49 protein-coding genes and 2 tRNA genes are annotated in these 51731 nt (G+C 33.4%); 43 read left to right on the top strand and 8 right to left on the bottom strand.

Annotated features, from left to right (window positions below; all coding sequences use genetic code 11):
- The coding region (locus KY054_00500; protein ID MBZ1356239.1) for a hypothetical protein at positions 1-515 on the bottom strand (515 nt) is incomplete at its 3' end.
- A 338-nt stretch (positions 516-853) separates the two neighbouring features.
- On the opposite strand from KY054_00500, the gene KY054_00505 reads away from it, so the two are divergent.
- The 16 genes from KY054_00505 to rplU all read left to right on the top strand — a co-directional run bounded on the left by KY054_00505 (position 854) and on the right by rplU (position 14041).
- Positions 854-1849: a transposase gene (locus tag KY054_00505; GenBank protein MBZ1356240.1), complete on the top strand. Its 996-nt coding sequence runs from the start codon at positions 854-856 to the stop codon at positions 1847-1849.
- Between the two features lie 53 nt (positions 1850-1902).
- The gene (locus tag KY054_00510; protein ID MBZ1356241.1) at positions 1903-2586 is read left to right on the top strand and encodes an HD domain-containing protein; all 684 of its coding nucleotides are present in this window, start codon (positions 1903-1905) and stop codon (positions 2584-2586) included.
- 59 nt (positions 2587-2645) lie between these two features.
- Entirely contained in the window at positions 2646-3044 is a 399-nt protein-coding gene (locus KY054_00515; protein ID MBZ1356242.1) for a cupin domain-containing protein, read from the top strand.
- Positions 3045-3478: 434 nt separating this feature from the next.
- Positions 3479-4486 carry a CAP domain-containing protein gene (locus tag KY054_00520; protein MBZ1356243.1) on the top strand — a complete coding sequence of 336 codons (1008 nt, stop codon included), beginning with the start codon at positions 3479-3481 and terminating at the stop codon, positions 4484-4486.
- Positions 4487-4489: 3 nt separating this feature from the next.
- Positions 4490-5128, top strand: a complete 639-nt coding sequence (locus KY054_00525; protein MBZ1356244.1) for a sortase — start codon at positions 4490-4492, stop codon at positions 5126-5128.
- Positions 5129-5273: 145 nt separating this feature from the next.
- A complete protein-coding gene (locus tag KY054_00530) occupies positions 5274-6044 on the top strand; it encodes a DUF11 domain-containing protein (protein ID MBZ1356245.1) in 771 nt (256 codons plus the stop codon).
- A gap of 205 nt (positions 6045-6249) precedes the next feature.
- Positions 6250-6681 (top strand): division/cell wall cluster transcriptional repressor MraZ, encoded by a 432-nt coding sequence (gene mraZ, locus KY054_00535; GenBank protein ID MBZ1356246.1) that lies wholly within the window; start codon positions 6250-6252, stop codon positions 6679-6681.
- Positions 6682-6683: 2 nt separating this feature from the next.
- A complete protein-coding gene (gene rsmH / locus KY054_00540) occupies positions 6684-7571 on the top strand; it encodes a 16S rRNA (cytosine(1402)-N(4))-methyltransferase RsmH (GenBank protein ID MBZ1356247.1) in 888 nt (295 codons plus the stop codon).
- Complete coding sequence (locus KY054_00545; protein MBZ1356248.1) at positions 7568-7900, top strand: hypothetical protein; 333 nt, start codon at positions 7568-7570, stop codon at positions 7898-7900. Before rsmH ends, KY054_00545 begins: the two co-directional genes overlap by 4 nt.
- 68 nt (positions 7901-7968) lie before the next feature.
- Complete coding sequence (locus KY054_00550) at positions 7969-9642, top strand: penicillin-binding protein 2 (protein ID MBZ1356249.1); 1674 nt, start codon at positions 7969-7971, stop codon at positions 9640-9642.
- Positions 9643-9646: 4 nt separating this feature from the next.
- Complete coding sequence (locus tag KY054_00555) at positions 9647-10252, top strand: hypothetical protein (protein MBZ1356250.1); 606 nt, start codon at positions 9647-9649, stop codon at positions 10250-10252.
- Between the two features lie 245 nt (positions 10253-10497).
- Positions 10498-10569: transfer RNA gene (locus KY054_00560), tRNA-Glu, on the top strand.
- Positions 10570-10614: 45 nt separating this feature from the next.
- Positions 10615-11730: a hypothetical protein gene (locus KY054_00565; GenBank protein MBZ1356251.1), complete on the top strand. Its 1116-nt coding sequence runs from the start codon at positions 10615-10617 to the stop codon at positions 11728-11730.
- 2 nt (positions 11731-11732) lie between these two features.
- A complete protein-coding gene (locus KY054_00570) occupies positions 11733-12692 on the top strand; it encodes a sodium:calcium antiporter (GenBank protein MBZ1356252.1) in 960 nt (319 codons plus the stop codon).
- Positions 12693-12711: 19 nt separating this feature from the next.
- A complete protein-coding gene (locus KY054_00575; protein ID MBZ1356253.1) occupies positions 12712-13743 on the top strand; it encodes a DNA recombination protein RmuC in 1032 nt (343 codons plus the stop codon).
- Positions 13727-14041 (top strand): 50S ribosomal protein L21, encoded by a 315-nt coding sequence (gene rplU / locus KY054_00580; protein ID MBZ1356254.1) that lies wholly within the window; start codon positions 13727-13729, stop codon positions 14039-14041. Before KY054_00575 ends, rplU begins: the two co-directional genes overlap by 17 nt.
- A gap of 23 nt (positions 14042-14064) precedes the next feature.
- Here the strand turns inward: rplU and recR are convergent, their stop codons facing one another.
- From recR to cysS, 3 genes are read right to left on the bottom strand one after another with little or no spacing between them, the layout of a single operon-like run.
- Positions 14065-14673 (bottom strand): recombination mediator RecR, encoded by a 609-nt coding sequence (recR, locus tag KY054_00585; protein MBZ1356255.1) that lies wholly within the window; start codon positions 14671-14673, stop codon positions 14065-14067.
- Positions 14673-16478, bottom strand: coding sequence for a replicative DNA helicase (dnaB, locus tag KY054_00590; protein ID MBZ1356256.1), 1806 nt, complete (start codon positions 16476-16478; stop codon positions 14673-14675). The genes recR and dnaB overlap by 1 nt, the downstream gene beginning before the upstream one ends.
- Positions 16479-16511: 33 nt before the next feature.
- Entirely contained in the window at positions 16512-17903 is a 1392-nt protein-coding gene (cysS, locus tag KY054_00595) for a cysteine--tRNA ligase (protein ID MBZ1356257.1), read from the bottom strand.
- A gap of 94 nt (positions 17904-17997) precedes the next feature.
- On the opposite strand from cysS, the gene KY054_00600 reads away from it, so the two are divergent.
- The 12 genes from KY054_00600 (at position 17998) to KY054_00655 (ending at position 28632) form a co-directional block, all read left to right on the top strand.
- Positions 17998-18174: a GtrA family protein gene (locus tag KY054_00600; GenBank protein ID MBZ1356258.1), complete on the top strand. Its 177-nt coding sequence runs from the start codon at positions 17998-18000 to the stop codon at positions 18172-18174.
- Positions 18175-18363: 189 nt separating this feature from the next.
- Entirely contained in the window at positions 18364-19497 is a 1134-nt protein-coding gene (dnaX, locus tag KY054_00605) for a DNA polymerase III subunit gamma/tau (GenBank protein ID MBZ1356259.1), read from the top strand.
- Between the two features lie 3 nt (positions 19498-19500).
- A tRNA-Gln gene (locus tag KY054_00610) sits at positions 19501-19571 on the top strand.
- A gap of 601 nt (positions 19572-20172) precedes the next feature.
- The gene (locus KY054_00615) at positions 20173-20478 is read left to right on the top strand and encodes a hypothetical protein (protein ID MBZ1356260.1); all 306 of its coding nucleotides are present in this window, start codon (positions 20173-20175) and stop codon (positions 20476-20478) included.
- A complete protein-coding gene (locus tag KY054_00620; GenBank protein MBZ1356261.1) occupies positions 20478-22412 on the top strand; it encodes a V-type ATP synthase subunit I in 1935 nt (644 codons plus the stop codon). Before KY054_00615 ends, KY054_00620 begins: the two co-directional genes overlap by 1 nt.
- A gap of 44 nt (positions 22413-22456) precedes the next feature.
- Positions 22457-22933 (top strand): V-type ATP synthase subunit K, encoded by a 477-nt coding sequence (locus KY054_00625; GenBank protein ID MBZ1356262.1) that lies wholly within the window; start codon positions 22457-22459, stop codon positions 22931-22933.
- A 60-nt stretch (positions 22934-22993) separates the two neighbouring features.
- Positions 22994-23554, top strand: a complete 561-nt coding sequence (locus tag KY054_00630; GenBank protein MBZ1356263.1) for a hypothetical protein — start codon at positions 22994-22996, stop codon at positions 23552-23554.
- Positions 23555-23556: 2 nt separating this feature from the next.
- Positions 23557-24516, top strand: a complete 960-nt coding sequence (locus KY054_00635) for a V-type ATPase subunit (protein MBZ1356264.1) — start codon at positions 23557-23559, stop codon at positions 24514-24516.
- A gap of 2 nt (positions 24517-24518) precedes the next feature.
- Positions 24519-24836 carry a hypothetical protein gene (locus tag KY054_00640; protein ID MBZ1356265.1) on the top strand — a complete coding sequence of 106 codons (318 nt, stop codon included), beginning with the start codon at positions 24519-24521 and terminating at the stop codon, positions 24834-24836.
- Positions 24837-24851: 15 nt separating this feature from the next.
- The gene (locus KY054_00645) at positions 24852-26615 is read left to right on the top strand and encodes a V-type ATP synthase subunit A (GenBank protein ID MBZ1356266.1); all 1764 of its coding nucleotides are present in this window, start codon (positions 24852-24854) and stop codon (positions 26613-26615) included.
- Between the two features lie 5 nt (positions 26616-26620).
- Complete coding sequence (locus KY054_00650; protein MBZ1356267.1) at positions 26621-28009, top strand: V-type ATP synthase subunit B; 1389 nt, start codon at positions 26621-26623, stop codon at positions 28007-28009.
- Positions 28010-28011: 2 nt separating this feature from the next.
- Positions 28012-28632, top strand: coding sequence for a V-type ATP synthase subunit D (locus KY054_00655; protein ID MBZ1356268.1), 621 nt, complete (start codon positions 28012-28014; stop codon positions 28630-28632).
- A gap of 15 nt (positions 28633-28647) precedes the next feature.
- On the opposite strand, the gene lysS is transcribed toward KY054_00655, so the two are convergent.
- Positions 28648-30261, bottom strand: coding sequence for a lysine--tRNA ligase (lysS, locus tag KY054_00660; protein MBZ1356269.1), 1614 nt, complete (start codon positions 30259-30261; stop codon positions 28648-28650).
- Between the two features lie 53 nt (positions 30262-30314).
- The gene (locus tag KY054_00665) at positions 30315-30506 is read right to left on the bottom strand and encodes a helix-turn-helix domain-containing protein (protein MBZ1356270.1); all 192 of its coding nucleotides are present in this window, start codon (positions 30504-30506) and stop codon (positions 30315-30317) included.
- Between the two features lie 187 nt (positions 30507-30693).
- Between KY054_00665 and uvrB the strand changes: the two genes are divergently transcribed.
- The 14 genes from uvrB to KY054_00735 all read left to right on the top strand — a co-directional run bounded on the left by uvrB (position 30694) and on the right by KY054_00735 (position 46960).
- Complete coding sequence (gene uvrB, locus KY054_00670; GenBank protein MBZ1356271.1) at positions 30694-32511, top strand: excinuclease ABC subunit UvrB; 1818 nt, start codon at positions 30694-30696, stop codon at positions 32509-32511.
- On the top strand, positions 32508-34988 hold the full coding sequence (gene uvrA / locus KY054_00675) for an excinuclease ABC subunit UvrA (protein ID MBZ1356272.1): 2481 nt from the start codon (positions 32508-32510) through the stop codon (positions 34986-34988). Before uvrB ends, uvrA begins: the two co-directional genes overlap by 4 nt.
- Positions 34985-36127: a GIY-YIG nuclease family protein gene (locus KY054_00680; protein ID MBZ1356273.1), complete on the top strand. Its 1143-nt coding sequence runs from the start codon at positions 34985-34987 to the stop codon at positions 36125-36127. Before uvrA ends, KY054_00680 begins: the two co-directional genes overlap by 4 nt.
- A 194-nt stretch (positions 36128-36321) precedes the next feature.
- Positions 36322-37599: an exodeoxyribonuclease VII large subunit gene (gene xseA, locus KY054_00685; protein ID MBZ1356274.1), complete on the top strand. Its 1278-nt coding sequence runs from the start codon at positions 36322-36324 to the stop codon at positions 37597-37599.
- 2 nt (positions 37600-37601) lie between these two features.
- On the top strand, positions 37602-37823 hold the full coding sequence (locus KY054_00690) for an exodeoxyribonuclease VII small subunit (GenBank protein MBZ1356275.1): 222 nt from the start codon (positions 37602-37604) through the stop codon (positions 37821-37823).
- Between the two features lie 2 nt (positions 37824-37825).
- Positions 37826-39208 carry a hypothetical protein gene (locus KY054_00695; GenBank protein MBZ1356276.1) on the top strand — a complete coding sequence of 461 codons (1383 nt, stop codon included), beginning with the start codon at positions 37826-37828 and terminating at the stop codon, positions 39206-39208.
- A 2-nt stretch (positions 39209-39210) separates the two neighbouring features.
- Positions 39211-40191: a GTPase ObgE gene (gene obgE, locus KY054_00700; GenBank protein MBZ1356277.1), complete on the top strand. Its 981-nt coding sequence runs from the start codon at positions 39211-39213 to the stop codon at positions 40189-40191.
- Positions 40178-42955, top strand: coding sequence for a UvrD-helicase domain-containing protein (locus tag KY054_00705; protein MBZ1356278.1), 2778 nt, complete (start codon positions 40178-40180; stop codon positions 42953-42955). The genes obgE and KY054_00705 overlap by 14 nt, the downstream gene beginning before the upstream one ends.
- Before the next feature lie 38 nt (positions 42956-42993).
- Positions 42994-43752, top strand: coding sequence for a hypothetical protein (locus tag KY054_00710; GenBank protein ID MBZ1356279.1), 759 nt, complete (start codon positions 42994-42996; stop codon positions 43750-43752).
- Positions 43753-43811: 59 nt separating this feature from the next.
- The gene (locus KY054_00715; GenBank protein MBZ1356280.1) at positions 43812-44066 is read left to right on the top strand and encodes a hypothetical protein; all 255 of its coding nucleotides are present in this window, start codon (positions 43812-43814) and stop codon (positions 44064-44066) included.
- A 40-nt stretch (positions 44067-44106) separates the two neighbouring features.
- Positions 44107-44394, top strand: a complete 288-nt coding sequence (locus tag KY054_00720; protein MBZ1356281.1) for a hypothetical protein — start codon at positions 44107-44109, stop codon at positions 44392-44394.
- A 310-nt stretch (positions 44395-44704) separates the two neighbouring features.
- Positions 44705-45277 carry a PH domain-containing protein gene (locus tag KY054_00725; protein MBZ1356282.1) on the top strand — a complete coding sequence of 191 codons (573 nt, stop codon included), beginning with the start codon at positions 44705-44707 and terminating at the stop codon, positions 45275-45277.
- A 195-nt stretch (positions 45278-45472) separates the two neighbouring features.
- Positions 45473-46156, top strand: a complete 684-nt coding sequence (locus KY054_00730; GenBank protein MBZ1356283.1) for a phosphopantetheine adenylyltransferase — start codon at positions 45473-45475, stop codon at positions 46154-46156.
- A gap of 12 nt (positions 46157-46168) precedes the next feature.
- On the top strand, positions 46169-46960 hold the full coding sequence (locus tag KY054_00735) for a hypothetical protein (protein MBZ1356284.1): 792 nt from the start codon (positions 46169-46171) through the stop codon (positions 46958-46960).
- 4 nt (positions 46961-46964) lie between these two features.
- On the opposite strand, the gene KY054_00740 is transcribed toward KY054_00735, so the two are convergent.
- On the bottom strand, positions 46965-48473 hold the full coding sequence (locus KY054_00740) for a RelA/SpoT family protein (GenBank protein ID MBZ1356285.1): 1509 nt from the start codon (positions 48471-48473) through the stop codon (positions 46965-46967).
- 308 nt (positions 48474-48781) lie between these two features.
- On the opposite strand from KY054_00740, the gene KY054_00745 reads away from it, so the two are divergent.
- Complete coding sequence (locus tag KY054_00745; protein ID MBZ1356286.1) at positions 48782-49405, top strand: histidine phosphatase family protein; 624 nt, start codon at positions 48782-48784, stop codon at positions 49403-49405.
- Positions 49406-49491: 86 nt separating this feature from the next.
- Here the strand turns inward: KY054_00745 and thrS are convergent, their stop codons facing one another.
- A complete protein-coding gene (gene thrS / locus KY054_00750) occupies positions 49492-51249 on the bottom strand; it encodes a threonine--tRNA ligase (protein ID MBZ1356287.1) in 1758 nt (585 codons plus the stop codon).
- Between the last annotated feature and the right edge of the window lie 482 nt (positions 51250-51731).

Below are 51731 nucleotides of genomic sequence, written 5' to 3' on the forward strand. Positions count from 1 at the left end.
TTGATACTCCCAAGCATTAAGAAGAAGACAAATAAATTCCATTTATGGCCTTTAGTAATAGCAGAGCTTTTTTTAAGAGCTTCTATTGGTCCTAGCCCCTTATCAACAACAAAGTAACCAAAAAACCAAAATTTAATTCCCCAAATAATTCCAGGCACAATTAACAGGAGCATTCCGCCAAAAATAATCAGACAATAAAGGATCAAAGCAAACAGATAGTTGAAGAACAAACGATACTGGGAGAATAGATCACTAAATCTACCCTTTTCATTATCAGAGAATTTTAGAGCGATTTTAAGCAACCCTATTGAAATTATTATAGTTAAAACAAAATCGGCAATATGAAAAACAACCAGAAAAATATTTGCTTCCAACGCCATATCCGCAATAATAGAAGGAACGATATAGAGCAGTCCGAAAACTATGAAAAGACCGATGAAAAAAACCAAGTTGCTTTTCATCGTATTCCATCCAAAGCGTATTGCTTCACCTTTAGAAAACTTTTTTGTTGTCATATTTTATTTTTTTAATTTGTTAACGATTTTTATTTAACGACCAATGTCAGCTAACGTTTCGGTATATTTGATGTCCCGTCTATGACTAAATTATATCATATTTAAATGAAATCACTAATAATCACTTAACTGGCTTTATTTTACCAATTTTTATAAAATTATCAACAAATTTACTTAGCGGTCGGACGAGCGAAAGAGTTGGGCTGATCAATCGGTAAAATCCTCTGGATTTTGTTCAAAGAAAGTTCTGACATCATCTACTAGACACCACACTTTAAGCCACTTAATATTTCAGGGAGACCCTACACAAAAGTGTGTCTGTGTGATAAAGCAAGTATATGAAAAACAATAACGACAAGACAACTAAAATGTTAGAAAATAGCATAAAAAGTTTAAGAGAAAATTTAGATTCATTATCAATGGATAAGTTTGTAGCAACAACCATTGAAACTTTAATGAACATAGAAAGAAATGAGTATTTAGAAGAAATAGACAATCCAAAAAAAGATAAAGGAAATGGCTATTATGAAAGAGCTATGAAAACTCTTTCCAGTAATTCTTTGATGGTGCATATTCCTAGAACAAGAGCTGGTTTATTCTCTCCAGCAACTCTTGAATTATTAAAGATAAACAGAGAAAAAGTTGATGAAATAGCATTATCTTTGTATAAGAGGGGGATGACTTCTCAAGATATTCAATCTTTTCTTGACGAAGTTTTTGCAGGAGGAATGTCTCCTTCAAAAATAGCGAATCTAGTATCTGTATTTGGTAAATTCAGAATTGCCTGGCAAAATGCAAAACTTGAAAAATACTACCAGGTAGTTTTCGGAGACGTTATCTTCGTAACAGTTAAAAGAGGAAATGAATACACTAAAGAAGGAGTTTTCATCGCCTATGGAGTCAGAGAAGATAATCGTAGAGAATTGCTTGTATTAGAGCTTAATCCTACGGAATCAGCTCAATTCTGGGGTGAATTATTGAGAGATCTAAAAGAAAAAAGAGGTGTTGAAGAAATTGGTCTTTTTATCGCAGATGGAATAAACTACTTAGAAGATGAAGTATCTAAAATTTATCCTAATGCGGATTTTCAGAAATGTGTTGTTCATAAGATGAGGAATATACTAACCAGAACATCTCCGAAAGACAAAGCTGAGGTTTCTATTGATCTCAAACATATTTTTGACAATTTTGATAAGGATGCTAAAGTAGAGACAGCGTTGAATAAGGTTGATTTGTTTTTAGAGAAGTGGAAACAAAAATATCCTAATTTCAAAAACTATTTGAAATATCCCATTACAAACTACAAACACTTTAAAAAGATTATAAATAATTAAGAACTCCAGACACAATTATTTGAACGGTCCCTAATTTTGGATCAAGAATACTAATGACTATGGAAGAAAAAATACAAAAAATTAAAGAAATAGTTCAAAAAGAATTATCCTGCTCTGGCCATAACATGGAGCATCTTGATAGGGTCTATAATCTTTGCTTACACTTAGCTGAAGGAGAACCCGATGTTAATTTAGAAGTTCTTCAAGTTTCTGCTCTCATGCATGATATTGCAAGAGTGCGCGAAGATATGGATAGTTCAAGGAATATTGACCATGCTATTTTAGGTGCCGAAATGGCCGGAGATATTCTTCTAGACTTCGGTTATTCTGAAGAATTTATAGAATCGGTTAAACATGCCATATTTACTCATCGTTTTAGGAATAATAATGAGCCAAAGACTAAAGAAGCCAAGATTCTTTTTGATGCTGATAAGCTTGATAGCCTTGGCTCAATGGGGATAGCTAGACTTTTTATGTTTTCAGGCCAACACAGTACGAAAATGTTTTTAGAAACTCCCCTTGATGAATATATTAAAGATAATCTTATGGGCGGAGATCCAAGTGGCAGAATTAAAGAAATTACAATTCATGCTCCGAATCTTGAGTTTGAGATAAAATTAAAATCAATGGGAGACCGCCTTTATACGTCAAAAGCTAAGGAGCTAGCCATAGGTAGGATAAATTTTATGGAAAAGTTTTTTAATAGAATGGAAAAAGAAATGAAAGGGGATTTGTAGTTGAATCGTTTAAAAAATTGTGTTAGAATTAAACAACATTATTAATTAATATAAAAAACATGAAAGGTTATATTGATAACATCGAAGATGTCACTAAAGAAAATGATAATTTTAGAAAAGTTCTTTATACTGGAAAGAATAGTCAGTTAGTGGTAATGAGCATAAAGCCCGGTGAAGAAATCGGAGAAGAAGTTCATGACCTAGACCAATTTATTAGAATTGAAGCAGGTCGTGGGGTAGCAATTCTAGATGGTGTTGAACATGATATTAGGGATGATTTTGCTATCGTTGTTCCAGCTGGAGCAAATCATAATATCATCAATACATCATCTGATAAAACATTAAAACTATATACTGTTTACTCTCCACCTGAACATAAAGATGTTGTGATACATGCAACTAAGGAAGATGCTATGGCAGACGAAGATGATCATTTTGATGGAGTAACAACTGAATAGTCATTGGAAATATTTAAATAAGCCAAGCGTTTCAATCCGCTTGGCTTTTACTATTCACTATCTTAAACCAAAATGATATTACATAGTAATATAGAAACATGATTACACTAGTATTTTTTGTTACCGCAATATCTGCTGTTTTTTATCTTCCGGTTTTTATACTTTTTAATTGAAGAAAAGGAACGATTTTTTCTTCAAAATATTTACCATTTTTTTATTAAGCATTGGACTTCAACAGCTTCTTTTTTCCTCTTGTGTTGATTTAGGCATAGTTTTCATATGCCTTTAGATTATCTAAAAAAGTGTAATACGAGCATACACATTGCTACTATTTTACAGCGTAGGTTTTGCATTTTAAACTTAGTGGTGTGTTTCGGGTGTTAATTTAGCACTTCCTTTTGACTTTTTGAACTTTGATGATATAATATGTCTTAATGAAAAATAGGATCAAAAAAGTAATAGTATTTATTCTTCCTTGTGAGGACAATAATTATCGGCCATTATTTTTAGATGGAAGACTTTTTGATTATTTAGCTTTATCTATAATCATTCTTAAGTTTATAGGTCTCCTATATTTCGTAGCGTTACCCGGAACTCCATTTTTTTCCAGTATTACTAGGAATGCATTAGTTCAAATGACAAATGAAGAGAGGAGATCGTTTGGACTTCCTCCATTAATTACTAGTCCTAAGCTAGATCAAGCTGCCATGATGAAGGCACAAGATATGATTGCAAAAGATTATTTTTCTCATTGGAGTCCCGATGGTAAATCGCCTTGGCACTGGATTACTCTTGCTGGTTATGATTATAAGTATGCAGGAGAAAACTTAGCCATGGGATTTTTAGATGCAAAGGATGTACACAGAGCTTGGGTTAATTCATCTACTCATAAAGCTAATATTATGAGCTCCAATTATGATGAGATTGGAATAGCCGTAGTTGAGGGAATTATTACTGGGCAAAGAACCTTTATTGTTGTTCAAGTTTTTGGAAAGATGAATCAAAAACCAGCACCTATAGCAGTAATTCCACCAACAGAAGAAATAATTAAAGATGTTCCTATTGAAATAGAAGATGATATTATTATTTCTGAAGAAGAGATTGTGGCAGCGGATGAAGATAATAAAGAGTCAGAGCAATTGATATTAGGATATTTTGATTCGGGTATATATTTTTCTAGTGGTGGCACTATTCAAGGTGCTAAGATGGGGTTGTTTGAATTTTTAATGCTAGAGTACGATGGAGTAGTTCAAAGGATTATATTAATATCATTACTTTTTCTAATATTTATATTAATAGTAAATATATTTATACGCTTTGATGTGCAACATCCCGACTTAATTTTTAAGGGTTTATTTTTCCTTGGATTATTCTTATTATTTAACTATTTAGATCAAGTAACTTTATTAAGGCTAATCTCGGGAGCTCCGTTAATTGGATAAAATATGGATCAGAATAAGAGATACGACGATAAAATAATTAATCGTGAAAAATCAAAGAATATTTGGAAGTTTTTTTTATTGATATTCATTTTTAATGTGATTCTCTTGAATTGGAATGATATATCTTGGATTTTTAATCATAGAGTTGCCCCAAAGGGAATACAGGCGTTACTCCAATCACAATCTCAAGAAAAAGAAGAGCCGGTTGAATATTTTGAAAGAGAAAATTCTATTGATATAGCGGCTATTAATATTACTGCTCCAATAGTTTTATCTCAAGGAATTAGCGATCGAGATTTTGAGATAGCCCTTAATAAGGGAGTTACTCATTTTCCTGGATCGGCTCTTCCCGGAGAAGATGGAGTTTTGATATTATTAGGTCATTCTGCGCCTTTAGGCTGGCCTAAAATTAACTACGATTGGATTTTTAGTAATCTTGAAAAGTTAAACGTAGGGGATCAAATAGATATATACTTCAATCAAAGACTTTTTGTCTATACAATAACTGAAAAAGTATTTTTAGAAGTTGGAGAAGATATTTCATCATCTTCATTGAATAAACCTGAAATTATGCTTTTAAGCTGTTGGCCTCCGGGTAAAAATATTAAGAGGATAGGGATAAGAGGTGTATTGACAAAATAATCTTTAGTGATATAATCATCTAGTAAGCAAGTTTTTTTAAAGAAGAAAGAGAATTTAACTCTTCTCTCTCTTTTTTAAAGAATTTAATCTTTTAAGATTAAATTTTCTAAAAAGGAAGTGATATTAAAAGGTAATGTATAGAAAAATGAAAAAAAATGAAAAAATAAGTTTAAAGCTAGGTTTGGTATTAGCCCTGCTCTTTTCCCTGTTTATTGGGAATTTGAGTGTCTTTGCTGGAACTGGCGGTATCTCACCATCAGTTACCACTCACAGTGCTACTATTGATCTATCAATCAAGAAATATGTGAGAAGTATTACTAGAAATACCGCTTGGCAAGAATCAGTAATTGTATCTCCTAATGAATTAATATCATTCTCTATTACAGTTACATCAACAGGTAATCAAACATTAAAGGATGTTAATATAATTAACGTCTTGCCTAAAAGAATCACTTACGTAGGAAATTTAAAAGTTGATGGAGTTTTGGTATCAGGCGGCGGTAAGGACGGACTGAAAATAGGTGACCTTTTATCGGGAACAACAAAAGTTATCACTTTTGATGCCAGAGTTAATTCAGAAGAAGAATTCGGTATTGGTTCTACAAATCTAATTAGTAGCACAAGTGCTGCTAGTGGAAGTTTAATTAAAAATGATACTGCTGGAGTTTTTGTAACCAAGGGAATTGTAGCCGGTGCTGCAACTATGGTGGCAACAGGTATTACCAACAACAAGCTGATAGACTTCATCTTCCTTCCATTTCTTGCTACCTTAATTCTTTTCCTTTTATTTAGAAAACATCTTGTTGTTCTAAGTGATTGGTTAGAGCAAAGAAAAGTATCAGTTCATGATACTGTAGCCAAAAAGAAGCTTGAGAAGATAAGATCTCAGTTGAAGGCGAAAGGGGGATTAAACTAGCTTAATTTAACAATCAAAAAAACCACCTTACAAAAGGTGGTTTTTCTTATTCAAGAAGCTTTTATTTGTGGAAAACTGTCAATTTTGAACGGGAAAATTAAGTGGTTAGATTTGTTGACTAAATGTATTAAAGTGGGGTATAGTAAATGCACGATGGTAGATTGTGGATAAAAGTGGGGAAAACCATCTAAGTCTGGGGATAACTATGTTTATAGGAGAATACACATATTCAATAGATGATAAAAAGAGATTGGCTCTGCCTGTTAAATTTCGTGGTCTGTTAGGGAAAAAAGCAGTAATTACCAGAGGACTTGATCAATGTTTATTTATCTTTTCGACTAAGGAATGGGAATCTTTAGCGGAGAAGATAAACAAGCTTCCTTTGTCCCAAGCTGATGTTAGAGGATTTTCAAGATTGATGCTAGGTGGAGCAATGGAAGTTAGCATTGATAGCTCAGGAAGAGTTTTGGTACCCGATTATCTTAAGAAGTATGCGAACTTATCAAAGAAAGTATCCTTAGTTGGTGTATTGAATAGAGTTGAATTATGGGATGAGGAGACTTGGGAAAAATATAAAGGAAAAACAGAGAAAGAGGGTGAGAATATTGCAGAGAGATTGAAAGAATTAGGAATATAGTTATGCATACGCCGGTTCTTAAAAAAGAAGTTTTAGAATACCTAGACCCTAGACCTAATGAAAACTTTATTGATTGTACCGGAGGAGAAGGTGGTCACACCTTTGCGATAATAGAGATGAATTTTCCCAAGGGTAAAGTTCTAGCAATGGATAAGGATAGCAGAAATATTTCAAAGATAGGAGAAGGTGCAAAGAATCAAGGATTTAGTGAGAGGATAATATTATTTAATGATAATTATTCCAATGTTAATAAGGCAGTTAAAAAGAGCAAGATAGATAAATTTTCAGGAATATTATTTGATCTAGGGTATTCAAGTTGGCATATTGATGAGAGCGGAAGAGGATTTTCATTTAGAAAGAAGGAGAAGCTGGATATGAGATACGATGAGAAAGATGAGATAACGGCTTGGGAAATAGTTAATTCTTGGCCAAAGCCGGAAATTGAAAAGATATTGAAGGATTATGGAGAAGAAAGATTTTTTAGATCTATTACCCAGGGAATTATAGATCAAAGGAAAAAAGAGAAAATAAATACAACATTTGATTTAGTGAAGGTAATTGAGAGTTCGGTTCCCGGTTCTTACAGAAGAAAAAAGATTCATTGTGCGACCAAAACTTTTCAAGCCTTAAGGATCACAGTAAACAGAGAGCTTGAGAATGTTAAATTAGCCTTGCCTCAAGCAATAGAAGTCTTAGAAGGAGGAGGAAGGATAGTGGTCATATCATTTCATTCCCTTGAAGACCGAATCATAAAGAATTTCTTTAAAGAGAAAGCATTGGAAGGAAAGTTGAAAATATTGACTAAAAGACCGGTTATTGCCGGTGAAGAAGAAAGAAATAATAATCCAAGATCAAGGTCGGCAAAATTAAGAGTAGCAATAAAATTATGAAAAAAAACTCCCTTTTTAAAAAATCATCAAAGCAAGTAAAGAAATTTTTTAACGTCACATTCCTTTCAAAGATTGGCGCTTTTACAGTTCTTTTTATGTTAGGATTCTATCTGTTCCAAGTTACTGAAATGACTAAAGAAATCCATGTAGTTCGGGAATATGATAATGAAATGAAAAGAATCCAGGAAAAAAGTAGGAAAACGGAGTACAGTTTTTTAAGAGCAAATTCACTTTCTCGTGCCGAAGATTTTGTAGAGACTATGGGCTTTCAAAAAGTTAATAATGTTCACCATATTCAAATTTCGGGTACTCAGATTGCTGCAAGATAAATTTTGCTATTATACTCTTTTAATCGCCGGCCTTTTTTTAGGTTGCGGTCGATTATTTTTAATAAAAGATGATTAAGTCCAGACCAAATTTCTTGTTATCAATCTTAATTCTTTTTAGTTTTGTCATTCTTTTTAGATTAGCTCAATTTCAGATAGTTGATAATGATTATTGGAGGGCTATAGCTAGGGGTCAACAAAGGCAGTTTTTACAAACTCAAGGAGAGAGGGGTAAAATATTCGCGACTGATAGAAATAATAATCTTCATCTAGTAGCTACTAATAGGAGTTGGGAATATGTCTATATTTCCCCCGGTGATATATGGAGAGGGGGTGGGGATCCTGAAGAAATTTCTCAAAGGTTGGGGGAAATTTTAGGAATAGAAAGTGCTTCAATACTTCAAAGAATAAATAAAAGAGATAGTTTATACGAGTTATTAAAAGTTCGATTAACCCCACAAGAAGTAAGAGAAATTAGAGAAGCTAATTTCCCCGGAGTTTATATCAGGAAAGATCTTTTGAGGTATTACCCTCATGATGAATTTGCATCACATGTTATCGGATTCGTTGGAGGAGAGGGTTCCGGTCAGTACGGAGTAGAAAACTATTACAACAGCGTTTTGACGGGATCTAAGCGGTACCAAGAGGTTGATAGATCAGCGAGCGGAGTAATCAGCAGAATTTTTAGTCCATCATCTGATAAAGGTGAGGATTTAATTCTGACCATTGATTATAATATACAGTTTATGGCGGAAAAATTACTAGAAGAAGCTCAGGAAAAATTAAATATAGAAGGAGGCACGATAATAGTTAGTGATCCTCATGATGGTAGAATATTAGCCATGGCTAATTTACCTAAATTTAACTTAAATGAATATCAAAAAGAAAGCGATTTTAGAACATTTAAAAATTCGGCCATACAAACTATCTTTGAACCAGGATCAATATTTAAATCAATAACGTTAGCCATTGCCCTAGAAGAAGGCAAAATAACTCCAGAAACAACTTACCAAGACCAAGGATTTGTTCAGATAGGTGGATTTACTATTCGTAATTTTGGCCGAAGAACTTGGGGTAATATTAATATGACAAAGATGTTGGAAAGATCGATTAATACCGGCGCCATTTTTGCCCAACGTTTAGTTGGGCATGATGTCTTTAAATATTATTTGGATAAATTTGAACTATTTAAACCTACCGGAATAGATCTTCAGGGAGAGGTCTATTCATCAAATTTGAGTTTTAAACGAGGCTATGAGGTTAATTATGCCAATGCCTCATTTGGTCAGGGAATAGAATTTACTTCAATTCAAATACTTAAAGCCTTTTCAGCGTTAGCTAATGGCGGTAGATTGGTTAATCCCCATGTTGTTTATCGAGGTGATTCTGTAGAGCAAGGAGAGAGAGTTATTTCTAACAAAACATCTTCTCAAATTACATCAATGATGATTAGTGTGACTGAAAATGGTTCCGCAAAGAGCGCTCGAATACCAGGTTATTACGTGGCTGGAAAAACTGGAACTGCTCAGGTTTCTTGGGCAGCTCTTGGTCAATCTAGGCGAGGTTATTCTGATAAGACTATACAAAATTTTGTTGGATATGCTCCAGCCCTTGATCCTGTTTTTATAATAATTGTTAAATTACATAATCCTAGCACCAAAACTGCTGAATTTTCGGCAGCACCTATTTTTAGGGAATTAGGTAAGTATATCTTGAATTATTATCAAATACCCCCAGAAAGATAAGAAAATGAATTTATTTTTTAAACTATTATTTTTAATAAAAAAACCAAAAGTGGTCGTTGTTTTTGATCAAGGCCTTTTGATTAATCCTTTGCTATTTAACATTTTTGAAAATGAATATGGGATTAGTAAAACTTCTCTTGAGTCAACCAGCATTCTTGGATTGTTTAGAAATTACCCGCTAATTGTTAAATGGGATGGAAAAAAAACAAAGATAATAAGTTTTTTGGTTCGTCATTCATCTTTTCCAATACTTTTACTGAATAATATTCCAGAAAATAATAACGATTTTTATTCTCTTATAAAATCTATTCCTCGAAATGGATATCTTATCACTGATCTTGATAGTCTAAAGAATCTAAAGCGAGTAGGTGAATTGGGAGATATTAATTTCATATCAACTGGTTTTGATGAGAAATCAGAAGTTTGGGCGAGTGATATTAATATTGGAACAGAAACTAACTTTAAATTAAGATATGGTGGTGATGCTATACCATTTTGGTTTGATAGGGAATTGGCCGAAGAGGAGATAATGGCGACATTACTTGCTGTTGGTTCGGCTATGGTATCTGGTATTAATTTAGTTAAAATATCTCAAATATTTAAGGGTTAGTCAGTTTACAATTAGACTAATTATTGTTATTATCTGTACAGCTCATTTATATAAGAAGGGGAGGTGGAAAAAAGGGGGGATTAAAAATGAGAAGAATGAAAGTCTTTGAGAATGAAACCGGCGTTGTATTGCCGGATAAGTTTGAAAAGGCGAGAGTTCTCATCTTGCAGTTAGATGTTAAAAAACTGCAAGATGTGATTTCATTGACGAATGAGTGAAAATAAACTACCCCCCCTTCTTTTTTTGGCCCCATCGTCTAGCGGTTAGGACTCCAGATTCTCAATCTGGCAACACGGGTTCGATTCCCGTTGGGGTCACACTATTTAAGATGTGTATTTTGACATATCTTTATTTGATCAAAAATGCTTAAAATAATATATGCTACATCAGTAATTGTCGGAACTATTATTGGAGTGGGTTTTTTTGCGATACCTTTTCTTACTCTAAAAGTCGGTCTTTGGGTTATGTTAGGGTATTTTTTTGTGCTCGGAATCGTTGCAATATTAATCCATTACTTTTTAGGAGAAGTGGTTTTACAAAGTCCTGATTTTGTTAGAATTCCCGGATTTGCAAAAATATATTTGGGTAAGTGGGGTTATAGAATTGCTTTAATTTCCGGAATCCTTGGTCTTCTCGGTGCATGCTTAGCTTATTTAATATTAGGAGGTGAGTTTCTTGCAGCTATTCTAATTCCAATTTTTGGAGGTAGTGTCGAGATGTATACTTGGCTATACTTTACCCTCGGAGCAATTCTTATCTTTGTGGGAATTAAGGCAATAGATAAAGTTCAATTCTGGGGTATCGTTCTTTTCTTATTAGTTTTAGTCGGTCTTTTCTTTAGGGGTAGAGACCATATTGATGTTTCTAATTTTCTAGTTTTTGATATTGATCGTTCGTATATTTTTCTTCCTTATGGAGTAGTTCTTTTTTCGCTTTGGGGCCTTTCATTAGTTCCGGAAACAGAAGAGTTATTGGGCAAACAAAGGTTATTATTAAGGAAAATTATTCCAATAGCGATAATTATCCCGATTATAGTTTATATTTTCTTTACCTTTATTATTCTTGGCATAACTGGAGAAGCAACTACTGAGTCAGCCTTAACGGGTCTTCAAGGAATATTTGATAGCGGAACAACAGCCATGATACTATTTTTGGGAGTGATAACTACATTTACATCATTTATTGCATTGGGGTTAACTCTTAAGAAAATATTCTGGTTTGACCTAAAGATTCAAAAGAACCTTTCATGGTTTATAGCCTGTTTTATTCCAATCTTTCTATTTACCATAGGATTTAAGGATTTTATTAGAGTAGTTGGATTTGTTGGTGCCGTTATGTTGGCCGTAGATGGTATCTTGGTGACCTTAATGTATCAGAAAATAAAACCACCTAAAGTAAGATTTATTACTTATCCCTTGATTGTCGGTTTAATTTTAGGAATAGTATACGAATTGATATATACTGCTAATATTATTTAATTATGTTGATTCTTCATATATTTATCTTTCTTCTGTCTTGCTTATTCTTAGTTCTTTCAGCTAAGTGGTTTATTGATTCTTTAACTGGTATTGCTAAATGTTTGGGTTGGAAAGAATTTGTTGTTGCTTTTTTTACAGTTTCTTTGGGTGCAGTAGCGCCGGAATTTTTTATTGGAATTAGTTCAGCCATTAATGATATTCCCGAACTTGCATTTGGTAATATTATAGGCCAGAACATATTTCTTTTAAGTTTTACCATTGGAGTCTGTGCCTTGGTTCTAAAGGGTGGGATAGAGGTTGAGAGTAAAACCGTAAGATCTGGATCGACTTTTGCAATAATCGCAGCCATATTGCCCCTCATTCTAATTTTAGATGGAAATCTTTCTAGGTCTGATGGATTTATTCTTTTATCCTTTTTCATTGCCTTTATATTTTGGCTTTTTTCAAAGAAAGAGCGATTTAGAAAAATTTATGAGGGAGCTGAAGAACAAAAGGGGCTATGCGCTGTTTTTAAGAACTTTGGAGGGTTGATTTTGGGATTAGTTCTTATCGTTATTAGCGCTGAAGGTATAGTTAGGTCATCAATTATTTTTTCTGATATTTTAGGAATTTCACTTCCAATGATTGGAATTCTTATTGTAGCAGTTGGAGTAGGACTGCCTGAAACATACTTTTCTGTAATGTTAGCTAAAAAGGGTCAGTCTTGGATGATATTAGGTGGTCTGATGGGAGCGATTGCAATGTCTTCTACTTTAGTTTTAGGCTTAGTGGCTATAATTAATCCTATTAATCTTGATCTAGCAGAGATTCCATCTCTTGTTGTGGCAAGGGTATTTCTTCTTATTTGTGCATTGCTTTATCTCTTTTTTGTTAGAAGTGGAAAGAAGATATCAACCAAAGAAGGAATTATATTGTTATCAATCTATATATCTTTTGTTGTTCTTGAAATTTTGATTAAATAGTGTTAGTATTTTTTCAGATATGGGTGATTATACTTATTTGATCCTTGTTAATGTGCTATTTTTAGTCTTGCTTCTTGCGATGGTAGTTTTGTTTTTAAGAAAGTCAAGAATAGATTATAATCAAAGTCAAGAAATAAGGGACTTAGAAAGAAGGATAACTGACCTAATGATTGGTCAATTAAATGAAATAAGGGGTAGTGTTGACTATACTTCAAAGAGTATGTACGACCAAGTCTCTTCATTTACCGAAGAAACAGTAAGAATAATAGAGGGATTAAAACAGGTACAAGCGACAGTAAGTGATATTTCATCTTTTCAGGATATCTTTAAGAAACCTCAGTTAAGAGGGCAGTGGGGAGAAGCCTCTTTAAATCATCTTTTAGGAGAATATTTCCCGGAAGACTTTTATAAAATACAATATTCTTTTTCTAGCGGAGAGCAGGTGGATGCTATATTAAAACTTCCCAACGATAGATTGCTTCCGATTGATGCTAAGTTTCCTTTTGATAACTTTGAAAAAATGATGAAAGCAGAGTCAAAGGAGGAAAAAGATATTTTTAGAAAGAAGTTCATTGAAGATGTTAAGTTTAAGATAAAAGATATCTCTTCGAAATATATTCTTCCTTCAGAAGGAACTCTTGATAGGGCACTAATGTATATTCCAGCGGAAGCAGTGTTCTATGAAGTAATGTTCAATTTAAAAGAAGAGGATATTGCAAGCTATGCTTTAAAGAATAAAGTGATTGTGACTTCTCCCAATACCATTTATTTGACTTTAAAAACGATAATAGATTGGTTAAGAGATGTTCAGCTTTCAAAGCAAACTCAAGATATTCTTAAAAGACTTGAGAGAATTCAAGAGGATTCAAACAAGTTAGTGGATGATTTCAGAAAGACCGGTTCTCATTTGAGAAATGCCGTATCAAGTTATGAGAATGCAGAGAAAAGACTTTCTTTGCTCTCTCAAAGAGTTGGAAGGATAATAGAAGGGCCTGGAAATTTAAAAAAGTTAAAAAATAACGAAGAAAAATATGATTCAAGCAGTGATTAGAACCGGAGGAAAACAATACATTGTTTTGCCTGGGCAAAAAATAAAAATCGAAAAACTGGATATTGAAGAGGGGAAGGATGTTTCTTTTGATGAAGTCCTTCTTGTAAGAGACGGAGAAGATGTTAAGGTAGGAACTCCTTTGGTTGAGGGAGCCAAAGTAACTGGAAAGGTTTTAGCCCATGATAAGAGGGACAAAGTAATTATCTTTAAGTATAAGTCTAAGAAAAGATCTAGAGTTAAGAAAGGACACAGACAACCTTTTTGTGAAGTTGAGATTACCGAGATTAAAGTTAAGTAGAGAAAACGGCCATTGGCCGTTTTTTATTTTCTTCCCTCAAGAGCAGATCCAAGAGTTTCGTCATCTATATATTCTAGTTCTCCACCCGTTGGAAGGCCTCTAGCTAAGCGGGTGGTTTTTATTTTATGAGGTTTTATCAGTCTTTCTAGATATAGGGCGGTCGTTTCCCCTTCAGGAGTAAAGTTAGTTGCAATAATTACCTCTTCAAAGGGCGAATCTTTTAGGGTCTGATTTAATTCTTGAGTTCTGATTTTCTTAACAATTGCCTTTTTAAGCGGTGAAAGAGTTCCACCGAGTATGAAGTATAGTCCTTTATATTTTTTAGTTTGCTCAATTGAAAGGAGATCATTTTCTTTCTCAACAATGCATAAAATTTTTCTATTCCTGGAAGGGTTCAGGCAGATACCGCATAGACTATCTTCTTCAGATGATATTTCAAAATGATTAAAGCAAAAGCTACAAGTTTTTATCTTTTTTCTTACATCTTCTATACTTTTTACTAAATCATTTATTTCTTCATCAGAAAGATTGATTATATAAGTTGAAAAACGATCTGCTGTCCTAGGGCCGATCGTTGGGAATTTTGAGAATATCTCAATTAATTTTTGTATTGATCTGGGACGTAGAGTCATTATTCTTGGTCTTCGTAATGTGTTTCCATATTTTTAAAACTGGCTGTTTTCTCATCAAAGAATAGCTCTACTTTTCCAACCGGACCATTTCTGTGTTTGGCAATAATAATATCAGCGATATTTTTTCTTGAGGATTCAGGGCGATACTTATCTTCTCTATGAATGAAAAGGACCACATCTGCATCTTGTTCAATGGAATTTTCAACGATAATGCCATTAGCAACGAAATTATGCAGACCTGGTACTGTGGCATCGTAAACCTCTTCAACACTAAGAGGTTCAATGGAAACTATTTCATCCCAGAAAATGTCGGCTTTAGTCATATTATTTTCCGAGCTTTTAATATCCAACCTTTTGGGGGTGGCGATATGATCTCCTACTTTAAGCTCATCAAGTCGAGTCCATCCGCTCACTTTCCAGAAGGGATGATTGGCGGAAGCCTTGATTTTTTTTCCGCTCCTAGTTTTTAGTCTGTAAATCATTTTTTTGCCGGTCGGGAATATTTTTGACATCTTACTGGCGACCACGCGGTAATCTTCATTCATGCTGTAAATCGGCACATCGGTATGCCCAACCAAATCTTTTATCGCAACAAGTTCTCCCGTGTCGGATAGATGAATGAGCGTATCTCCCGCAAGACATCCGGACTCTCTTAAGTCGGAAAGTCTTGGTATTTGAGGGGTTCTTTGTTCAACTGCTCTTGATAATTGAGATAGCGCCAGTACCGGAATATTTAATTCTTTAGCTAGTCCTTTTAATGATCTGGAAATTTGGCTCATTTGTTGAACCATTGATTCATAATTATTTCTTCCTGAATCCATTAGTTGAAGATAGTCAACAACAAGAAGATCAAGACCTTTATCAGCCTGAAGTCTTCTAGCCATTGCTCTCATTTGAAGTATATCGGAAGTTGCAGAATCATCTACATATATTTTAGTTTCAGAAAGAATGCTTAGGGCGCGTTGTATTCTTTGAAAATCATTATCGTCACCACTCTCTGATAATTGTCCGGTTCTTAATCTCCAAAGATCAATATTTGCTATGGATGAAATGAATCTATCAACGACTTGATCTCGGGACATCTCAAGGCTAAAAATGCCAACTGAAGCTTTTTGATTAATGGCTGCATTAAGAACAGCATTAAAAGCGAGAGATGATTTACCAAGGGATGGTCGTGCTGCTAAGATAACGAGATCTGATTTTTGAAACCCTGAAAGCATATTATCCAGTCTGTGAAATCCAGTTGGAACTCCTCTTATTGATCCTTCAAACTTGGAAAGCTTATCAATTCGTTCAAAAGTTTCTTCAAGGCTATCTTTTACTAAAACAAAGCTCTGACTCATTGAATGCTCTGAGATGCTAAATATTTTTCTTTCAGCAAAATCAAGGATGTTATCTACTTCTCCATCTGAACCCTCATAGGCCAGTGATCCAATTTCCTGACTGGATTCAATAAGGTCTCTTAAAATTCTTTTCTTCTGGACTATCTTGGCATAGTTTGTAACATGGCTTGCAGTTGGAACAGAATTAACTAATTCAGAAAGGTAAGTACTACCTCCAGTAGATTCAAATTGTCCTCGCTCTTTTAATAAAGAAGAAACAGAAAGTAAATCTATAGGCTCTCTTCTTTCAAAAAGAGTTAGAATTGCCGAGTATATATCTTGGTGGTTTCTCTTGTAGAAATCCCTAGCTTTAAGAAAATCAACCACTTTAACGATAGCGTTTTTATCTATCATTAAAGACCCAAGCAATGAATGCTCAGCTTCTACGTTTTGTGGTGGTAATTTATATTGGTTTTGACTCATAACGATTTAATTATACAGCAAAAAGTGGATATATCAACGAGGTCTTTTTTTAATAATAGCATCACTTCCGGCATCTTCTACTATATATCCTAATTTTTCTATTTCTTCCCTTACTTCATCAGCTTTTTGCCAATCTTTATTCTTGCGGTATTTCTCTCTCTTTTTTGATAATTTCTTTATCTCTTCTGGCGCTTCTTCATCTTTTTCTAATTGATCCAACTTTAATCCAAAGATTTTATCAAATTCAAGAGCTAAGACATATTTCTCATTATCGTTAAGTTCGCTTGATTTAAGTATTTTCCAAAGAAGAGCCAAAGCCTTAGGTGTATCAAGGTCATGATTTATACTATCCAGGAATTCTTTTTTGTATTGATCAATCTTTTCAGTTGAAAACCCTTCTCTTTGATCTAAGTTTTTTACCTTACTATAGAGGGAATAAAGGCTGTTCTGGGCATTTTCAATAGATTCCCAGCTAAAAGCTAGTTCTGACCGATAATGTGCTCCAAGGCACAAATATCGGTAAGCAAGGGGATTGATGTTTTTTTCAATTAACGTCTCAACTCTAAGGATTTCACCTTTAGATTTTGACATTTTTTTAGTTTTTAGAATCAAGAATTCATTATGTAGCCAGAAGTTAGCTAATTCCTTGTTGTATATAGCATCTGATTGGGCAAGCTCATTGGTATGGTGGATTTGTATATGATCTATTCCTCCGGTATGAATATCAATTGGTACCCCCAGTTCTTTGGCTGCCATTGCAACACATTCAGTATGCCATCCCGGAAAACCTATGCCCCAAGGGGATTCCCATTCCATTTGTCTTTTTTCGTTTTTTGGGCTGAACTTCCATAGAGCAAAGTCAGTTATATTCTTTTTTCCATCTACCATTTCAACCCTCGCTCCAGCCTTTAATTCAACTTTATCGCTACCCCAGAGTTTTCCATAATTATTAAGTTTTGAGGTATCAAAGTAGACCCCATCTTCAATGATATATGTAAAACCTTTTTCTTCCAGCTTTTTGATAATATCTATTTGTTCAGGGATATAGTCAGTGACTTTAGTCCAGATTGAAGGGTCCTTTATATTGAGTTGTTTTAAGTTTGTTTGAAAAGCTTTGGTGTAATACTCTGCCACTTCCCACACCGTTTTATTTTCTCTTTTAGCTCCTTTTTCTAACTTATCCTCTCCAGTATCTTCATCTGAGGTCAAATGACCAACATCAGTAATATTTATGACGTGTTTTACTTTATACTCATTGTATTCAAGAGTCTTTTTTAAAATATCTACAAAGATATATGCTCTTAAATTTCCGATATGAGCATACCAGTAGACAGTTGGTCCACAAGAGTACAGTGTGACCTCATCTTTTTTAATGGGCTCAAATACTTCCTCTTTTCTAGTTAGGGTGTTATATAACTTAATCATGATTACACTTTACTATATTGACCTCTCAAAATCAATTTAAAAAAAGACCAGAGAAATATATCTCTCTTGGTTTCAAGTTTCTATTGCAACTTAATTGTTAACTAATTTAATAGGAACATTAAATATTTTTATTGATTTGGGTGTTTTGAATTTTTTAATAGCCCTTACTTCAATTACTGTCAGCTTATATTATACTCTATTTAAGTCCATTTCTCTCTTAGTTGCTGCAACAAACAGTTATTTCTGGAATAAACATTGGACTTTTAAGTAAAAAGATAGTATCTTTTCTTCAGGTGAGTTTAGTAAGTTTCTTATTGTTACTCTCATTGGTTTCATTATTAATGTAGCTAGTGTCATTTTTGTAGTTAATATAATTGCTCTTCAATACGGAATTGATGGTGTTATATGGGCTAATGTCGGGGCATTTGTATTAGTCTAAATTTATAATATTTAAGAAATAATGAATAATCTTGTTTTTTATAGAAAATACAGACCAAAATCTTTCTCTGAGGTTGTTGGGCAGGAGTATATTATCAAAACGATTACTAATGCTATTTCCTCAGAAAAGGTTTCTCACGCTTATCTTTTCTGTGGTCCCAAGGGATCAGGAAAGACTACTGTAGCAAGACTTTTAGCTAAGGCAGTCAACTGTGAAGATATGACCGGATTTGAGCCTTGCAACAAGTGTGCTAATTGTATTGAGATATCTAGAGGTGCTTCAATGGATTTATTGGAAATAGATGCGGCATCTCATAGGGGAATTGATGATATTCGAGAATTAAAAGAGGGAATAAGGTTTGCCCCTACCAGATCTAAGAAAAAAGTATATATCATTGATGAATCACATCAATTAACAAAAGAAGCATCTAATGCTCTTTTGAAGATGCTTGAAGAAGCACCGGATCATGTTGTTTTTATCCTTGCTACCACTGAGGCACATAAGATGATTCCAACTATTATCTCAAGATGTCAAAGGTTTGACTTTAGGAAGTTAATTCTTCCTGAGATTGTTAAGAGGCTTGAAATTTTAGCCAAGAAAGAGAAGATAAAGATTAGTAATGATGCCTTAAGATTAATTGCTTCTAATTCTGAAGGAGCCTTGCGAGATGCAGAAAGTCTTTTGGGACAGATTTCATCTTTCTTTATCGGAAGTGATGTGGAGATAAAAGGGGAAGATATTGAAGGGTTACTTGGTTTGGTTGATACGGGATTAGTATCTGGTATAACGGATTTGATAATAGAGAAGAAAGCTAAAGAAGCCCTTAACTACATCAATGATTTATTAGATAAGGGAAAGGATCCCCAAGAGTTTTTAAAGGCTTTAATTAATTACTTAAGAAAGGCATTGGTCTTAAAAGTTGTAGGATCAGATGAAGCTAAGAATCCTAATAGTTCTGTTATTAATTCCATTCTTACCGGATTGACTAAAGAGGATTTTCAAAAACTTCAAGAACAAGTATCAAAGACTACAAGAGAGGATTTAATAAAGACCATAAACACATTACTTGAAGCCCAGAATAAGATGAGATATGCCTCAATAATTCAACTTCCCTTGGAGCTTGCAATAGTTGATATTATTGGTATAACTGAATAGTATTGCCGGGTCGTCTAATGGTAGGACAGCGCCCTTTGAAGGCGTCGATTGGGGTTCGAGTCCCTGCCCGGCAGCATAAATTTTGATGTTGTCTTGCATTGATGTTTCTCTAAAAAAACTACTTAAACAAACAAAAGCGATGAGAACATTGTGGCACATTAAATACTGCGTTGAGGAATAAGTTCTGTATCCTAAGTTCTTTCCCTTGTCCAAGGGTCAACCGTTGGTCTTTTTTAGCGACCAGAAATTGGGAATATATGGGAGTTGAACTTCCGCAGATTATACTTCCATAGATTAGACAATCTAACGTGTCGTAGGGCATGGGGTTTTAAGTTATCCATAGTGTCAAAGCAAAGTAGAAATGACAGTGATTAGCAAAATAGAAATGTCAGTTAGCTGATAATTTAGCGACACGTTTTTTCTCTTGAATCCGACCACAGTGTCTCCAAGGATGGTCAGGAGCAGGTCTATCTTATATCTATTTACTGATAATAATTTAAGTATGCACTACTTTGACATAATTTATCAAGTGATCAAAACATGTCTAATACGTATATTCAATTTCTACTTTTGTAGATAAACATCATTTCAGTATTAAAAATTGTCTAATACGTAATCCTTGACTAAATCAAGATTTTTGTATTATAATCGGTTTTGTTTTATAATAATTTATATATGGAAACTATAGACTTAATAAAAGAGGTAGAACAAAAAGCAGTATCAATGGTTTTTGATGCTCAAAAAAAAAGAGAAGGGGAGCTTTTAAAGGCTCAAGAAAAGCTGGAAGAGAGCATCAAGAGGCTTCCAAATGATTTAAAGTTGGAAGTTAGCTCGATTATTGAAAAGGCTAAGATTGAGGCCGAGGGAGCTAAAAAGAGAGAGGTTGAAAAAAGAACTAAGGAAATAATAGATCTTGAGAGTAGTTCTAGGCAAAACATAAAGCGGGCGACATCTTTTATTTTAGATAAATTGATTAAATAATGGCTGTAATAGAAGTTAGTAAAATAAGAATAATAGGCTTTAAGGAGGACGAGGAGAATGTCCTTGATTGTTTACAAAGAAGGGGAGTTTTTGAGGTCATCAAGAGTGATGCTGAAAAATCTTATTCTGATTCTGGTTTGGACTATGACTTTGCTGGGGTAAAATTTGCCATTGATTTTCTAAGTCAATTCTCAGATGAAAAAACATCCTTAATGGATAAAATATCAGGAGCTAAGATAAAAATTAAGGAAAAAGAATTCCCTAATTTTTTAGGCTCATTTCCTTACAAAGAATCAGTTTCAAAGGCTCTGGATTTAGAAAGTAAATTAAATGAGTCTTTGAGCAAGGAAGACGAGGCAAGAAAGAATATCGATCTTCTTTCACCTTGGATAGCCCTTGATAATAATCCCTCGACTAGGGAAACTGAGAATATTAGGTTCATTTTTGGGACAATCTCAGAAAAGGATTACATTGTTCTTGTTCAGAAGTTAAATAAGTTTAAACTTACTAATACTCGAGTTATTGATCGAAAGGAGAAAAACGTTCACCTAGAAGTTGTTTTTGATAAAAAAATCAAGGAAGTGGATAGTATTTTAGATGAGGTTGGTTTTGAAAAAAAAGAAATTCCCTTTCCTGGCATGATGCCAAGAGAGTCAATCTTTATGTTAGAATCTCTGATAAAAAAAGAGAGTTCTTTGAGAGAAGAGATTAAAAAAGATACTCGTGAACTAGCTAAAGAATTAAATAATTTAAGGATTATCTTTGATATTTTAAACACAAAAAAGGATCAGGCCGATGCTAATTCTGAAATATATGAAACAGATAAGGTTTTTGCCATAACCGGATGGGTTCAAGAGAGGTTTATTGGAAAGTTGATGACCGAACTAAAAGGTATATCTGACGTTATTCATGTTGAAACTTTGGAACCTAAAGAGGGAGAAGAAAGGCCCGTTAATATAGATAATACTTCTTTTTGGTCGCCATTTGAATCAGTCACTAAGATTTATGGTCTTCCTCAGTACAATGAAATTGATCCGACTCCAATTCTAGCACCATTCTTTATTTTATTTTTCGCTCTTTGTCTTACTGATGCTGGCTATGGTTTAATTCTCATGGCCCTTTCCTTTTTAGCCATCAAAGTGTTAAAAGTTCCCAAATCAACACATAAAATGATCCGCCTCCTTGGATATGGGGGTTTTGTAACTTTTTTTGTAGGAGCTTTGTTTGGGGGATGGTTTGGAATAGATGTAAATTTAATGCCGGCATCTTTTTCTAAAATTCAGTTGATTAATCCAGTTGAAAACCCGATCACCGTATTAATACTTAGTTTAGCAATAGGAATTTTTCAAGTCATTTTCGGTATCATGGTATCATTTTACTGGAAGGTTAAGAATGGGAAGTTAAAAGATGCAATTTTTGATGATGCCACTTGGGTCTTTTTTTTGGTCGCCATTTGTTTATTTATAGGTCTTAATACTGGACTAATAAGCGATGTTTATGATAACTTTATTATGATAGTTTTCTGGATTGGGCTCTTAGGAGTAGTTTTTGCCGGAGGAAGAAAGTATTCAAACCCATTACTTAAGATTGGAGTTGGAATTGGAAGCCTCTACGGGCTAATTGGTTATTTCTCTGATGTTCTTTCTTATTCAAGATTGTTAGCACTAGGACTAGCCACCGGTATTATTGCCATGGTCATTAATATGATTGCAAGTCTTGCTGGAGAAATGATTCCTTATCTTGGACCTGTAGTCGCTTTAGCGATATTGATTAGTGGACACACTTTTAATATTGTAATAAATACGCTTGGTGCTTTTATTCACTCTGGGAGATTACAGTTTGTAGAGTTTTTCCCAAAATTTATGGATGGAGGGGGGAGGAATTTTAATCCTTTACGAAGAAATTTAAAATTTGTTGAGATTATCGATGATTAAAATTAAGGTCGATTAAAAATAATAATAAAATAAATTATAAAAACATGACTGAAGGAATCGCAATAGCTATGCTGGGAGCTTCATTGGCCGTTATTTTTTCTGGAATTGGATCTTCAATTGGAGTTGGACTTGCTGGACAGGCTGGTTCTGGAGTTGTTTCCGAAGAGCCAGAAAAATTCGGAAAAGTACTTTTACTTCAAGCTCTTCCTGGAACCCAGGGCATCTACGGTTTTCTAGGAGCAGTTATAGCTCTTCAGAAGATAGGTCTTTTAGGAGGAGTAGTACCCGAATTAACACTTGCCCAGGGATGGGGAATATTTTTTGCTTGCCTACCAATTGCTTTTACAGGACTAACCTCTGGGATATTTCAAGGAAAAGTATCTGCTGCTGGTATGGGCATTATTGCTAAACAACCAGCTGAAAGTGGTAAAGCTATCATTCTTTCCGCAATGGTAGAGACTTACGCAGTTATCGGTCTTCTAGCAACTATTCTTATGATTAACGGAATAAATCTAGGATAACCAGTTTTATTAATCCGGCCGAATTATATTGGGCCGGACCATTAAGATTAATTATTTAAAATGGCATTAGAAGATATCATCAAAAAAATAGAAGTTGAGGCAGAAGAAAAGGTGAAAGAGATAGAGGCCGAAACAAAAAAAGCTATTTCTCATATAGAAGAGAAAGGAGTTCGTGAGTTGGATCGAAAGAAAAAAGAGATTTTAGCTGAAGCTGAAAAACAAAAAAAGTCTATTATTGAAAAGGCTCGCTTTGATTTTAAAGGAGAAACCAAGGATAAGATTACAGAAAGAAAGCTAAAGGTTATAGACGATGTTTATTTAAAAGTTTTCGGCGAACTTTCTAATCTTAAAAAAGAAGATTATTTGAAATTATTAGACAAGTTTTGGTCAAAAATTTCAGACAAGAGTGGTCTTGAAATTTTTATTGCTGATAAACGAGAGAATGAGACAAACGAATTTTTCCAAGGAAAGGGAGTGCAAATTGCTGGAACAGTTAATTCTCAAGGTGGATTTATTGCTAAAACCAGTAAATTAGAGGTAGACAATACTTTTGAATCAATAATAAATAATTTTAAAAAAGAAGTTGATATGGAAGTAGTTAAAATATTGTTCAATTCCTAATTATGTCTTATCCTTTTGCATCAGGTAAAATAAGGGTTTTAGAGAAAAGTCTTCCAGACAAGGTAGACATTGATCGTATGGTTGATGCCGAGAGCGCTGAAAAATCCTTTCAAGTATTTAATGATACTGACCTTTCGGATAATCTTTTAAACATTCAACCTCATGATTTTGAGAAAGCAATCTATGCAGATATGATTCAAATGCGCGACTTCGCAAAACAAGTATCTCCCGATCCAAAGCTGTTCGAATTCCTTTTTATAAAGAATGATTTTCATAATATAAAAGTATTATTAAAATCAAAAATGGAAGGTAAGAGTGATTATCAAGAAAAAATTATTCCCTTTGGCGTGTTTGAGGCAAAAGATATTGAGAACTATATTATGAACGAAGACCGAAAGTCATTAGCTAGCGAATTATTTACCAAGTCATTAGATAAGATAATGAAAGCTCCTTCCTTAGATAAAGTAGATCCAATCTGCGATAAAGAATATTTCAATACATTGATTGGCTATACAAAGAAAATAAAAAGTAATTTTATAACCCAGCTCCTTATTTCAGAGATTGATTTTTCAAACTTAAGATTAGCATTGAGGGTAAAAGATAATATTAAAGATTTACATATATCGGGAGGAAATATTTCTAGTAAAAAATTAGCCGAATTACAGGAAGGAAAAGATGATAAGGTTGTTGAATATCTTAAATCAAAGCTAACCAGATCTGAATTAAAAATATTTGAAAATTATTTTACTGAACGAAAATTATGGCAATTTGAGAAAGCAGTCGATGATGTTTTATTAGCTCATTTAAAAGAAGCTAGAAAAATATCATTTGGACCAGAAGTTATTGTTGCTTATATCAAAGCCAAGGAAATTGCTTTTCGTAATATTAGATTGATAATGACCGCAAGACTTAACGGAGTAGAACCGATTATCATAAAAGAAAGAATAAGAAACGTTTTTTAATTATGAAAATAGCTATTATCGGAAATCCAGAAACAATTAAAGGATTTAAATCATTGGGCATTGACCTTCTTGGAGTAAGAAATAAAGAGGAAGCAGAGAAATCTTTCCTTTCAGTTTATTCTAGCGATGAATATGCCCTACTTCTTTTAACTGAAGATTGGTTTACTGAATTGAGAGATCAGATAAAAGAATTTGAAGAAAAACCATTACCGGCCCTTATGATGATCCCCGGTATTGGAAGTAAAAAATCGATTGCTGAGCAAGAACTTAGGCAAATGATTGAAAGGGCTGTGGGATCCGATATATTTTCTGAAAAATAATCAATATATATTAATATGGAGGAAACAAAAGAAAAAAAAGGAATAATCGTTAAGGTTTCAGGACCTCTAGTTGTTGCTCGAGGAATGAATGAAGCTAAAATGTACGATGTGGTCAAGGTTGGTGATGAAAAACTTGTTGGAGAAATAATTGAGCTTAAAGATGATCAAGCATCTATTCAGGTTTATGAAAATACTTCAGGTGTTGGTCCAGGAGAACCAGTATTTTTAACCAAGAAACCCATCTCAGTAGAGCTTGGACCGGGACTAATTGAGTCTATCTACGACGGCATACAAAGGCCATTAAGTTTGCTTTACAAGGAAAGTGGTGATTATATCGCCCGAGGAGTTGAAGTTCCAGGTATCGATCGTGAGAAGAAATGGAGTTTTAAACCCAATGTTAATATTGGAGATATTGTTAGTGGGGGAGATATTCTTGGTGAAGTGGAGGAAACAGTTTTAGTTCCTCATAAAATAATGGTACCTCCTTTTGTAAAAGGAGAGGTAGTTGATATAAAAGAGGGAAGTTTTACTGTAGAAGAAACAGTGGCTACGATAAAAACTGAAAAAGGAGACAAAAATATTCCAATGATTCAGATTTGGCCTATTCGTGAACCTAGACCAATAAAAGAAAAAATTAAACCAGACCAGCTCCTTATTACCGGACAAAGAGTAATCGATGCTTTTTTTCCAGTTGCTAAAGGTGGTACAGCTTGTGTTCCCGGACCCTTTGGTAGTGGAAAAACTGTAGTTCAACACCAATTAGCTAAATGGGCCGATGCTGACATTATAGTATTTATCGGATGTGGAGAAAGAGGAAATGAGATGACCGATGTTTTACAAGAATTCCCTGAACTTAAAGATCCGCGTACTGGAGAATCTTTAATGAAAAGAACAATCTTGATTGCTAATACTTCAAATATGCCTGTAGCTGCTCGTGAAGCTTCTATTTATACCGGCATAACAATTGCAGAATATTTTAGAGATATGGGATACAAGGTAGCTTTAATGGCTGACTCAACATCACGTTGGGCAGAAGCTATGAGAGAAATATCAGGACGTCTTGAAGAGATGCCTGGTGAAGAAGGTTATCCAGCATATCTTGGATCTAGGACCGCAGCTTTTTATGAAAGAGCGGGAAGAGTCATTTGTCTTGGAGATAAATCTAATCGTGAAGGTTCGCTTACTGTGATTGGAGCAGTTTCACCTCCAGGAGGAGATCTTTCAGAACCAGTTACCCAAAACACGCTCAGAGTTGTGAAGGTTTTTTGGGGATTAGATAGTAAGCTTGCATATGCAAGACACTTCCCTGCTATTAACTGGCTAACAAGTTATTCCCTTTATTCTGATGATCTTAATAATTTTATGAAGAAAGAAGCTGGAGAAGAATGGCCTGAAATGCGTGCTACTGCCATGAGATTACTTCAAAAAGAAGATGAATTAAAATCAATCGTTCAATTAGTCGGCGTTGATGCGCTTTCACCAAAAGAACAATTAATTTTAGCGACCACTCAGTCTATTAGAGAAGACTTCTTGCATCAAAATGCTTTTGATGATGTTGATACTTACACTAGTCTTACAAAAATGTTTTGGATGCTAAAGGTCATTTTAGAATTGCATGAAAGGTCAATTTCGTTATTAGACAGCGGAAGGCCATTGAAAGATGTTATTGGTCTTCCGGTAAGAGAAGGAATTGGAAAGATCAAATTTATTCCCGAGAGTGAAATTGATAAATTCAAGGAGATCATTAACGAGATTAAAGAATCAACAAATAACCAATAAGTCAAATGATCAAAGAATACAAAACATTAAAAGAAGTTGCCGGTCCTATTCTTATCATAGATAAGGTCAGCGACGTAAAATATGAAGAGCTAGTTGAGGTAGAATTAGCAGATGGCTCAATAAGAAGGGGTAGAGTTCTTGAAATTACTGATACCCAAGCGATTGTTCAAATGTTTGAGGATACTCGTGGTATTAACCTAGAGTCTGGAAAAGCCCGGTTTATAGGTAAGACTATGGAAATCGGTGTTTCTACCGATATGTTGGGAAGGGTTTTTAATGGTTCAGGAAAACCAAAGGATGGACGCCCAGAGATTGTGCCAGAAAAAAGAATGGACATTAATGGTATTCCTTTAAATCCTTATGCTAGAGATTATCCTAATGATTTTATTCAAACTGGAATTTCAACGATTGATGGATTGAATACCTTAGTTAGAGGACAAAAACTTCCTATCTTCTCAGGAGCTGGTCTCCCGCATTCAGATATTGCTGCACAAATCGCTCGTCAAGCAAAGGTAAAAAGTGAAGAAGGTTCATCTGAAAAGAATCCGTTTGTTGTTATCTTTGGGGCTATGGGTATTACTTTTGAAGAAGCTAATTTCTTCATCGAAGAATTTAAAAAAACTGGTGCAATTGAAAGAGCTGTTCTTTTTTTAAACTTAGCAAATGATCCAGTAGTGGAACGTATTACTTTGCCTCGTTTGGCATTAACCACTGCTGAATATTTAGCCTTTGAGAAAGACATGCATGTTTTGGTTATCTTAACTGACATCACTAACTATTGTGAAGCTTTGCGTGAAATTGGAGCAGCAAGAAAAGAAATTCCTGGAAGGAGAGGTTATCCTGGATATCTCTATACTGACCTTTCAACTCTTTATGAAAGAGCTGGAAGAGTTAAAGGAAAAAAAGGATCAATCACTCAAATACCAATCCTTACCATGCCTGAAGATGATAAAACTCATCCGATTCCAGACCTAACCGGATATATTACTGAAGGACAGATTATGCTTTCTCGTGAACTTTATCGACAAGGAATTCAAACTTGTGTAGATGTTTTACCATCTCTATCAAGGTTGAAGGATAAGGGTATTGGAGAAGGAAAAACAAGAGAAGATCATTCAAGCGTTCTTAATCAACTTTTTGCTGCTTATGCTCGTGGAAAAGAAGTTAGGGAATTGGCGGTGATTTTAGGAGAAGCAGCTCTTTCAGCTGTTGATAAAAATTATCTTGAATTTGCAAATAGCTTTGAAGAAAAGTTTGTAAAGCAAGGAAGAGATGAAGATCGCTCCATCGAAGAAACCCTTACTATCGGTTGGGATCTTTTATCAATCTTGCCTAAATCTGAATTGAAAAGAGTAAAGGACGAACATATTAAAAAATATTTGTCTACTAAATAATTATGTCAAAGCTCGCAGTCAATCCAACACGAATGGAGATGCTTAAGCTTAAGAAAAGGCTTAAGACAGCAGAGCAAGGACACAAACTTCTTAAAGACAAGAGAGATGGTTTAATGAAAGAATTTATTCAAATCATTAAAGAGGCTCGACAGATTAGAAGAGAAATAGAGCCAGAGCTTCAAAGAGCTTTTGAGGGATTTCTTTTTGCTTCTGCTTCAGCTTCTCCTTGGAAAATAGAAGAAGCATTACTAGTGCCAAGAAAAAAGATAAGCCTAGAAGCGGACACAAAGAATGTTATGGGAGTAAACATTCCAATTTTTGATTACAAAGAAGAAGATATTCCTGTTGCCTATTCTTTGACTCAAACTCCATCAGACCTTGATGAGGCGACTGAAACTTTCTCCAGTGTTTTAAGGAAAATGGTTAACCTAGCTCAGATTGAACATTCAGCGAAATTACTTGCTTTTGAAATTGAAAAAACTAGACGTCGTGTTAACGCTCTAGAATATGTTTTTATACCGGATATAAAAGAGACGATAAAATACATCGAATCAAAACTTACCGAGCAAGAACGAAGTGTTTTAATCACACTGATGAAGGTTAAAAAACAAATGACAGCTTAGATTATATAACGGCTCTTAGGAGCCTTTTTTTATATCCAAGAGATTAATAACTTTCTTTCGATCAGCTGCCCAGAGAAAGGTTGATAGTCTGGGACCCGTATCTTTTCCGATTAGGAGATTATAGACATCTTTAAAGAAAGCCCTCTGAAGGGGAGCATTTTCTTTAATAGATAGCTCCTCTTTTTTAGGAATAGCGTAAACTATTGTATCTAATTCTTTTATTGAAAGGTCTTCCTTTTCTTTCAATGATTCCATTAAAGAATTTACCTGTTCTTTTTGCTCAGGATTCATTTGATTAACATAAACAAAATTAATTTGATCTAGGATTCTTATTACTTGATCATTATTGTATTTTTCTAACCAGTTCTTGGCTTTTTCAATTCTTTCATCAATTGATTTAGGATCGTAGTTGAGTTCCATACCTTTAAGGATATGACTCAATTTATTTTTATCCCACTGTACAATTTGACCAAAGGCAACCGCCTGTCGAAAAGGAATATTTGGTAGTCTATCTTCTTGATAAACACCAGAAAGATTCAACGCGAATTTTCCTGAATTTTCGAGTGTCCCCTCGTTCAGTTTTAAAATATCATTATCAAACTCACTGTATTGTTTGTATATTTCGCTACCGAAAGAAAGTTCAAAGGTTTGGTTTGGTATTCTTCTGAAATAAGTCCATTTAAGTAGTTCTGGGGTATATATTTCAAGAAGATCATCAGGGGAAATAACATTACCCTTAGATCCGGACATTTTACTGCCCAACCCTTGTATTCCAACGAATAGATATTCTTGAAATAAGGGGGGAGTGATATCGAATATATCTTTAGCGATATTTTTGGATACATCGTAGCTTCCTCCAGGAGCTGCATGATCTGCTCCGCCTGGCTCAAAGTTAACTTCTTCTTCTTTCCATCGCATAGCCCAATCAACTTTCCAGGATAATTTTACGATTCTTTTTTTTCTTATATCAATAGTTTCGGTCTTTCCACTATCAAAGCATTTATAAGTTATCGTTGAGTTGCCGTCATAATCAATAACTTTTGTGTTATCCTTTCCGGTAAATTGAGAATAGACTGAAATAGGATAATATTCATTTTTATATTTTTCAGGATCAATATTTTTATTAGCTTTTCCCTTTTCACTCATAAAAGATAAGAGAATATCGGCTAATTCTTTTCTTTTTCGAAGAGCATGAATAATGAGATCATCATATCTTCCAGAATTGTATTCTTTTGTTTGATATCGGTAGTCTAATTCAATTCCAACAGCTTCCATGGCTTTCTCAAATTTCTTTTCAAATTTTTCAGCGTAAGAAGAATAGTTTTCATTAGGAGAAGGAATAGCTGATAACGACGTACCAATATATTCTTCAAAAGAGGGGTCAATGCCATGGGGGACTTTTCTAAGTCTATCATAATCATCCCAAGAGAAAATTAGGCGAACTTTTTTACCTTTCTTTTTAAGAGCTTCGGCCACAGCATAGGCGGTTGCCACATCTCTAAAATTTCCAAAATGAACTACACCTGAGGGGCTTATCCCTGCTGCACAGGTATAGGTATCGTTATTAGGAAATCGTTCAATTACTTGATCAGCTATTTTCTCTGACCAATGTTGATTATGATTTGTCATAAGTTACTTTTATCAAAAAAAGAACCTTATGGCAATGAAAAAAGCCCCATAATTTAATATGAGGTTTTTGAATCTTGAGAAGGATAGTAGAGATCCTGACGTTTTTTCATTCCTCGTTTTTGTTCTTTCCAGATGGTCGTTCTTCCTTTTCTTAAAAGCTTTGCTATTTCCTTCTTCTTTGTCTTGGTTCTTAGCAGAACAGATAGCTGATTTTTCTGTTCTAGTGTAAAATGTTTGTAGGACATGTTGTTTGTTGGTTAATTAATGATGTCTCATTAATTATTTTACCCGAAAACACATGCTCTTTTAATTTATTTTGATGTTTCACTTCGGAGTAGAATGTACCAGAGATTGATTTTTCGGTATAATAGGGTATAGTATATAAAAGTTTCAAATGAACCCCCCGTAGTAGATAAATCGGGGAGATTTTTTATGTTTAAATTAGTATCAAAATTTAATCCTGCAGGTGATCAGCCTAAAACTATTAAGGCCTTGAATAAAGGTTTAGAAAAAAATTATAGATTCCAGACTCTTTTGGGTGTGACTGGATCAGGAAAGACATTTGTAGTTTCGAATATAATTTCTAATTTTCAAAAACCAACCTTGGTCATTGCTCCGAACAAAGTTTTGGCAGCACAGCTTTATAGGGAATATAAGTCTTTTTTCCCAAACAATAAAGTTTGCTACTTTGTTTCTTATTACGATTACTATCAACCAGAAGCCTACATTCCTTCTAGTGATACTTATATTGGAAAAGAATCAATGATTAATGAAGATATTGATAGATTAAGACATGATACGACATCTTCTCTTATGACGCGAAAAGACGTAATCGTTGTAGCTTCAGTTTCTTGTATATATAACTTGGGAGTACCAGTTAATTATTTTAGCTCAGCAATCTATTTAGAAAAGGGAAAAATTATAACCAGGAGTGATTTAATTTCTGAGTTAATAAAAATAAACTTTACAAGAACCAATGTAGATCTAAAGAGGGGTGACTTTAGATTGAGAGGTGATACTTTTGAAATAAGACCAGCTTCTGGAGAAGTGCTTTATAAGGTTATCTTAAAAGATCAAAAAATTGAAGAATTATCAGTAATAGATGAAATGACTAGAAAAGTACTATATGACCTAAACGAGGCCGTTATTTTTCCTCCTAAGCATTTTATTTCTAGTGAGCCAGAAACAGAGGAAGCAATTAAAAATATAGAAAGTGAACTTAAAGAAAGGGTTGATTTCTTGAAAGAGAAAGGAAAGTGGTTAGAAGCTGAAAGGTTAGATAAAAAGGCAAGAAATGATTTAGCTATGATGAAAATAGTTGGTTATTGCCATGGAATAGAAAACTATTCAAGACATTTAACCGGTAAGCTTCCGGGAGAACCACCAGAGTCATTGCTTTCATATTTTCCTTACAAAGACGGAAAACCGGATTTTTTAACCGTAATAGATGAATCACATATTGCAGTTCCACAAATAAGGGGAATGTATGAGGGAGATAAAGCTAGAAAGAAGACTTTAATTGAGCATGGTTTTAGGCTTCCGTCTGCATTAGATAATCGACCACTTAGATTCGACGAATTTCTTAAAAGAGTTGGTCCGGTAATATTTACCTCTGCAACTCCATCATCTTTTGAGGTAAGTAATTCAGAACAAGTTGTCGAACAAATCATAAGACCAACCTTTTTGGTTGACCCTGAGATTGAGATAAGATCAGTTTTTGATGTTAAAAACAATAAGAGTCAGATTGATGATTTAGTTTCAGAAGCCCAAAAAATGACTGAAGGGAGAATAATTGTTAATACTTTAACTAAGAAGATGGCTGAAGAATTAAATGAATTCTTAAACAACAAAGGTATTAAATCTAACTTCATGCATTCAGAAACTAAAACGTTAGAGCGAGCAAAAATTTTAACTGAATTCAGAAGGGGAACTTTCAATGTTTTAGTTGGAGTTAACTTACTACGAGAAGGGTTAGATCTTCCCGAAGTTTCTTTAGTCTTTATTCTAGACGGAGATAGGGAAGGATTTCTAAGAAGTAGGACCAGCTTGATTCAGTTAATGGGTAGAGCAGCTAGAAACTTAGACGGTAAAGTTATAATTTATGCAGATTCTATAACCGGTTCAATAAAAGAGGGTATTGATGAAGCAAAAAGAAGAAGGAAAATTCAACTGGAATATAATAAGAAGAATAATACAAAACCTACGGGTATTCAAAAAGATATTATATCATTTATAGATTTAGAAAAATGAAAGAAATAAAAATAAAGGGCGCAAGAACCCATAATTTAAAAAATATCAGCATTAATATACCAAAAGATAAGTTAGTTGTTTTTACTGGTGTTTCTGGTAGTGGTAAGTCTAGTCTAGCTTTTGATACTATCTTTGCTGAGGGGCAACGAAGGTATGTGGACTCACTTTCTCCCTATGCTCGGCAATTTATGGGTCAGATGGATAGGCCTGATGTTGATAGTATAGAAGGGTTATCCCCTGCCATTGCAATTAATCAAAAGGCTCTTTCTCATAATCCTCGATCAATAGTTGCAACTTTGACTGAGATATATGACTACATGAGAGTTCTTTGGGCCCGAATTGGTCAAGCATATTGTCCACTTTGTTCTAGGGAAATAAAAAAACTTACAATAGATGAAATATTCTCAATTATTATTGATAAGGCCAATGAGTTAAAAGTTGATCATATTACCATTCTTTCGCCTGTTGTAAGAGGAAGAAAGGGAGAATATTATCAATTGCTTTATGATTTTCTTCATAAGGGTTTTTCAAAAGCTCGAATCGATGGTGAAATGAAGTCTCTTCATGAAAGAGTGGTTTTATCGAGATATAAAACTCATGACATCGAAATAGTAATTGATCAGCTTTTATCTGATGAAAAAACCAGATTATTTGAAGCCTTAGAACAAGCATTAAATTATAGTGATGGATTAGTTAATATAATTTTTGGAGAAACAGAAAATGAACTATTACTTTCTTCTCGTTGGGCTTGTGCTCATGATGGGTTTTCTTTCGGTGAGATAGAGCCTCGTCTTTTTTCATTTAATAGTCCTTATGGTGCATGTGGAACTTGTCATGGAATTGGAAAAGAGAGTTTCTTCGCCGAAGAACCTTGTCCTTCATGTAATGGAAAAAGATTAAAAGATGAAGCTCTTTCTATCAAAATTAGAGGTCATAACATTTGGGATGTTGCGTCCTTAAGTATCGAGAAAGCAAGCGAATTGTTTTTATCCTTAGAACCTCTCTTAAATGAAAAAGAGAAAAAAGTTTCTGCAGGATTGGTAGTGGAAATATCATCGCGCTTAGAATTCTTACTTGAAGTGGGTCTTGATTATATATGCCTTAACCAGGAAGCGTCTACTCTTTCAAGGGGTGAAGCACAAAGAATTAGGCTTGCTAGTCAGATCGGATCAAAACTTTCCGGAACTTTGTATGTATTAGATGAGCCGACCATTGGTCTTCATGAAAGAGATAATGAGAAATTGATACAAACTCTAAAGAATTTAAGAAATCTTGGTAATACTGTAATAGTCGTTGAACACGACGAGCAAGTCATTAGAGCATCCGATTATTTAATTGACTTAGGTCCTGGAGCCGGTATCCAGGGAGGAAAAGTAATAGTCGCTGGGGATACTAATAAATTAATAAAAGATAAAACTAACAAATCTTTAACTTTAGATTATCTTAGGGGAGAAAAAGATATTGGAACACCTGGAAAGAGAACTAAAAGAACAGAGAGTCTTAAGATTATAGGTGCGCGATTGAATAATTTGAAAAATGTTGATGTAGAGATACCATTAAGAAAGCTGGTTGCAATCAGTGGAGTTTCGGGTGGAGGAAAATCTAGTCTTTTAGAGGTTATATATAAAAATACAAATAATATGCTCCATGGGTTTAAAGATTCACTTGAAGATGTCTCAAGGGTTTTAGGGACCGAATATATTAATCGGGTGGTTGAGGTTGATCAAAGCCCAATTGGGCGAACTCCTCGATCTAATCCAGCAACTTACACAGGTCTTTTTACGCCAATTAGAGAGCTTTTTTCTAACCTTGAGGACTCAAGGAGGCGAGGGTACAACAAGAGTCATTTTTCTTTCAATGTAAAAGGTGGAAGGTGTGAAGCTTGTACTGGAGCTGGTTTTAATTTAATAGAAATGCATTTCTTGCCTCCAATTCTTGTTAGGTGTGAAGTTTGTAAGGGGAAGAGGTTTAATAGGGAAGTTTTAGAAGTAAAATATAATGATAAGAATATTTCTGATATTCTTAATATGAGTGTTGATGAAGCCTTAGATTTCTTCAAAGACATTTATTCAGTGGTTGAAAAGCTTAAGGTCTTAGAAGATATTGGATTAGGATACATTAAATTGGGTCAAAATGCTCCCACTCTTTCAGGAGGAGAGGCTCAGCGAGTAAAGCTTGCAAAGGAACTTTCAAATGCTTCAATAAAAACAGTTTATCTTTTAGATGAACCAACTACCGGGCTTCATTATCATGACATTAATCTTTTACTTAAAATAATTCAAAGACTTATTGATCGGGGAAATACCGTAGTTGTTATTGAGCATAATCTTCATTTAATAAGGTCATGTGATTGGGTAATTGATCTTGGGCCGGGAGGTGGAGAAAATGGTGGCAAGATAGTAGCTACCGGAACTCCTAAAGAAATATCTAATAATAAGAATTCGTTCACTGGAAAATTTTTAAAGAAAGTAATGTGAGAAAAATATTTGATGATATAAGAAAAGCTCCTAATAGTCCTGGCATATATGTCTTTCAGGATAAGAAAGGCGTTCCTTTGTATGTGGGAAGATCGGTTAATTTAAGAGAAAGACTAAAGAGCTACTTAAATCCAATCGATCCCAGAATTAAGGCTCTAAGAGATGAGAGCTATGATCTTAAGGTAGTAACCTATGAGACTATCCTAGAAACATTCATTGAAGAGGCTAGTTTAATCAAGAAATGTCAACCAAAGTACAACATTAAAGAAAAAGACGATAGGTCTTTTATTTACATATCAATTCCCAAAGAAAATTGGAGTTACCCAAGACTGATTAGGGGTAGATTAATTTTTAAAAATGACGGAGAAGTTTTCGGACCTTTTAGAAGTCTTCGAATTGCAAAATCAATACTTCTTATTTTAAGAAAAGTTTTTCCTTATAGTTCATGTAAGTTGGATTTAGGTAAGCCTTGTTTTCATCGTCAAATCGATCTCTGTCCAGGTAAGTGTACCGGAGAAATAACTAAAAACGAATACAATAGAATTATTAAATATTTAAGACTTTTTCTTGGTGGAGAGAAAGAGAAGTCAGTAAGATTTTTAAAAAAATATTATCCGAAAAGATTTCAGATATTAGAAATGATTGATGATTCTTTATTAATAGTAAATGAAGATAATTTGCCCTATTGGCCAAAGAAGATGAGAATAGAGGGTTATGATATATCTCATTTCGCAGGCAAAGAAACAGTTGGATCTATGGTAGTATTCAAAGATGGAGAGCCAGATAAAAAAGAGTATCGTCTTTTTAAAATAAGGGGTGATTTTCATGGTGATGATATCGGAGCCCTTAGGGAAGTTTTTGAAAGAAGAATTAAGCATTCTGAATGGAAAATGCCAGATCTTATTTTAGTTGATGGAGGAAAGGCTCAAGTTAATGTTTTTGATAAAATTCTTTTAGAGAATAAGATTAAAATACCAGTTTTAGGTATTGCAAAAAATAGTGGAGATAAACTGGTGTTGGGCAAATACTTAAAAGAAAACAATACTTCATTAGAAACACTAATCTTGATAAGAGATGAAGCACATAGGTTTTCTAACTCCCTTCGTAAGAAGATTTATAAAAAAAAGATGCTTAGATAACGATTTGATTTTATTGATATTTAAGTTATAATTCCTTGGGTAATAAGAACAGATAGGTCTTGTGAAGGTCATAGTGGGGGATATTTTTCATACAAACTAAGCTGAAATATGATTTTAGTTTTGACATTCTTTCATTTTAAAGAAAAATATTGGAAGGCAGTTTTTTATGTAATATTAAAAGCAATAAAGAAATTATGATAGATGATGATAAAAAACTTTTTGAGAATCCGATATCAATCTCAAATTACATAGATCTTCTCAATCAGGTCCTCAAGAAAATGAGGGTTAAACTTATTGGAGAGGTAACCCAATTAAAATTTCACATCCCAAGTGGACATGTTTATTTCACTCTTAAAGATAAGGATAATGGCAGTATTATTAATTGTGTTATTTGGAAATCAGTCTATCAAATGTGCGGAGTCAAGTTAAAGGAAGGAATGGAGGTGGTTATTTTAGGAAGCGCTGACATCTATCCTGTAAGGGGATCTCTTACGTTTAAGGCAGAAACTGTAGAGCTAGTTGGAGAGGGGGCTCTTAAGAAAGCCTATGACGAGTTAAAGAAAAAACTATCCGAAGAAGGTATTTTTGATTTAGAGAAGAAAAGGCCAATACCTGAATATCCTCAAAAAATAGGGGTAATAACTTCAATTCACGGAGGTACGGTTATTCATGATTTTACTAGTAATTTAGGAAAATTCGGTTTTAAAATAAAAGCGATGAATTCAAAAGTTGAGGGACAGGAGGCAGTGAAGGAGCTCATTAATTGCATAAGATCATTTAAGAAAAAAGATATAGATGTTTTAGTTATTATAAGAGGTGGGGGATCACTAGAATCACTAATGGCCTTTGATAACGAAATGTTAGTTCGAGAAATAAGTTCTTTTCCTGTTCCGGTGATTGCAGGAATAGGTCATCATAAAGACGTGACACTATCTTCACTGGCTGCTGATGCGATGGAATCAACGCCAACTGCTACTGCTCATATTTTAAATAAATCCTGGGAGAGAGCTATATATAAAGTTGATAGATTTCAAAGCCAGATATTACAATCTTATTCCAACGATTTAATAAAGGGGAATAAAACAATTAATCGATCAACTGATAAAATAATGCAGTTTTTTAGATCAATTTTTGATGACTATAAGAAAATAGAAGAAAAAATTAAGAGAAATGTTTTTAGAATGAAAGATCTAATTATTCAAGAAAGGAGAAATATAGACAATTTCAATTCATCTTTAATTAGAGGTTTCTTGTTTCTTAAAGATAAAACTGATAAGAATATATCTGAGCTAGAAAAGACTGTTAACCATAATAGCCCTGAAAGGCAGTTAAAATTAGGCTATAGTATAGCTAGATTTAATGGATCAATACTAAGAAGCGTTAAAGAATTAAATCTAGGCGACAATATAACTGTTGATTTATTAGATGGATCCATTGATTCAGAGGTTAAAAATAAAAAAGATAAAAAATAATTATGAGTAAAAAAAATATTAACGATAATTTAAAAAAACTATCTGAAATTGCAGAATGGTTTGATAACAGGGATGAAGTTGATGTAGAGGAGGGATTGAAAAAAGTAAAAGATGCAGTAGCTATCATAAAGGAAAGCAAAGAAAGACTAAAAGAGATAGAGAATGAGTTTGAAGAAATAAAAAACAGTATGGATGAAGAATTGCCCGAAGATAGCGACATGTAGTTATGAAAAGATTTCATTTAAATTCACAAAAGGTAAGAAAAATTGCCCCGTTAGTACCTTTTTTCGTGCTAATTTTTTTTGTTTTTGGGATATTAATAAGAGAGATAGACAAGTTTAATAATCTTATAAATCAGAATTTGACGATTGCAGGGCGCTATGAATGGCTAGAAATTTCTATTGCCTCAACTAATACTCCTTATTATTTACCGTTGTTAGACTCTGTAAAAAGAAAGATGATATTTTCTGGAAGTGATTTTCTGGAAGTTCATCTAGAAGATATGGTAACAAGAATTTACCGTAAAGGGGTATTAGAAGAAGAGGTTCCAATAGCAGCTAGAGGTAATTGGAAAAATTGGGGTGGTAGTCCAGCTGGAATTTATCAGGTTTTATCGATGTTTAGACTGGGATTATCTGCTTTGGGTGAAATTTATGTTCCATATGCTATTAAATATTATGGCAATTATTTCCTTCACGGAATTCCCTACCATAAAAATGGAAATGAAATAAATTCTGAATTTTCTGGAGGATCTCTAAGATATCTCAATAATCACGCTTCAACTATCTTTGATTTTTCCTATGAAGGCTTGCCAATCTTAGTTGTTGACAAGGAAAGAGATAGTTTTGAATATTCAGGAATAGAAAGCTTTAGTGTCTTTCCAGAACTATCTGCCCAAAGTTTTTTGATAGCAGATATGGCTTCTGGTTTAGTTCTTGCTGATAATAATTCAGATGAAAGGCTTTCAATCGCTTCAATAACCAAATTGATGACCGCCGTAGTTGTTTCAGAGAATGTTGCTTTAAATAGATCAGTTAGTATCACTGATCAAATGTTAGGAGTTTACGGCTATACTCCAGGGATGAAGGTTGGAGACCGGTTTCGATTAATTGAATTAATATATCCATTATTATGTAGATCATCTAATCAAGTAGCTGAAGCTATGGCTGGTTTTATGGGTCGAGAAAAAACTCTTAATTTAATGAATAAGAAGACTTCATCATTAATGATGAATCATACTCAATTCACTGATCCATCAGGACTAGACAGTGGAAACATATCTACTGCAAAAGACCTTTTCTATTTGGCGCGATATATATACTATAATCGTAATCCGTTGTATCGTATATCTAAAGGGGAGATAGTCCACCCTCTTCAAAGTCATAAATTTGATATTAAGAATAGAAACATCTTTATACACGACCATACTTTTGTGGGTGGTAAGACTGGATTTACAAATGCTGCCGGACAGACAGGTATATTCGTTTTTAGAATGTCTTACAATGGATCGGAAAGAAATATAGTAATGATTTTCTTAAATTCTAAGAGCGTAAGAACTGATACCCAAAGAACTTATCGTTGGTTATTAGATAATAATTTTACGAAATAAAAATGTTAATTGATGATATCACTATTAAAGTAGTTTCAGGAAAGGGTGGCGATGGAATCGCTGTTTTTAGCAAGGAAATGATGACCCTTGGTCCAACTGGTGGTGATGGTGGTGATGGAGGGAGTGTTTATTTCGAAGGAATTCCTGACATAGGAGCATTGAGTAGTTTCCGATTCAAGAAAGATTTTGTTGCAAAATCAGGAAAGAATGGTCAAGAAAATTGTAGAAGTGGACCCAAGGGAGAAGATTTAATGCTTAAAGTTCCTCTAGGTACAGTAATTTATAATCTTGATACTGATGAGAAATACGAAATTGTAAAAATTGGAAAAAGAACACTTGTTGTTAAGGGAGGAAAGGGCGGAAGAGGTAACTTTTCTTTCCGTTCATCAACTAAAACTTCACCTGAAAAATTTACCTATGGAAGAGAGGGAGAAGAAGTTAATATTAGACTTGAGCTTAAATTAATTGCTGATATAGGATTAATAGGTCTTCCCAATGTTGGTAAATCCACTCTTTTAAATGAGCTAACTGGTTCCAAGGCGAAGGTTGCTAATTATAAGTTTACTACATTGGAACCAAATTTAGGTGTTTATTATGATTTGATTTTGGCTGATATTCCTGGACTTATTGAGGGTGCTTCATCTGGAAAGGGACTGGGAATTAAGTTTTTAAAACATATTGAAAGGACAAGGTTTTTATTTCATTTAATATCAGTTGAATCAGATGATCCCGTTAATGATTACAAGACAATAAGAAAGGAGATGGAAAATTATAGTGAAGAATTAGCTAATAAGCCGGAATATATTATTATAAGTAAGTCTGATCTAGTAGAAAAAGAAAAACTGGACGGAATGATTAATAATCTTAAAAAGTTTTCCTCAACTGTTCTACCCATCTCTATATATGATTTTGATAAAATGAAAGAGTTGGAAAAATTACTTAGTAAAATACTAGAAGAGATAAAAGAAAATGCAGCGGAATAAGGATCAAGTAAGAGCCATCAATCATAATGATGGACCAGCTATAGTTATAGCATCAGCAGGAACCGGCAAGACCGCTGCTATAACCTCACGCATAGTAAGAATTATTTCTGACAAAAAGGCCGAGCCAGACCAGGTTCTGGCCCTTACTTTTACTGATAAGGCTGCAAGTGAAATGGAAGAAAGGGTAGAATTAATGCTTCCTCAATCATATGCCTATGCCGATCTTTGGATATCTACATTTCATTCTTTTTGTGATCGAATACTTAGAGATAATGGCCTTAGCATTGGAATACCCGTTGATTATAAAATTATTGAAGGAAGTGCTATATGGATTTTAATAAGAAAAAATATTGATAAGTTTAATTTTGATTACTATAAGTCGTTGGGTAATCCGAGTAAATTTATAAATTCTTTAATTGATCATTTTTCTCGATGCAAGGATCAAGGTATTGGCCCAAAAGAATATCTATCTTTGGCAAAGAAGGTAAAAGAAGACAAAGATAGAGCATTAGAATTAGCAAAGGCTTATGAGACATACCAGAAGATTCTAATAGACAATAATTATTTAGATTTCGGAGATGTTATTAACTACTCAATATTGTTTTTTAAAAAACGCCCCCTTATTCTTAAAAAATATAGAGAACAATTTAAATATATCCTTATTGATGAGTTTCAGGATACTAACTCAGCTCAGTATGAGTTAATAAAGTTATTATCAACCCCAAAGAATAATTTAATGATTTGTCTTGACCCGAATCAATCCATATATCAATGGAGGGGGGCGTCTACACTAAACATTGATAGTTTTAAAAAAGACTACCCGGAATTTAAGGAAATTGTTCTTTCTAAGAATTATCGATCTCTTCAAAATATACTTGATGTAGCTTGTAGGTTTATAGATGGAAAAAAGGGATTATCGGCACATAGGGAGGGAGAGGGCGTAATTGAACATCTACACTTTAAAACTTCGGATCATGAATATAATGGTGTGGTTGGTAAAATAAAAGAGATTAAGGATTCAAATAAAAATCTTAGCTTTAGTGACTTTGCTGTTTTAGCTAGATCTAATAGTGAGGCTAATAAGTTTGCCAGAACTTGTGAAAGATTGGGTATGCCTTATGAATTTCTTTCATCCAAGGGACTATATCAGAAGCCAATCATTTTAGACGTTATTGCATATTTTAATCTTCTTGATAATTATCATGAAAATTCTGCTGTATATCGGTCTCTTAATTTCCCATTCTTAAAAATATCTGGTGAAGAGATTGCCGTTATAACTCGTTATGCTCATAAGAATTCAATATCAGTTTATACATCATTGAAAGAAATAGAGTCAATTCCCGGGATAAGCAAAAAGACGGTTAAGAAGATTCAAAAATTGATGGAATTAATTCTTTATCATACCGAACTATCATTAGATAAGAATATTTCAGAAGTTTTCATTTCCTTTTTACAAAAATCTGAATATCTTAAGTTCTTAGCTAAAAAGGGTGAGAAGGAGGATATTGAATATATCAATCTTTTTTATAATCGAATTAAGAGCTTTGAAGAATCGAGCTTTGATCCGAAATTAAAGAATTTTATGGAAGAATTAAACCTTGAAATAGAATCTGGTGATTCCGGTAAACTAAACCTTTCCCTTGATCTTGATTCTAATGCTGTAAAAATAATGACAGCGCATAAAGCAAAGGGTCTTGAGTTTAGGTACGTTTTTATTATTTCATTGGTAGATAGGAAATTTCCAACTGATCAAAAATCCAACACAATAGAACTAATTGGAGGGATATTAAATGAAGATATTTCCCAAAAAGATATTCATATGCAAGAAGAAAGAAGGTTATTCTATGTTGCTATGACCAGGGCAATGGACGGATTATTTTTTACATCGGCCAATGATTACGGAGGTGTTAAGAATAAAAAGGTGTCTAGGTTTTTAATAGAATTGGGGTATAGCCCCAGCCTTGACACTGGGGTTTCAGGAATTAATTTATCTGTAAAAAAGAAGGTTATTAATAAAGAAAAATACTTTTTACCAGATTACTTTTCTTTCACCCAATTAGCTACTTTTTCTAAATGTCCACTTCAATATAAATTTGCTCACATTCTAAAAATACCATTAGGAGATCGGCCAAATTTTGTTTTTGGTAAATCAATGCATAATTCAATTCATAATCTTGCAGAAGCATTTCTTGAAAAGAAAATCTCCCTCAAGGAGGCCTATCAAATATATGAAAAAAATTGGATTAACGAATGGTACCGTGACCGTAAAGAAAGAGATGATTATTATAAGCTTGGTAAAGATATCATTAAAAATTTCTATAAAGATTTTTCAGAGAACAGACCTAAGATTTTTTTAATAAATAATAAACCGGCTTTCGAGCAGAAATTTTCATTAAAAATAGGCGGTTATTATATAAAGGGAAAGATTGATAGAATAGACGAATTTGAAGACGGCATTGAAGTGATAGATTATAAAACCGGATCTTTTAAAGAAAAATTAACCTTTGAAGAAAAATCTCAATTATTTATATATCAGATTGCGCTTCAAGAGTCTTTGGGAATAAAAGTAAATAAACTTACCTATCATTATCTTAATGAGGGACGTTTATTGTCATTTAAGGCCAAAGATTCTGACTTGGAAAAAACAAGGAATAAGGTTATTGAAAATATAACTAATATTAAAAATAGTAATTTCAATCCTACGCCCGGCTGGAATTGTCGGTTTTGTGATTTTAATAATATCTGTGAATACGCAGTAAAATGATTTTACAATTTTACTAAAAAGTTGTATAAGTTGGTGAAATGAAAAATAATAATATAAATGAAAAAGGATTTACCTTAAAATTTGTTTTAATTTTTATTGCAATATTTATTGTAATGATATTAATTGCTTTTGCTCTTTTAAAGAATAAGAATGATGCCGAGGCTACGGTTATAAATGATTTTTACCAAGAACTTCTTAATGGAGGAGTTGAATTTGATAAATACTTAAGTAATGAATTTATAAGAAGAATAAGTCAGGGAGAAGTTTCTCATAATGAGATATTTTTATGCACATCTGATTTTAAAGAGAATTTTGAATTAAAAGAAATAAAAAAAAGGGATAATTATTTTTCAGTTATTACCAATATACCCAATACTGACATTGAAGTTTATACAATAAAAGAAGATGATAAATGGAAGATAGATGTTATTGCCTGTATAATTAATGGAGGAAATGAAATAGTTAAAACAGATGAATTAAAAGAAACCCATAATGAAGCTGTTGTAGAGGAGGAGATTGCGGTTGAAAAAAAAGAAATCTCTTATTCGGAGAAATTTAAAGTTCCGGTAGAAAGGGCAAAAAAAGACCTTTCTTTACGAACTGGAATTAATGGTAGCGAGATATTGGTGGTAGATGTTCAAGCTGTAGTATTTTCCGATTCAAGCCTTGGAACATCAAAGCCGGGTGAATCTTATTTACAAGTACTTACTCCTGGATATGTTGTGGTTCTCTCTATTAATAATGTTATTTATCAATATCATTTAGATGAATCTATGCTGATATTAATAAATAGTTAGTTGCTATTTTCCCCCTTCCAATGTTGGCCTTTTTATGCTAATCTTTAAATCAAGAAATTATGCTTAAAAAAAAGAAATTATTCGTAATAGTAGGGTTATCCGCACTAATCGTTTTCCTTGCGCTGGGTTTTTTCATTCTTTATTCAAATGATTTAGAAATATTTTCTTCAGGAGAGGATATTAGATTTAAGCCAAGATCTGAGTTAAATGTAGAGGAAATATTGAATAATATGGATTCAATGGAAAAAGAGGAGATTGAAGAGACAATAAAAAATATAGAGAAAGAAATAGATAGATTAAAATCAAGCTTATAGATGATTTAAAGGTCGGTCTAAAAATTAAAAAGAATTAAATATGTCTAAGAAAAATTTAATCATCATCGGAGTTGTAGTTCTTATCTTAGTTATTATCTTTATAGTAATGGCAAGAGCAAGAGGAACAGAAGAAGTTATCCCTGATATTATCGAAAAAGATTTGATTATCGATGAGGAACCTGACTTTGCACCAATTCCATACCCAATGGAAGAGGGTCAAGAGGAACCTGACCTTGCACCAATTCCAGTCCCAATGGAAGGGGGTCAAGAGGAAATAGACCTTGCACCAAGGCCAGTCCCAATGGAAGGGGGTCAGAATAGATTATAGAGATTCCAGTTGAAGAGTAATTATTAAAGCCAAGCTCCCCTCGATAAGAGGGGAGTTTTTTTATTAAACTTGTTTTTATAATACTTATGTAATAGAATTATTATTAATTATATGGTTGGTATAATTTCAATTACTATTTATATCCTTATTGCGACCATCTCTTTGGTGAGTGCAATAACAATATTTTATCATTTCAAGAAATTTAATTTACCGGATGATAAAAATGCTCAACAAATATTGTCTATTTTTAAATGGGGGATAATCTTTTTTCTTTTTGTTAGTTTTGCCTTTTTAATTTTATTTATTATTTATGATTAAATTTAGAGAGGGAGAAAAAATATACGAAGTTAAAAGAAGGCATCCTTTCGTTATTATCAAAAGTCTTTTAATGATCGGATTATTGTTTTTAATTGTTTTGATATTTATGTTTATATTGTTTTTTACTTCTTTTTCTTTTCCAGAATTTTTAACAGATATAGCACCTTTTCTTTTAGAAGTTCAAATTCGTTTTTTGGGACTTTTCGCTTGTTCGCTCATCCTTTTAATCCTTTGGCAAAGTGCCTTTATTTCATTTGCTAATTATTATCTTGATTGTTGGATTATTACAAGTGAAAGAACGATTCACACGGAACTCAAATCTTTTTTTAGTAGAATTATTTCCAGTGTTTCTCACTCTAAAATTCAGGACATTACAATAAACATTAAGGGATTTCTACCAACTATATTGAAATATGGAGATCTTCAAATACAAACTGCCGGTAAATTCCATGAATTTATTTTTAAAGAAATATCAAACCCTTATGAAACTAAGGAAGTAATATATAAAGCCAAAAAAGATATGGAAAAAGGAGGTATTTATACGGAAGAAAACAATAATGTTTAATAATTACTTTGTTTTGATAAAACATATTTATTAATATTTTATGGTGAATATTTTCAACCAAAAGAATATCACTTACTTAGAGTGTATCTTTTATCAGAAAGATAAATATTTTTCTTTCCGAAGAGATAAACCCAAAAAAGTGGAAGCTATGTTGGTGGTAGTAGGTCTTAATTAATAACAAATTAATAATAAAAAATGATATTAACATATATTAATTTCTCGGACAAAGAAGATGCTAAAGATGTTGCAGCGGACCTTGTGGCAAGCGGTTTAGTTTATTCTGTCGATATACTCCCGGCTGAAACTATTTATGCCATAGAGGGCAGGGTAGCAGAAGAAAAATCATACTCTCTTATGTTTTATGCTGAAAAGAATGATTTAAAGAAAATAGACGAATACCTAGATGAAATGACTAAATGTGATTGTTGCTGTGAACCAACAGTAGTCGTGGGTGGAACTTTTGACCACTTTCATAGAGGCCATGAAGAATTACTTAAGACAGCTTTTTCTTTAGGTGATGTTAGTGTAGGACTTACATCTGACAAAATGGCTAAAGAAAGAAAGGGGAGGACAGTAGAGCCTTTTCTAGAAAGAAAAAAGACAATAGAGTCTTTTGCTAAAAATTTCAGAATGCAAGTGGATATTAGGAAAATAGAGGATGAGTTTGGTTTTGCAGTAGATGAGGATTTTGATTATATTGTCGTTTCTAAAGAAACTAAAGATGGAGCAATAAAAATTAACAAAGAGAGAAAGAAAAAAGGTGTAGATCCAATTGAACCTGTGACCGTAAAGCTTCTTTTGGCAGAGGACAAAAAACCAATATCTTCAACTAGAATAGCAAATAAGGAAATTGATAGAGATGGAAAGCTTATTAAATAATTGATTAAAATGATGGAGAATAATCAGGAAAATATAGTTAATATATCAACACCAAAAGATTTAATAATATCAACTTGGGACATTTATAGTAAGAAAATAGGTGTTTTGACTGGAATATTAGCAGTCCCTTTTATCTTGTCATATCTTAGCGGTTATTTTTATGAGATAAATCAAGCACTGGCAGCAATATTGTCGTTTACTTATTTAGTTGCATTCTTTTGGGCACAGGTGGCTATTTTATTTGTGATAATCGATCAAAAGGAGGTGACTTCTTTTCAGGTTGCTGTCCAAAAAGGATGGTCTAAAATATTACCATTCTTTTGGTTATCACTACTAAGCCTGTTTATTATTATTGGTGGTTTTTTTCTTATGATTATCCCCGGAATTATATTTAATGTATGGTTTCTTTTTCCTAGCTTTATTCTTATTATAGAGAATAAAGGAGGAATGGATGCTTTTATGAGGAGTAAACAGTTAGTAACGGGTTATTGGCTAAAGATTTTTGGTAGAACAATATTCCTATTTGCTTTAGTGTTCTTATTTATTTCTCCTATAATCCTCGTTACCATGTTAATCCCATTCATTAATACAGAGATTGTAAGTAACTTAATATCTTCCTTTATTGTAACTCCTATTGTCTTAATATTTTCCTATTTAATTTACAAAGATCTTATTAAAATTAAGCTAGATACCCCAGCGGTAGTTGCAACAACAAAAGATAGGGTAAAATTCTTAACCGTAGGTTTAATCGGCTGGATTATTGGCCTTATAATTATTGTTTCTGTAATAAAGCAGGCAACTTAGGTTATTACTTGGATTCGTAAATAGCAGCTTTTATGTTTTTTTTTGCTGTAGCTGTTTTTATATAATTCAACCATTTTCTACTCGGCTTACTACTTTTCTTGGTAATTATTTCAACGATGTCACCATTCTTAAGCGGGCTATCTAGGGAAACCATTTTCCCATTAACCTTTACTCCTGCAGTATGGTTTCCCACCTCTGAATGGATAGAGTATGCAAAGTCAATTGGACTAGAATCAATTGGTAAGTCAATAACATCTCCTTTGGGAGTAAAAACAAATATTCTTTGTTGAAAGAAATCATCTTTAAGTTCTTCGGTAAGATTTCCTTGTCCCTCTACTATTTTTTGATATTCTACTAATTCTTTTATCCAGGCGGGTACATCATCAAAATTTATCTCTTTGGTTTTTTTATGCTTCTCAAAACCATTTTTAAATGGAAGCAATCTTTTAATCCATAAGAAATTAGATCCTAGTTTATTATTAAGACCGCCCTTATATAAAAGATGTGAAGCAATTCCATACTCAGCTTCTCTGTGCATTTCAGTCGTCTTTATTTGTATTTCTACTACATTGCCATAGCCAGTGAATATGGTTGTATGAAGAGCTTGATAGCCGTTTGGTTTGGGAAAGGCAATATAATCCTTAATTCTACCTGGTAATGGCCTCCAAGTGCCATGTATGACCCCTAGAACTTTATAACAATCCTTAACATCTGGCAGTATTATACATAAAGCGGAGATATCATAAATTTTATCTATATTCCAATCTTTTCTAAGTAATTTATTGTAAAGACTGTAAAGCGTCTTTATCCTGTAATTGACAGTAAATTCAGTAATGCCATTTTTTGCCAACCCCTTTTTTACTGACCTTTGAAACTTGCTTAATTTTTGATCATCTTCTCTACTTTTTTCTCGATAAAGTTCGCTGGTTTTTTTATATTCTTTTGGATAAACAAAAGGGAAAACTCCGTCTTCTAATTCTCTATGCAATTTTCTAATACCCAGTCTGTAGGCAATAGGGACATATATTTCTAATGTTTCTGTCGCTATTCTTGCTCGCTTATAATCGGGGATGTGTTCCAAGGTACTCATATTATGGAGTCTATCAGCTAACTTAATGATAATTACTCTAATATCTTGAGAAACGGCAATAAATAATTTTCTTAAACTTTCATTATGTCTTTTTACACCTCTATACTTTAACTTACCCAGCTTAGTCACTCCTTGGACCAGGAAAAGTATTTCAGCTCCAAACTCTTTTTCAATATCCTCTTCCGTTGCTTTACCATCTTCAATAACATCATGTAATAACCCTGCACATATAGTTACCGGGCTCATTTTAAGATCGGCAAGAATTTTAGCTGTTTCATAAGGATGAAGAAAATACGGCTCTCCAGATAACCTGACCTGTCCTTCATGCATTTTTTTAGAAAAATTAAAAGCTCTTGATATTAAATCAATGTCTTTTTCGAAGAGGGGATTTGTTGAATTAATTATTTCTTTTACGCTTTCCATAAGTCGATTCTATTATAAATAAATGCCATTAACAAGAGTTAGTGTCTTAACAAAATATTAATGCGCTTTGTAATTAATATATTTTCCAATGAAGGCTACGCAAATTTTCTTAAACCCAGACATGTTAAACATATTATTGGACTACTTCTTTTTTTATGATATAAATCAGTATTAATTATAGTGATTAATTAGAGCTTTACCATTTAGGACGTAGTATTTCATGTTATTGCTATATTTATGATTCTATATTTTGGCAGTCTTCCAAGATAGAAAAAAACTTGCTAATATTTTAATACTAATTAAAAAATATGAAGGTATATTTTGCCAGACACGGAGAAACTGGGTTCAATACAAAGAAACTATTCCAAAACAAAGATATTTCTCTTACAGAAAAAGGGGAGTCGCAAGCTAATCTTTTGGCGGATAGGTTTTTAAAGATTCCAATAGATGTAATTCTGTGCAGTACATGCAAAAGGGCAGAACAAACTGCTGAAATTATAAATAAAAAGTTAGACAAGGAGATAGTTTACAGTGATTATCTAGCAGAAAAAAAGTGGCCGGATGAAATAATAGGAAAAGAATTTAGAGGTCCCGAGTATTTGAAATTTAAAGAATTCTTTATAAAGAATTTAAATGATCCGGACTGTCATTATTCAAACGAAGAAAACTTTTTTGATTTTCGTGAAAGAGTTTTTTTGTTTTTCGATTTCTTAGATAAAAGGAGAGAAGAAGATATTTTAGTTGTTTCCCACGGAGGAACAATCAAGATGATAATTTGTTTAATGATGCTTGGAAAAGATTTTGGACCAGATATTTATTTCAAAGTCATTGAGTTCTTTAGGATATATAATACGGGAATTACTCTTTGCGAGAAGAATGAGGAAAACAAATGGCACCTAATGACATGGAACGACCATGCTCACTTGGGCTAGGGGGGAAACCAAGCCTTATTTTCATTGATTGGAAAGTTAGAAAGTGTTAAAAATGTTTAGATATTACCTTTATTGAGACTCTTTTTTTATTGATTCCTTTCCATTTTTTCTTTTATCTCACCAACCAGTTCACCTTCGGTCATTTGTCTGGTATCTTCTTTACCTCTTTCACGAACAGATAGATTGCCTGATTCCATTTCTCGATTACCGATTACTAGGATATAGGGAATTTTCTCTTGAGAGGCTTTCCTTACTTTGTTTCCAACAGTTTCGTTGCCATCATCAACTTCTACCCTTAAATCCTCATTTAATAGCCTGGAGGCCATTTTGCGGGCAAAGTCAGTATGAGTATCGGCAAGGGAAATTACCTTTATTTGAACCGGTGCTAACCAAACAGGAAAAGCTCCTGCATAATGCTCTATTAATATAGTACAAAATCTTTCAAGCGATCCAAATATTGTTCGATGTAACATAATAGGAGTATGCTCATTACCATCAGGGCCAATATATTTCATACCGAATTTAGAAGGAAGATTCATATCAAGCTGGATAGTAGGGCATTGCCATTCACGACCAATTGCATCAAATATCTTTATATCCAAAGCTGGTCCATAAAATTTAGCACCTCCTTCTTCTAACTTGTAATCAATATCCTTTTCTTGAAGTATCTCTTTAATAGTACTTTCGGCAATATCCCAAACATCAGAATCTCCAACATACATCTTTTTGTTGTTCGGGTCTCTAACTGCAAGATAGTATTTAAACTTATCAAAACCGAAGCGACTAAATACATCTATAGTTAATTCAACTGCTTTCCTATACTCTTCCTTGAATTGATCTTTGGTACAAATTATATGAGCGTCATCTTGAGTAAATCCTCTTGGCCTGGCAAGCCCATGTAGTTCACCTGACTTCTCATACCGATAGCAAGTTCCAAGCTCATTCCATTTCAATGGGAGATCTCGATAACTTCTAATCTTTGTCTTATATATCTCAACATGAAAAGGACAACTCATCGGTTTAATGTAATACTTTTCATCAGTTTCTTTGTCTGAAAATGGGGGAAACATAGAATCAGTAAAAAAGTCTAAGTGACCACTTTCTTTCCAAAGAAGATCTTTCCCTATATGTGGAGTGTAGATATAATGATAGCCGTTTTGTCTATGAACTTTTCTCCACCAAGTTTCAAGTATTTCCCTAACTTTAGATAATTTGGGATGCCAAAGAATTAATCCTTGCCCAACCTTATCACTTATACTAAAAAGGTCTAATTCTTTTGAAAGTTTTCTGTGATCTCTTAACTCTGCTTGATGTATCATTTCAAGATGATTGTCAAGGTCTTCTTTACTATCAAAGGCAAGAGCATAGATTCTGGTAAGCATCTTGTTTTTTTCATCTCCTCTCCAGTAAGCTCCCGCAACTTTATTTATCTTAAAAGCGTTAATATTTATATCCTTAGTTGATGATATATGCGGTCCACGGCATAGATCTTCAAAATCACCGGAAGTATAATATGATGCCTTTAGTTCCCCCTCTTTTTTGAGATCTTCAAGTAGCTCTACCTTATAATCTTGTCTGGCCTCTTTTTCTTTTCGGATTGCCTCAATAATATCTATTTCTCTTTTTTCAAATTTTAGATCTTTCTTGATTAACTCTTTCATTTTCTCTTCAATTTTTGAAAGATCTGCTTCGCTAAAAGGTGATTCTCCAAAATCAAAATCATAATAAAAGCCGTTATCTATTGAGGGACCAATAGCTAACTTTACATCGGGCCAAATATCTTTTACTGCTGCCGCCATAATATGTGACAGCGAATGTCTTAAAGTATGTAAATCATTTTTCATATTTTAATATTTAATGTAATAAAAAAATCCGTCTCAACACAGCAATTGTTTGCTGTATCGGGACGGATTCTCTTATCCGCGGTTCCACCCGAATTCCCTCAAATTAAGGGCTCTTCATTTAAAATCTTGTTCGCTTAGTCTTGTTTTATCAAGATTCCGCCTTAACGGTAATATGGTTGGTAGCCATATCAATCACTTCAAAGATTATTATCAGTTTAGGAAAATAGAAACTAAGTGTCAATAGAAAAGGGTTTACATAATTAACATTCGTGCTCAATTTGCAAAAAATATATCCTTGTCAATGCTTTTAAGTATAACGCACCATCTCTTATATATTTTAGAAATAAAAGTAGAAACTTATTCAAGTACAAGAAAAGACAAAATTGACGTTGCCGGATTCAATAAAGTCTAGCATACTCAATTTTAAAAAATTAAGATATAATCTACTTAAGGTAATGTGTATACTCATATTACCTTTTACA

The organism is Candidatus Nealsonbacteria bacterium, assembly GCA_019923605.1.
In the GTDB taxonomy this organism is placed as follows: Bacteria; Patescibacteriota; Minisyncoccia; order Minisyncoccales; family CSSED10-335; genus JAHXGM01.

Excerpts from the sequence above, each read along its gene's own strand:
- KY054_00725 (MBZ1356282.1), top strand. The coding sequence starts at position 44,705 with ATGATTAAATTTAGAGAGGGAGAAAAAATATACGAAGTTAAAAGAAGG.
- KY054_00550 (MBZ1356249.1), top strand. The coding sequence starts at position 7,969 with ATGATTAAGTCCAGACCAAATTTCTTGTTATCAATCTTAATTCTTTTT.
- KY054_00735 (MBZ1356284.1), top strand. The coding sequence starts at position 46,169 with ATGGAGAATAATCAGGAAAATATAGTTAATATATCAACACCAAAAGAT.
- KY054_00720 (MBZ1356281.1), top strand. The coding sequence starts at position 44,107 with ATGTCTAAGAAAAATTTAATCATCATCGGAGTTGTAGTTCTTATCTTA.
- KY054_00620 (MBZ1356261.1), top strand. The coding sequence starts at position 20,478 with ATGGCTGTAATAGAAGTTAGTAAAATAAGAATAATAGGCTTTAAGGAG.
- KY054_00705 (MBZ1356278.1), top strand. The coding sequence starts at position 40,178 with ATGCAGCGGAATAAGGATCAAGTAAGAGCCATCAATCATAATGATGGA.
- mraZ (MBZ1356246.1), top strand. The coding sequence starts at position 6,250 with ATGTTTATAGGAGAATACACATATTCAATAGATGATAAAAAGAGATTG.
- KY054_00695 (MBZ1356276.1), top strand. The coding sequence starts at position 37,826 with ATGAAAAGATTTCATTTAAATTCACAAAAGGTAAGAAAAATTGCCCCG.
- KY054_00710 (MBZ1356279.1), top strand. The coding sequence starts at position 42,994 with ATGAAAAATAATAATATAAATGAAAAAGGATTTACCTTAAAATTTGTT.
- KY054_00655 (MBZ1356268.1), top strand. The coding sequence starts at position 28,012 with ATGTCAAAGCTCGCAGTCAATCCAACACGAATGGAGATGCTTAAGCTT.
- obgE (MBZ1356277.1), top strand. The coding sequence starts at position 39,211 with ATGTTAATTGATGATATCACTATTAAAGTAGTTTCAGGAAAGGGTGGC.
- KY054_00625 (MBZ1356262.1), top strand. The coding sequence starts at position 22,457 with ATGACTGAAGGAATCGCAATAGCTATGCTGGGAGCTTCATTGGCCGTT.
- KY054_00520 (MBZ1356243.1), top strand. The coding sequence starts at position 3,479 with ATGAAAAATAGGATCAAAAAAGTAATAGTATTTATTCTTCCTTGTGAG.
- KY054_00665 (MBZ1356270.1), bottom strand. The coding sequence starts at position 30,506 with ATGTCCTACAAACATTTTACACTAGAACAGAAAAATCAGCTATCTGTT.
- KY054_00530 (MBZ1356245.1), top strand. The coding sequence starts at position 5,274 with ATGAAAAAAAATGAAAAAATAAGTTTAAAGCTAGGTTTGGTATTAGCC.
- xseA (MBZ1356274.1), top strand. The coding sequence starts at position 36,322 with ATGATAGATGATGATAAAAAACTTTTTGAGAATCCGATATCAATCTCA.
- KY054_00730 (MBZ1356283.1), top strand. The coding sequence starts at position 45,473 with ATGATATTAACATATATTAATTTCTCGGACAAAGAAGATGCTAAAGAT.
- KY054_00740 (MBZ1356285.1), bottom strand. The coding sequence starts at position 48,473 with ATGGAAAGCGTAAAAGAAATAATTAATTCAACAAATCCCCTCTTCGAA.
- dnaX (MBZ1356259.1), top strand. The coding sequence starts at position 18,364 with ATGAATAATCTTGTTTTTTATAGAAAATACAGACCAAAATCTTTCTCT.
- KY054_00575 (MBZ1356253.1), top strand. The coding sequence starts at position 12,712 with ATGGGTGATTATACTTATTTGATCCTTGTTAATGTGCTATTTTTAGTC.
- KY054_00505 (MBZ1356240.1), top strand. The coding sequence starts at position 854 with ATGAAAAACAATAACGACAAGACAACTAAAATGTTAGAAAATAGCATA.
- KY054_00635 (MBZ1356264.1), top strand. The coding sequence starts at position 23,557 with ATGTCTTATCCTTTTGCATCAGGTAAAATAAGGGTTTTAGAGAAAAGT.
- KY054_00690 (MBZ1356275.1), top strand. The coding sequence starts at position 37,602 with ATGAGTAAAAAAAATATTAACGATAATTTAAAAAAACTATCTGAAATT.
- KY054_00630 (MBZ1356263.1), top strand. The coding sequence starts at position 22,994 with ATGGCATTAGAAGATATCATCAAAAAAATAGAAGTTGAGGCAGAAGAA.
- KY054_00570 (MBZ1356252.1), top strand. The coding sequence starts at position 11,733 with ATGTTGATTCTTCATATATTTATCTTTCTTCTGTCTTGCTTATTCTTA.
- cysS (MBZ1356257.1), bottom strand. The coding sequence starts at position 17,903 with ATGATTAAGTTATATAACACCCTAACTAGAAAAGAGGAAGTATTTGAG.
- lysS (MBZ1356269.1), bottom strand. The coding sequence starts at position 30,261 with ATGACAAATCATAATCAACATTGGTCAGAGAAAATAGCTGATCAAGTA.
- KY054_00650 (MBZ1356267.1), top strand. The coding sequence starts at position 26,621 with ATGATCAAAGAATACAAAACATTAAAAGAAGTTGCCGGTCCTATTCTT.
- KY054_00640 (MBZ1356265.1), top strand. The coding sequence starts at position 24,519 with ATGAAAATAGCTATTATCGGAAATCCAGAAACAATTAAAGGATTTAAA.
- rsmH (MBZ1356247.1), top strand. The coding sequence starts at position 6,684 with ATGCATACGCCGGTTCTTAAAAAAGAAGTTTTAGAATACCTAGACCCT.
- KY054_00615 (MBZ1356260.1), top strand. The coding sequence starts at position 20,173 with ATGGAAACTATAGACTTAATAAAAGAGGTAGAACAAAAAGCAGTATCA.
- KY054_00510 (MBZ1356241.1), top strand. The coding sequence starts at position 1,903 with ATGACTATGGAAGAAAAAATACAAAAAATTAAAGAAATAGTTCAAAAA.
- KY054_00715 (MBZ1356280.1), top strand. The coding sequence starts at position 43,812 with ATGCTTAAAAAAAAGAAATTATTCGTAATAGTAGGGTTATCCGCACTA.
- uvrB (MBZ1356271.1), top strand. The coding sequence starts at position 30,694 with ATGTTTAAATTAGTATCAAAATTTAATCCTGCAGGTGATCAGCCTAAA.
- uvrA (MBZ1356272.1), top strand. The coding sequence starts at position 32,508 with ATGAAAGAAATAAAAATAAAGGGCGCAAGAACCCATAATTTAAAAAAT.
- KY054_00745 (MBZ1356286.1), top strand. The coding sequence starts at position 48,782 with ATGAAGGTATATTTTGCCAGACACGGAGAAACTGGGTTCAATACAAAG.
- KY054_00515 (MBZ1356242.1), top strand. The coding sequence starts at position 2,646 with ATGAAAGGTTATATTGATAACATCGAAGATGTCACTAAAGAAAATGAT.
- thrS (MBZ1356287.1), bottom strand. The coding sequence starts at position 51,249 with ATGAAAAATGATTTACATACTTTAAGACATTCGCTGTCACATATTATG.
- KY054_00545 (MBZ1356248.1), top strand. The coding sequence starts at position 7,568 with ATGAAAAAAAACTCCCTTTTTAAAAAATCATCAAAGCAAGTAAAGAAA.
- dnaB (MBZ1356256.1), bottom strand. The coding sequence starts at position 16,478 with ATGAGTCAAAACCAATATAAATTACCACCACAAAACGTAGAAGCTGAG.
- KY054_00525 (MBZ1356244.1), top strand. The coding sequence starts at position 4,490 with ATGGATCAGAATAAGAGATACGACGATAAAATAATTAATCGTGAAAAA.
- KY054_00565 (MBZ1356251.1), top strand. The coding sequence starts at position 10,615 with ATGCTTAAAATAATATATGCTACATCAGTAATTGTCGGAACTATTATT.
- recR (MBZ1356255.1), bottom strand. The coding sequence starts at position 14,673 with ATGACTCTACGTCCCAGATCAATACAAAAATTAATTGAGATATTCTCA.
- KY054_00645 (MBZ1356266.1), top strand. The coding sequence starts at position 24,852 with ATGGAGGAAACAAAAGAAAAAAAAGGAATAATCGTTAAGGTTTCAGGA.
- KY054_00555 (MBZ1356250.1), top strand. The coding sequence starts at position 9,647 with ATGAATTTATTTTTTAAACTATTATTTTTAATAAAAAAACCAAAAGTG.